54 protein-coding genes and 2 pseudogenes (1 of these 56 running past the window's edge) are annotated in these 53,724 nt (G+C 64.2%); 33 read left to right on the forward strand and 23 right to left on the reverse strand.

Going from position 1 to position 53,724, the window contains the following annotated elements; all coding sequences use genetic code 11:
* Positions 1–395, reverse strand: the 5' end (the start) of a protein-coding gene (locus tag ASD87_RS22745; RefSeq protein WP_056326857.1) for an esterase. It extends 556 nt beyond the left edge of the window; the window shows 395 of its 951 coding nt (coding positions 1–395); the start codon lies at positions 393–395; its stop codon lies beyond the left edge, outside the window.
* A gap of 83 nt (positions 396–478) precedes the next feature.
* Here ASD87_RS22745 and ASD87_RS22750 point away from each other — a divergent pair, with 83 nt between their 5' ends.
* On the forward strand, positions 479–1,372 hold the full coding sequence (locus ASD87_RS22750) for a LysR family transcriptional regulator (protein WP_056326859.1): 894 nt from the start codon (positions 479–481) through the stop codon (positions 1,370–1,372).
* A 57-nt stretch (positions 1,373–1,429) separates the two neighbouring features.
* Here ASD87_RS22750 and ASD87_RS22755 read toward each other — a convergent pair whose 3' ends face one another.
* Positions 1,430–2,077, reverse strand: a complete 648-nt coding sequence (locus ASD87_RS22755; RefSeq protein ID WP_056326861.1) for a BON domain-containing protein — start codon at positions 2,075–2,077, stop codon at positions 1,430–1,432.
* Positions 2,078–2,404: 327 nt separating this feature from the next.
* Here ASD87_RS22755 and ASD87_RS27030 point away from each other — a divergent pair, with 327 nt between their 5' ends.
* The 5 genes from ASD87_RS27030 to ASD87_RS22775 all read left to right on the forward strand — a co-directional run bounded on the left by ASD87_RS27030 (position 2,405) and on the right by ASD87_RS22775 (position 6,887).
* Positions 2,405–2,560: a hypothetical protein gene (locus tag ASD87_RS27030; RefSeq protein ID WP_155739284.1), complete on the forward strand. Its 156-nt coding sequence runs from the start codon at positions 2,405–2,407 to the stop codon at positions 2,558–2,560.
* A gap of 53 nt (positions 2,561–2,613) precedes the next feature.
* Positions 2,614–3,303, forward strand: a complete 690-nt coding sequence (locus ASD87_RS22760) for a phosphoribosyltransferase (RefSeq protein ID WP_056327021.1) — start codon at positions 2,614–2,616, stop codon at positions 3,301–3,303.
* A 29-nt stretch (positions 3,304–3,332) separates the two neighbouring features.
* A complete protein-coding gene (locus ASD87_RS22765) occupies positions 3,333–4,691 on the forward strand; it encodes an erythromycin esterase family protein (protein WP_082586401.1) in 1,359 nt (452 codons plus the stop codon).
* 50 nt (positions 4,692–4,741) lie between these two features.
* Positions 4,742–6,307, forward strand: a complete 1,566-nt coding sequence (locus ASD87_RS22770) for an AAA family ATPase (protein WP_056326863.1) — start codon at positions 4,742–4,744, stop codon at positions 6,305–6,307.
* Positions 6,308–6,422: 115 nt separating this feature from the next.
* A complete protein-coding gene (locus ASD87_RS22775) occupies positions 6,423–6,887 on the forward strand; it encodes a hypothetical protein (RefSeq protein WP_235512788.1) in 465 nt (154 codons plus the stop codon).
* A gap of 90 nt (positions 6,888–6,977) precedes the next feature.
* On the opposite strand, the gene ASD87_RS22780 is transcribed toward ASD87_RS22775, so the two are convergent.
* Positions 6,978–7,244 carry a hypothetical protein gene (locus tag ASD87_RS22780; protein ID WP_056326865.1) on the reverse strand — a complete coding sequence of 89 codons (267 nt, stop codon included), beginning with the start codon at positions 7,242–7,244 and terminating at the stop codon, positions 6,978–6,980.
* A 135-nt stretch (positions 7,245–7,379) separates the two neighbouring features.
* Entirely contained in the window at positions 7,380–8,291 is a 912-nt protein-coding gene (locus ASD87_RS22785; RefSeq protein ID WP_056326868.1) for a DNA/RNA non-specific endonuclease, read from the reverse strand.
* Positions 8,292–8,507: 216 nt separating this feature from the next.
* Between ASD87_RS22785 and ASD87_RS22790 the strand changes: the two genes are divergently transcribed.
* Positions 8,508–8,834: a hypothetical protein gene (locus ASD87_RS22790; RefSeq protein WP_056326870.1), complete on the forward strand. Its 327-nt coding sequence runs from the start codon at positions 8,508–8,510 to the stop codon at positions 8,832–8,834.
* Positions 8,835–8,870: 36 nt separating this feature from the next.
* On the opposite strand, the gene ASD87_RS22795 is transcribed toward ASD87_RS22790, so the two are convergent.
* Positions 8,871–9,212: a hypothetical protein gene (locus ASD87_RS22795; protein ID WP_152385193.1), complete on the reverse strand. Its 342-nt coding sequence runs from the start codon at positions 9,210–9,212 to the stop codon at positions 8,871–8,873.
* Positions 9,213–9,319: 107 nt separating this feature from the next.
* Positions 9,320–10,231 carry a LysR family transcriptional regulator gene (locus ASD87_RS22800; protein WP_056327028.1) on the reverse strand — a complete coding sequence of 304 codons (912 nt, stop codon included), beginning with the start codon at positions 10,229–10,231 and terminating at the stop codon, positions 9,320–9,322.
* A gap of 113 nt (positions 10,232–10,344) precedes the next feature.
* Between ASD87_RS22800 and ASD87_RS22805 the strand changes: the two genes are divergently transcribed.
* The 3 genes from ASD87_RS22805 to ASD87_RS22815 all read left to right on the forward strand — a co-directional run bounded on the left by ASD87_RS22805 (position 10,345) and on the right by ASD87_RS22815 (position 13,658).
* Positions 10,345–11,301 (forward strand): hydroxymethylglutaryl-CoA lyase, encoded by a 957-nt coding sequence (locus ASD87_RS22805; RefSeq protein WP_056326873.1) that lies wholly within the window; start codon positions 10,345–10,347, stop codon positions 11,299–11,301.
* Positions 11,302–11,336: 35 nt separating this feature from the next.
* Positions 11,337–12,560, forward strand: coding sequence for a CaiB/BaiF CoA-transferase family protein (locus ASD87_RS22810; RefSeq protein WP_056326875.1), 1,224 nt, complete (start codon positions 11,337–11,339; stop codon positions 12,558–12,560).
* Positions 12,561–12,665: 105 nt separating this feature from the next.
* Positions 12,666–13,658, forward strand: a complete 993-nt coding sequence (locus tag ASD87_RS22815) for a tripartite tricarboxylate transporter substrate binding protein (RefSeq protein WP_056326877.1) — start codon at positions 12,666–12,668, stop codon at positions 13,656–13,658.
* An 18-nt stretch (positions 13,659–13,676) separates the two neighbouring features.
* On the opposite strand, the gene ASD87_RS22820 is transcribed toward ASD87_RS22815, so the two are convergent.
* Positions 13,677–13,919, reverse strand: coding sequence for a YdcH family protein (locus ASD87_RS22820; RefSeq protein WP_056326879.1), 243 nt, complete (start codon positions 13,917–13,919; stop codon positions 13,677–13,679).
* 253 nt (positions 13,920–14,172) lie between these two features.
* On the opposite strand from ASD87_RS22820, the gene ASD87_RS22825 reads away from it, so the two are divergent.
* Positions 14,173–15,324, forward strand: coding sequence for a sterol desaturase family protein (locus ASD87_RS22825; protein ID WP_056326880.1), 1,152 nt, complete (start codon positions 14,173–14,175; stop codon positions 15,322–15,324).
* A gap of 78 nt (positions 15,325–15,402) precedes the next feature.
* Here ASD87_RS22825 and ycaC read toward each other — a convergent pair whose 3' ends face one another.
* From ycaC to ASD87_RS22840, 3 genes are all read right to left on the reverse strand, one after another.
* Positions 15,403–16,029 (reverse strand): isochorismate family cysteine hydrolase YcaC, encoded by a 627-nt coding sequence (gene ycaC / locus ASD87_RS22830; RefSeq protein ID WP_056326882.1) that lies wholly within the window; start codon positions 16,027–16,029, stop codon positions 15,403–15,405.
* 129 nt (positions 16,030–16,158) lie between these two features.
* On the reverse strand, positions 16,159–17,130 hold the full coding sequence (locus tag ASD87_RS22835) for a LysR substrate-binding domain-containing protein (protein ID WP_056326884.1): 972 nt from the start codon (positions 17,128–17,130) through the stop codon (positions 16,159–16,161).
* Positions 17,131–17,280: 150 nt separating this feature from the next.
* Positions 17,281–18,240, reverse strand: coding sequence for an AraC family transcriptional regulator (locus ASD87_RS22840; RefSeq protein WP_056326887.1), 960 nt, complete (start codon positions 18,238–18,240; stop codon positions 17,281–17,283).
* A 319-nt stretch (positions 18,241–18,559) separates the two neighbouring features.
* Between ASD87_RS22840 and ASD87_RS22845 the strand changes: the two genes are divergently transcribed.
* The 4 genes and pseudogenes from ASD87_RS22845 to ASD87_RS22860 form a co-directional block, all read left to right on the forward strand.
* A complete protein-coding gene (locus tag ASD87_RS22845; protein ID WP_056326889.1) occupies positions 18,560–19,606 on the forward strand; it encodes an aldo/keto reductase in 1,047 nt (348 codons plus the stop codon).
* A 194-nt stretch (positions 19,607–19,800) separates the two neighbouring features.
* On the forward strand, positions 19,801–21,030 hold the full coding sequence (locus tag ASD87_RS22850; RefSeq protein WP_056326891.1) for an SMI1/KNR4 family protein: 1,230 nt from the start codon (positions 19,801–19,803) through the stop codon (positions 21,028–21,030).
* Positions 21,027–21,713 (forward strand): lysozyme inhibitor LprI family protein, encoded by a 687-nt coding sequence (locus tag ASD87_RS22855; RefSeq protein WP_056326892.1) that lies wholly within the window; start codon positions 21,027–21,029, stop codon positions 21,711–21,713. Before ASD87_RS22850 ends, ASD87_RS22855 begins: the two co-directional genes overlap by 4 nt.
* A 73-nt stretch (positions 21,714–21,786) precedes the next feature.
* Positions 21,787–22,539: pseudogene (locus ASD87_RS22860) on the forward strand (YoaK family protein); the annotation flags it as partial.
* Positions 22,540–22,550: 11 nt separating this feature from the next.
* Here the strand turns inward: ASD87_RS22860 and ASD87_RS22865 are convergent.
* A complete protein-coding gene (locus ASD87_RS22865) occupies positions 22,551–23,312 on the reverse strand; it encodes a hypothetical protein (RefSeq protein ID WP_056326896.1) in 762 nt (253 codons plus the stop codon).
* Between the two features lie 152 nt (positions 23,313–23,464).
* Here ASD87_RS22865 and ASD87_RS22870 point away from each other — a divergent pair, with 152 nt between their 5' ends.
* Positions 23,465–24,124, forward strand: a complete 660-nt coding sequence (locus ASD87_RS22870) for a thiopurine S-methyltransferase (protein WP_056326898.1) — start codon at positions 23,465–23,467, stop codon at positions 24,122–24,124.
* Between the two features lie 48 nt (positions 24,125–24,172).
* On the opposite strand, the gene ASD87_RS22875 is transcribed toward ASD87_RS22870, so the two are convergent.
* The 6 genes from ASD87_RS22875 to ASD87_RS22900 form a co-directional block, all read right to left on the reverse strand.
* Positions 24,173–24,940 carry an SDR family NAD(P)-dependent oxidoreductase gene (locus ASD87_RS22875; protein WP_056326900.1) on the reverse strand — a complete coding sequence of 256 codons (768 nt, stop codon included), beginning with the start codon at positions 24,938–24,940 and terminating at the stop codon, positions 24,173–24,175.
* Entirely contained in the window at positions 24,937–25,932 is a 996-nt protein-coding gene (locus tag ASD87_RS22880; protein ID WP_056326902.1) for an NAD(P)H-quinone oxidoreductase, read from the reverse strand. The genes ASD87_RS22875 and ASD87_RS22880 overlap by 4 nt, the downstream gene beginning before the upstream one ends.
* A 20-nt stretch (positions 25,933–25,952) precedes the next feature.
* Complete coding sequence (locus ASD87_RS22885; RefSeq protein ID WP_056326904.1) at positions 25,953–26,657, reverse strand: ABC transporter ATP-binding protein; 705 nt, start codon at positions 26,655–26,657, stop codon at positions 25,953–25,955.
* Positions 26,650–28,431 (reverse strand): ATP-binding cassette domain-containing protein, encoded by a 1,782-nt coding sequence (locus ASD87_RS22890; protein ID WP_056326905.1) that lies wholly within the window; start codon positions 28,429–28,431, stop codon positions 26,650–26,652. The genes ASD87_RS22885 and ASD87_RS22890 overlap by 8 nt, the downstream gene beginning before the upstream one ends.
* Before the next feature lie 22 nt (positions 28,432–28,453).
* Positions 28,454–29,320, reverse strand: a complete 867-nt coding sequence (locus ASD87_RS22895) for a branched-chain amino acid ABC transporter permease (RefSeq protein ID WP_056326907.1) — start codon at positions 29,318–29,320, stop codon at positions 28,454–28,456.
* 134 nt (positions 29,321–29,454) lie between these two features.
* Complete coding sequence (locus tag ASD87_RS22900) at positions 29,455–30,654, reverse strand: ABC transporter substrate-binding protein (RefSeq protein WP_056326909.1); 1,200 nt, start codon at positions 30,652–30,654, stop codon at positions 29,455–29,457.
* 331 nt (positions 30,655–30,985) lie between these two features.
* On the opposite strand from ASD87_RS22900, the gene ASD87_RS22905 reads away from it, so the two are divergent.
* From ASD87_RS22905 to ASD87_RS22915, 3 genes are read left to right on the forward strand one after another with little or no spacing between them, the layout of a single operon-like run.
* Complete coding sequence (locus tag ASD87_RS22905) at positions 30,986–31,768, forward strand: SDR family oxidoreductase (protein ID WP_056326912.1); 783 nt, start codon at positions 30,986–30,988, stop codon at positions 31,766–31,768.
* A complete protein-coding gene (locus tag ASD87_RS22910) occupies positions 31,768–32,724 on the forward strand; it encodes a 3-hydroxyacyl-CoA dehydrogenase (protein ID WP_056326913.1) in 957 nt (318 codons plus the stop codon). Before ASD87_RS22905 ends, ASD87_RS22910 begins: the two co-directional genes overlap by 1 nt.
* Positions 32,717–33,652 (forward strand): 3-keto-5-aminohexanoate cleavage protein, encoded by a 936-nt coding sequence (locus tag ASD87_RS22915; protein WP_056326915.1) that lies wholly within the window; start codon positions 32,717–32,719, stop codon positions 33,650–33,652. Before ASD87_RS22910 ends, ASD87_RS22915 begins: the two co-directional genes overlap by 8 nt.
* 58 nt (positions 33,653–33,710) lie before the next feature.
* On the opposite strand, the gene ASD87_RS22920 is transcribed toward ASD87_RS22915, so the two are convergent.
* Both ASD87_RS22920 and ASD87_RS22925 read right to left on the reverse strand, forming a co-directional pair.
* Positions 33,711–34,781 (reverse strand): glycerol dehydrogenase, encoded by a 1,071-nt coding sequence (locus ASD87_RS22920; protein ID WP_056326917.1) that lies wholly within the window; start codon positions 34,779–34,781, stop codon positions 33,711–33,713.
* A gap of 9 nt (positions 34,782–34,790) precedes the next feature.
* Complete coding sequence (locus ASD87_RS22925) at positions 34,791–35,495, reverse strand: GntR family transcriptional regulator (protein ID WP_056326919.1); 705 nt, start codon at positions 35,493–35,495, stop codon at positions 34,791–34,793.
* A gap of 167 nt (positions 35,496–35,662) precedes the next feature.
* Between ASD87_RS22925 and ASD87_RS22930 the strand changes: the two genes are divergently transcribed.
* From ASD87_RS22930 to ASD87_RS22965, 9 genes and pseudogenes are all read left to right on the forward strand, one after another.
* Positions 35,663–36,478, forward strand: coding sequence for a transketolase (locus tag ASD87_RS22930; RefSeq protein WP_156403491.1), 816 nt, complete (start codon positions 35,663–35,665; stop codon positions 36,476–36,478).
* Positions 36,479–37,465, forward strand: coding sequence for a transketolase family protein (locus ASD87_RS22935; protein ID WP_056326922.1), 987 nt, complete (start codon positions 36,479–36,481; stop codon positions 37,463–37,465). It abuts the gene before it with no gap.
* Between the two features lie 13 nt (positions 37,466–37,478).
* A complete protein-coding gene (locus ASD87_RS22940; RefSeq protein WP_056326924.1) occupies positions 37,479–38,282 on the forward strand; it encodes a shikimate dehydrogenase in 804 nt (267 codons plus the stop codon).
* Positions 38,283–38,317: 35 nt separating this feature from the next.
* Positions 38,318–39,916, forward strand: a complete 1,599-nt coding sequence (locus ASD87_RS22945) for a GMC family oxidoreductase (protein ID WP_056326926.1) — start codon at positions 38,318–38,320, stop codon at positions 39,914–39,916.
* 151 nt (positions 39,917–40,067) lie between these two features.
* Positions 40,068–40,778 carry a glutathione S-transferase gene (locus tag ASD87_RS22950; RefSeq protein WP_056326928.1) on the forward strand — a complete coding sequence of 237 codons (711 nt, stop codon included), beginning with the start codon at positions 40,068–40,070 and terminating at the stop codon, positions 40,776–40,778.
* A gap of 158 nt (positions 40,779–40,936) precedes the next feature.
* Positions 40,937–42,280, forward strand: a complete 1,344-nt coding sequence (locus ASD87_RS27560) for a methyl-accepting chemotaxis protein (RefSeq protein ID WP_056326930.1) — start codon at positions 40,937–40,939, stop codon at positions 42,278–42,280.
* Between the two features lie 138 nt (positions 42,281–42,418).
* Positions 42,419–42,607, forward strand: a pseudogene (locus ASD87_RS26755) (DUF1653 domain-containing protein); the annotation flags it as partial.
* Positions 42,608–42,611: 4 nt separating this feature from the next.
* A complete protein-coding gene (locus tag ASD87_RS22960) occupies positions 42,612–43,232 on the forward strand; it encodes a PolC-type DNA polymerase III (RefSeq protein ID WP_082586404.1) in 621 nt (206 codons plus the stop codon).
* Between the two features lie 27 nt (positions 43,233–43,259).
* Positions 43,260–43,616 carry a nucleotide pyrophosphohydrolase gene (locus ASD87_RS22965; RefSeq protein WP_056326934.1) on the forward strand — a complete coding sequence of 119 codons (357 nt, stop codon included), beginning with the start codon at positions 43,260–43,262 and terminating at the stop codon, positions 43,614–43,616.
* Between the two features lie 34 nt (positions 43,617–43,650).
* On the opposite strand, the gene ASD87_RS22970 is transcribed toward ASD87_RS22965, so the two are convergent.
* Complete coding sequence (locus tag ASD87_RS22970) at positions 43,651–43,941, reverse strand: antibiotic biosynthesis monooxygenase (RefSeq protein ID WP_056326936.1); 291 nt, start codon at positions 43,939–43,941, stop codon at positions 43,651–43,653.
* 99 nt (positions 43,942–44,040) lie between these two features.
* Here ASD87_RS22970 and ASD87_RS22975 point away from each other — a divergent pair, with 99 nt between their 5' ends.
* The 3 genes from ASD87_RS22975 (at position 44,041) to ASD87_RS22985 (ending at position 45,986) form a co-directional block, all read left to right on the forward strand.
* On the forward strand, positions 44,041–44,442 hold the full coding sequence (locus ASD87_RS22975) for a hypothetical protein (protein ID WP_235512790.1): 402 nt from the start codon (positions 44,041–44,043) through the stop codon (positions 44,440–44,442).
* A gap of 339 nt (positions 44,443–44,781) precedes the next feature.
* Positions 44,782–45,258, forward strand: a complete 477-nt coding sequence (locus ASD87_RS22980; RefSeq protein ID WP_056326939.1) for a hypothetical protein — start codon at positions 44,782–44,784, stop codon at positions 45,256–45,258.
* A 44-nt stretch (positions 45,259–45,302) separates the two neighbouring features.
* Positions 45,303–45,986, forward strand: a complete 684-nt coding sequence (locus tag ASD87_RS22985) for a hypothetical protein (protein ID WP_056326941.1) — start codon at positions 45,303–45,305, stop codon at positions 45,984–45,986.
* Between the two features lie 36 nt (positions 45,987–46,022).
* Here the strand turns inward: ASD87_RS22985 and ASD87_RS22990 are convergent, their stop codons facing one another.
* Positions 46,023–48,437, reverse strand: coding sequence for a DUF3772 domain-containing protein (locus ASD87_RS22990; RefSeq protein ID WP_056326943.1), 2,415 nt, complete (start codon positions 48,435–48,437; stop codon positions 46,023–46,025).
* A 226-nt stretch (positions 48,438–48,663) separates the two neighbouring features.
* Positions 48,664–49,590, reverse strand: a complete 927-nt coding sequence (locus ASD87_RS22995) for a LysR family transcriptional regulator (RefSeq protein WP_056326945.1) — start codon at positions 49,588–49,590, stop codon at positions 48,664–48,666.
* Between the two features lie 246 nt (positions 49,591–49,836).
* Between ASD87_RS22995 and ASD87_RS23000 the strand changes: the two genes are divergently transcribed.
* Positions 49,837–51,354, forward strand: coding sequence for an acetyl-CoA hydrolase/transferase family protein (locus tag ASD87_RS23000; protein WP_056326947.1), 1,518 nt, complete (start codon positions 49,837–49,839; stop codon positions 51,352–51,354).
* Between the two features lie 143 nt (positions 51,355–51,497).
* Here ASD87_RS23000 and ASD87_RS23005 read toward each other — a convergent pair whose 3' ends face one another.
* The gene (locus ASD87_RS23005; RefSeq protein ID WP_056326949.1) at positions 51,498–52,430 is read right to left on the reverse strand and encodes a LysR substrate-binding domain-containing protein; all 933 of its coding nucleotides are present in this window, start codon (positions 52,428–52,430) and stop codon (positions 51,498–51,500) included.
* Positions 52,431–52,552: 122 nt separating this feature from the next.
* Here ASD87_RS23005 and ASD87_RS27420 point away from each other — a divergent pair, with 122 nt between their 5' ends.
* Positions 52,553–52,852, forward strand: a complete 300-nt coding sequence (locus ASD87_RS27420; protein WP_235512791.1) for a hypothetical protein — start codon at positions 52,553–52,555, stop codon at positions 52,850–52,852.
* Positions 52,853–53,724 lie beyond the last annotated feature (872 nt).

The raw sequence follows: 53,724 nt of genomic DNA on the forward strand, positions 1-53,724 counted from the left end.
CGAAAGACGGGCGCCTCGCGATACACCTGCGGAAACCGTGCCCATGACGAACGGCCCCGTTCCACCGCATCGCTGACCAGCACGTCGTAACCGGCGTCCAGGAATTTCCACAGCCAGCCGTTGCGGCCATCGGGGGTCGTTTCCCAGGTGCAGCCGGTCATGCCCCCGCCATGCCATAGCAGCACCGGATCCGGATGGCGGGGCTGCGCCAGGCGGTACTCCTGGACATACATCTGCCCATAGACCTGTTCTCCGTTCGGGTTGACCTCGCGCGGCGATCCGTTCAGGACCATGCTGCGATATTCGACCGGCAGGCCTTCCAGCACGGCGGTCGCGCCGCCCACGAAGAAGCTGCTCATCGATTTCAGGAAAATGCCCTTGCCTTGTGGATTCATGATGGCTCGTCGAAGTGATGCCGGCATGTTCGGCCAGCGCGTATAGTTACGTCTATCGAAAAAATTTCAACCATTATTGATCCATGCGAATCAATTACGATCTGGAAGATATCCGCGCGTTCTGCTGCGTGGCGCGCATGGGTCAATACACGTCGGCCGCCGCGTTGCTGTGCGTCACGACGTCGGCCTTGAGCCGGCGAATCGCGAAGCTGGAATCGGAAATTGGCGGGCGTTTGTTCGAACGCACGACGCGCAGCGTGGTGCTGACGTCGGTGGGCCGCGCGCTCTACGAGCGCGTGCTGCCTATCGTGACGCAGATGGATGCCAGCCTGACCGAGGCAGCCCGCCGCGCGCGGGGGCACGAAGGCACGCTGATGGTGAGCACGGTGGCTTCGGTAGGTTATTCGGTGCTGCCGAAGGTGCTGCCCGAGTTCTATGCACGGCATCCGCAGGTGTACCTGTCGATCCGCGACGGCAACGCCACCGTCACGACGGGCCTGGTCGAAGAACGCGAGGTGGAATTCGGCATCACCACGCCGGTGTCATTCGGCCCCACCCTGGAGGCCGAGCGCGTTGCCACCTATGGCTTTAACCTGGTGTACGCCGAGCGTTCTGCGCTGGCGCCACGCAGCCGCAAGCTGTCGTGGAAAAAGTTGCCCGGCCTGCCGGTGGTGGGACTGAATCCGGTCAGTTCCACCCGCCTGCAGATCGACAGCGTCCTCAATGCTCGCGGGCTGGAGTTGCCCTGGACCATCGAAGTGGATCAGCTGGCCACCATGATCGGACTGGTGCAGTCGGGCAATTTCGTGACCATCATGCCGGCATTGTTCGAGGCGCATGGTTATGGCCTGAAGTCGATTCCGGTGCTGGATCCCGACATTACGCGGGATGTGTACATCGTGCGTCGGCGTGACAGCACGCCGACGCCCCAAGGCCAGTATCTGATGGAACTCGTGCGCGCCTACCTTGCGCGTTGAGTCACGCAAATTGATTCGGCGGTTGCCCGCCGGCAAGGCGCAGCGCAAGCGCCGCCATCAGCCCACGGTGAGCTTGTCTTCCACGCTGATGACGCTTGGCGCGCTCCATGCGGCCTGCTCGGCGACGCGCCTGTCGGCCAGACTATTCACTTTTCCCATCAGCGTGACGTGCCTGTCGTGCACGGCCACCTGAATATCGTGTGCTTCCAGCGCGGCGCTTCGTTTCAACGCGTCCTGAATTCGCTGCTTCACATCGCTGATCTGCGCGTTGTTCGACAACTTGATCTGGTTCGCGACGCCCTTGACGCCGGACAGGCGGCGAATGGCGCTTTCGGCCGCCACGCGCTGGAAGTTCCAACTGACCTCTCCGGTCAAGGTCACCCAGCCGTGTTGCACCTTGACCTGCACCTTGTTGTCGGGAATGGACACATTCCAGCCAATACTGGTGATCGCGCGTTTGGCCAGCTCTTCGTCCGAGTTTCCTTGCTCGTAGCCGGTTCGGACTTCGAGCTCCTGCGCGATGCCTTTGACGCCTTTCACGTGTGCGGCAATCTTCTCTGCGTCGTACTTTTCGCTGAACGTGCTGACATGCCCCGTCAGCGTTACGACCCCTTGGGAAGCCGCGACCCCGATGCCGGTCGCATCGACGCGGGGATCGAACTCCAAGGCGTCCAGCACGTGACGGCGAAGTTCTTCGTCTTTCATGATGGCTCTCCTGTCGGAATAAGGGACGAGTTAAGGGGTACGCGTGTTCCGTCGCGCACCCCGGATTCGGCGCTCTTCGCATCGATTTTCCCGGGGCAGGGCGAGTCAGTATTGACGATCGTCAATGGAAAAATGGGGTGCGTTTTATGCCTGGCGTTCGGGGGGCGACGCGTGCACGCCCGCCAAGCGGAGCGCGTCTTTGCCCCTGCCAACAATTCGATGAACGGGTGGTTGGAAAATTCGTGATTTTCGTCAACAAGGCGCCGCGGCGCCGGTTCATGATGGGCTATCCCGCCGCGTCGGGCGGCGAACATCCAGGAGGCCATCATGCAGCAACCCGCCAAAACTCCCCCGCCGAAAGCCAGAAAAGAAGAGGCGCGCCAGAAGGAAGACGCCGTGGCACAGCGGCAGAAGGCCGAAATGGCCGAGTCGCTGGGACGGCACAAAAATACTGGCCAGAAGGATCACAAGGGCGCGCGTTGATATCCGCGCGGGTCACGGCCTGGCAACACAACTGGCTGGGGACGCAAGAGATCATGAACATTCTCTTCAGAAACCGGCGCGAGGCCGGGCTGTTGCTCGCGCGGCAATTGGCCAGATATGCGGGGCGGCCGGATGTGATCGTGTTGGCGTTGCCGCGAGGCGGCGTGCCGGTGGGATTCGAAGTCGCAGCCGAACTGGATGCCCCCCTGGACATCAAGGTGGTGCGAAAGATCGGCATGCCGGGGCATCCCGAATACGCCATCGGCGCGATCAGCAGCGATCAGTCGCTATTCCAGACCAGGGAAATTGAGGCCTACGGCGTAGATCCAAAAGCGATCGAGTCCATCGTGTCGCGTGAACGGAAAGAAATCGAGCGCCGTGAATCGCTCTATCGTGCGGGGCGGCCACCGCTTCCATTGCAGGGAAAAGTCGTCATCGTGGTCGATGACGGCCTTGCGACGGGTTCGACCATGCGCGTGGCGCTTCAGTCCGTACGCAAGAATAATCCCGCGTGGGTTGTTGCCGCCGTGCCCGTTGCCGCTGCCGAAATCAGGCAAGAACTTGAGGGCGAAGCGGACGAAGTCGCGTGCCTGCATACGCCGACGCCGTTCTATGGCGTCGGGCAATGGTATGCGGATTTTGAACAGACCGCGGACGACGAGGTCCTGCATCTGCTGCACGAAGCGCAGCGCCGGCATCCGCCCACCGCGTCGACGACGACTTCTTCGTCGCGCAACGGCTGATGCCCCCTGGTCCAGCCTTTGGAGTGCACATGGAAACCGCCATCGATGCTCACGCCGCCACGCTTGCCCAACTGTCTGCGGCCGCGCGGCCGCTTACGGGAGCAATGACGGACTATGACGCGCTTCTTGAACATATCGGCGGCGCGCGCTTCGTGCTGATTGGCGAAGCGAGTCATGGCACGCACGAATTCTACGAAGAACGGGCGCGCATTACGCAGCGGCTGATCGCCGAAAGGCGATTCTCTGCGGTGGCGGTCGAGGCGGATTGGCCCGATGCCTATCGCGTCAACCGATACCTGCGCGGGCAAGGCGACGACAATGCCGGCGAGCAGGCGCTGGCGGGGTTCAAGCGATTTCCAACGTGGATGTGGCGCAATACTGAGGTCGTCCGGTTCGTGGAGTGGCTTCGGTCTTTCAACCAATCGTTGCCCGCACGCGCGGCGCCCGTCGGGTTTTATGGGCTAGATCTATACAGCCTGTTCACGTCCATTGCCGAAGTGCTGAAATACCTGGATGAGGTCGACCCGGAGGCTGCGCGTCATGCGCGTCAGCGTTACGCCTGCTTCGATCATTTCGGCAGCAGTAGCGAGCGCTATGGCTACTCGGCGCACCATGGCCTGTCGGCGTCGTGCAGGGACGCCGTGATCGCGCAAATGCAGGATCTTAATGCCCGTGCGGCCGAATACATAAGGCGCGATGGCCAGGCGGCAAGCGATGCGCTTTTTTACGTGCAGCAGAACGCGCGCCTGATCGCAAACGCCGAGCAGTATTACCGAACCATGTTCGACCAGCGCGTTTCGTCCTGGAATCTGCGGGATCGGCACATGATGGAAACGCTCGATGCGCTCGCCAGGCACTTGCCTCGGACGGAAGACGGCCTGCCACCTAAGATCGTGGTGTGGGAACACAATTCTCATGTGGGCGACGCGCGCGCCACCGAAGTGGGCCAGGCCGGCGAGTTGACCGTGGGACAGTTGGCGCGTGAATCCTATGGCAAGCAGGCGTTTCTGATCGGACTGACGACCTACCACGGCAGCGTGACGGCGGCGGCCGATTGGGACTTGCCCGCCGAGCGCATGCGGGTGTGCCCTGGCCTGCGGGGAAGCTACGAATCGCTGTTCCATGAGACGGGCCTTAGCCGCTTCATGTTGCCGCTCAACGGCGATCAAGAGGTGATGCGGGCGCTGTCGATGTCCCGCCTGGAGCGCGCCATTGGGGTCGTCTATCGTCCGGAAACGGAACGAGGCAGCCATTATTTTTACGCCTGCCTGCCACGGCAGTTCGACTGCGTGCTGCATGTTGACGAGACGCGAGCGGTTGAACCTCTTGAATGGGGCGACACCTGGAAATTGGATGAGGCGCCAGAAACCTTCCCGGCAGGTGTTTAGCGGCGCCGGCACGCCAGACGGAGCGGCATTGCGATGCGAGACGGACCAGCATGAACCGGACAGACGAACACGTGGACCCGGACGCGCGGTGCCAGGCCGCCACGCTGGAATTCTTGACCCGTCCTGATGTTCACGGCGTGCCTGCGGGCGACATCGTCACGATACGCACCCATATCTCCGTTATTGTCCTTGCCGGGATTCGCGCCTTCAAACTGAAAAAGGCGGTGCGTTTTCCCTATGCCGATTTTTCCACTGCTGCCCTGCGCTTGGCGGCCTGCTTGCGTGAACTTGAGCTCAACCGGCGAACCGCGCCCGATCTGTATGTGGCGGTGCGGGAAATCAGGCGGGACGACAAGGGCAATCTGAATTTCGACGGCCCCGGAGAATTGATCGACGCCGTCGTGGAAATGCGGCGCTTCCCGGACGATGCGCTGCTGGAAGCCGTCGCGCAGCGGGAAGGGCTGACCGACGGGCTGGCCGAGCGCATTGCGGGAGAGATTGCCAAGTCTCATGACAACGCGCCGGTCGTGGGCGGCGTGGATGTGCCTTCCAGGCTGGCCCACGTGCTGGCTGCGGCGGAGAAGCTTCTTGCCGCGGCCGGCGTGCTACCCGGACCGAAGATCGAGGTGCTCTGCGCCGCGATTCGTGACGAGTTGGACAAGCAGGCGCCGCTGCTGGCCGCGCGGGCGGCGGCCGGGCTTGTGCGCCATTGTCACGGGGACCTGCACTTGCGCAATATCTGCGTGATCGCTGGGGCGCCGATGCTGTTCGACTGCCTCGAGTTCGATGATGCCCTTGCCACCATCGATGTGCTCTACGACCTGGCATTTCTGATCATGGATCTTTGCTCCCAGGGGTTTTCGCGGCAGGCCAACGTCGTGCTGAACCGATATCTGGATCTCCGCCATGATGACGCGGGCATGGCGCTGATGCCGTTGTTCCTGGCCATCAGAGCCGTCATCCGCGCCCACGTCCTGGTCGCGCGGGCCGAAGAAGCCAACGACACCACGCGAACGTCTCTGCTGGGAAAGGCCCAGCGCTATATCGATACCGCGCTTGCCTGCCTGTCGCCGCGCGTTGGGCGTCTGGTTGCCATTGGCGGGCTCAGCGGCTCGGGAAAATCATCGTTGGCCGTCGCAATCGCGCATGCGCTTGGCCCGATGCCGGGCGCTCGGATACTGTCCAGCGACCGTATTCGCAAGCAGATGTGGGGAGTGCCGGCTTCATCGAAGCTGCCCGAAATGGCTTATCAGACCGACTTCTCCGAAAACGTCTACGCGGCACAAGCCGATTGCGCGCAGAAGCTGGTCCAGGCCGGTTGCGCAGTGATCGCCGATGCAGTGTTTGAGCGGGAGGCCTGCCGTCAGCGTATTGAACAGAGCGCGGCGCGCGCAGGGGTTCCCTTCAGCGGATTTTGGCTCGATGCATCACCGGCCGCGCTGTCGGCACGCGTGAATCAGCGCACGAACGACCCTTCGGACGCCACTGAGGATGTGGTGCGCGCCCAATTGGCGCGGCAACGCGACGTCAAAGGCTGGACGCATGTCGATGCGCAACGCCCGCTGGAATGTGTCGCCGCGTCCGTCCTTGCACACCTTGACGGGCACGGGTCCTGACACATCGCGTTACTGCATCCGTGGCGACAGATGATTGCCGCATGGTAGATATATCGGCGGGAGTTGCCGCGCGGCGCGTCGCCGGGCGCATCCCCCATTTTCCAAGGAGCCGACCATGAATGCTGCTCACAAGATGAATGCTGTTCAAGTGTCCCTGAAAAGCTTTTCCGCGATCCTTTGCCTGGCGGGTCTGGCGTGGACGTCTGGCGCGGCCCATGCTGCCGACACCAGCGCTACCTCGCAAGCGCAGCATCAGCAGGACGTCGCGACCTGCAAGAGTGGCGCCTCTGGCCAACCGCTGGAGACATGCCTGCGCGAAGCGGCTGCGGCACGGCAAGAGCGTGATCGTCAGAACCTGAACGCGCAGAGCCCGGAACAGCTCCGCCAGAACGAGCTGGCGCGCTGCAACCGTCTGCCGGAATCGCAGCGGCAGACCTGCGTGGCGAAGATGAACTCGCCCACCAGTGTGCAAGGCAGCGTGCAGGGGGGAGGCGTACTGCGCAAGAAAGAGATCCAGGTGCCCGCTACCCCGGCCACCCCCGCCACGCCGGCCGGCAGTGCACCGGCGCCCGCGCGTTGAACGGGTCGTTTCCGCACGTATGAAACGCGGTGTTTCGCTGCCATGCGGCACATGCTTGCGTGGCAGCGTTTGTCCAATGGGCGCCGCTGCCTAAAACCGCTGATCCTTGTCGAACGGCACCTCGGAATCGCTAGGCGCTTCGAACGTCGGCGCTTCGCCGTTCAGATCCGCGACGTGGATCTGCGCGAGGCGGGTGGCCTCGGCAATTGCGCCGTGGGCGGAATGAAACCGTTCATCGATGGCGATGCGCTCGGACGGCACGCCGGCGATGGGAGAGATCAGCGTATAGCCAATGCGCCAATCATCGCCGTCCTGCTCCGGCTGCGCGATCTGAAAGTCCCATTTTGCGGTCTGCATAATTTCCTCCAGTCGGTCGGTGCATCCTACTGCACTCGTTGCGCCGTTGAAAGTGGGACCACGAAACGCATGCAGCCAGCCATGCAGGTCTGGATGTGGGCACAGTAGAACAACGATTCCCGTCCTGCTCCCTCGTCAAGGCTTCGACGTTGGCAGCAGCTGCATACCCGTGCGCCGTGCGAATTCCTCGTAGCTGATGGGCGCGCCCGCCGTGGTGCTGGGGCTGTTGGCCTGCCAATGCACCCACGAGCGTCCGGTGGACGCATCGTAGACGACCTTGAACAGATGGCTTGGCACGGCCACGCCCGAGCCGATCTGTTTGGGCTTGTCGCCGTAGTAGGGGCCGGTGAAGACATACACGTCGCCCGAGGCGCGCATGACGTACTTGCGCGTGTCCTGTTCGATCTGGCTCCATGGGCCGCCGTTGTGATGCTGGTCTTGAGGCACCATGTTGGCCAGCGAAAAGCTCTGCGCCATCGCTTCGGGCGTGGACATGTCGCCCGCCGGAGCCATGTGGCCGCGAGAATAGCCCGAGCCGCGGTAATCCGTCAGTTCGGCACGTTCGGCGCGGGGCACGCGCGCTTCGGCATAGAACTTGTCGGACCGCTGCATGTCCTGCGCCTGCGTCAATATCTTGCGGTTCAGGCGCTCTGCCACGAATACCGGCGTCTTGGTCTGGCCGTTGTGCAAGATGGCGAAGTTGGAAAAGCACAGCTCGCGCAGGGCTTGGCTGGCCGGGACGACCGGCGGGCGTTGCTGCGGGAAGAACTGCGGGCACTCGGCAAAGCGCGTGTGCGCCATGCCGCCTGCCGGCGCCGCCGCGGGCGCGAACTTTTCGTGGGTCGGCCAGCCGACGCGCGCAAGTATGTCGTCAAGCGAAAACTGAGGGCGCCACTGCGGATTCAGCGCATAGGTGGCTGCGCCGAAGGCGGCCACCGAGGTCAGCGCGAATGTGCGCAGGAACCGGAAGATGCGGCCGCCGCTTGCGGCCTTGCTTCTGCTGGCTGGGGCTTTCTTTCTGGGTGCTGATTTCTTCGCGCGGGTCATGCTGCCTGTTTGTTGCGGGCCGGCGCCACTTCGCGCTCGGCAACTGGCGGCATTGTAGATGACCGCAACATGACAGGCGCAGACCGGGCAATCGGGCCGACGCCGACAACGGCAAGATCGTTCGCCGGGGTATTCTTATGCTCGTTCCAAATTCATAACCACAACGTCATAACCACAACGGCCGCACATGCCGGCCGCCAGGATTGGGGAAGTTCAATGAGATCGTCCGTGCTTTTCGTGGCCGCGCTCGTGGCGGGTTGCGCCTCGCCCGCGCCGGGAGACCTGGTCACGCAATCGAAGGTGCAAGCCATCAAGATCAACGTTACGACGTTCGATGAGATGGTTCGCGATTTTGGCCCGCCCCGCACGCAGAGCGTCAGCAAGCAGGGGCTGCGCACGGCGTCGTGGTTCTACTTCAACAACAGCGAGTTCGGCGCCATGCAGGATCAGCGCACGCTGACCGTGACTTACAACAAGGACGGCACGGTCAAGGAATACGTGAATTCGTCCGCTGGCGAGAAGGACGGCGCCCGGACGCGATAGCGCGCAGTTTCACCCTCTGCGCCGGCAGGCAATGCCTCATTGCGCCGGCGCCGCCTTCGAGGCGTTCGCCCGAATCTGTTCGGACCGCTGGCGCTGCTCGGCGCGAATCGGGATGCAATCGACGACCAGCACCTCTTCGCCCGTGCGCAGGTCGATGACCTTGGTCGCTCGGTACAGGTTGCTGGGCGGGCCGCGATCCAGGCACGCGCGCTTGGCGCCGGAACTGGCGCGAAAGAGCTCGGGCACGCCTTCGTATTGCGGGTTGGGCACGCTCCACTTGCCGCTCATGTCCTGGGTGCGCACCACATACTGGGCAAAGGCTGGACCGCCGCACAGCAGCATGGCCAATGCGCACGCGACGCCAACTGCGGTTCTCATGGCGGACGTTCCTTGATGGACGACGGTAGGGCAGCGTAGCAGCGCACTGCCGCCTTCGCCGTCCGCCAGAAGGATGAGGGATTACCTCACAAGCCAAGGGACGCGGTTCACGGATTGTCATTGGCGCCCGCCGCCACCAGATGGTCCAGCAGCAACGCGGCAGCCGCGGGCAGCGCCGACGCGCTGCGCATGCAGATGGCAAAGCGCCGCCGGCTCCAGGTGTCCTTCAGCGGCAAGACCCGCAGACCGTGCGCCAGCGCATACGGCGTGGCCACTTCAATGGGCGCCACGCTGATCGCCAACCCCGCCAGCACGACGCGAAAGGCCGAGTCGAAGTTGCTGACCGTGACGCGGTGCCGCAGCGTCTTGCCGCTGTCGCTGGCGGCTGTCTGCAGCATGCGCAGCACGGCGCCCGCGGCCGGCATGCTGACATGCTCGTATGCCAGCGCCTCTTCAAAAAAAACGGCGTCGCGCTCGGCGAGCGGGTGGCCTGGGGCGGTGACGACAGCCAGGCGGTCGCCCCGGTATGGGCGCTGTTCCAACCCATGAAAGTCGGCGGCGTCCCAACAGATGCCAAGGCTGGCTATGCCTTCCCGGACACCGCGCACAACTTCGTGGCTGACCCGTTCTTCCATGTCGACGCGGATATTGCGGTGGGGCGCGGCCTGGAGAAAGGCGGCGATGTCCTCGGCCAGGGACTCGGCCAGGACGGACGCGGTGGCCAGGATCCGGACCTGCCCCTTCACGCCGCTGGCGTAGGCCGACATGTCGCGCTCGATGCGCTCGGAGCTGGCCAGGATGGCGCGTGCGTGCTCCAGCAGCGTTTCCCCCGCCTCGGTGGGCTCGACACCGCGGCGCCTGCGCGTCAGGAGTTTCGCGCCCACGGTGTCTTCCAGCTGTGCGAGCCGCTTGCTGATCGCCGACCCCACGATGTTGGCGCGCTGGCCGGCGCGGGCAATGTTGCCGGTCTCGCAGACGGAGATGAAGAGCCGCAGGGTGGTGATGTCCAGGTCGCGCATGGGCAGTTGTCCGGTGTGATATTCCAATATGGAATTTTAAGCGTTCCAAAATACCGCTTGTGACGCTATTGAGAATATCTAAAACTGGAATCTCTTAATTCGAGTCGCTCGCCATGTCCAACCAAGAATCTTCCCGTCGTCCGCGGGCCGTCTCGATCCGAGAGGTCGGCCTGCGCGACGGCCTGCAGAGCCTTTCCGTGGTGATGCCCACGCAGACCAAACTCGACTGGATCGATGCGGCCTACGCCGCGGGCCAGCGCGAGATCGAAGTCGGCTCCTTTGTGCCCGCGCGCCTTTTGCCCCAATTGGCGGACACGGCCGAACTGATCGCCCATGCCACGCAGCTTCCTGGCCTGTCCGTGTCCGTCCTGGTCCCCAACCTGAAGGGCGCGGAACTTGCATTGGCCACCGGCGCGCACCTGATGCTGGTGCCGCTGTCGGCCAGCCACGCGCACAGCTTGGCCAACCTGCGCAAGACGCCCGACGACGTCGTGGCGATGGTTGGCCAGATGCGCGCCGCGCGCGACGCGGCGGGGTCGAGCATGTTGATCGAAGGGGGCGTTGGCACGGCCTTTGGCTGCACGTTGCAGGGTGAAGTGCGGCAGGACGAAGTGCTGCGCCTGATGCAGGCGTTGCTGGACGCCGGGGCTGACCGCGTCAGCCTGGCCGATACGGTGGGATATGCCGACCCCGCGTCCGTCGGCCGACTGTTCGATGCGGCGCGCCGCATCGCGGGCGATCGCTTGTGTTGCGCGCACTTTCACGACACGCGAGGGCTGGGGCTGGCAAACGTGCTGGCCGCGCTGGACACCGGGGTAACGCGCTTCGACGCTTGCCTGGCTGGCATTGGCGGGTGCCCGCACGCGCCTGGCGCGAGCGGCAATGTCAGCACCGAGGATCTGGCGTTCATGCTGCAGCGCATGGGCATCGAGACCGGCGTTGACCTGGAGCGCCTGCTGGCCTTGCGCGCGGCCGTGGCCGGCTGGCTGCCGGATCAGCCCTTGCACGGCGCCCTGTGGCGCGCCGGCCTGCCCAAGACTTTACCCGCACGTCACGGCCAGTTGGCCTGACCGTGCGCATCCACGAATCTTCATCGAGCCTTGCCATGCAACCCGTTTCCGACACCGACGTTCCCCAATCGTCCCGCCCGCTGCCGCTCGCCGGCCTGCGCGTCGTGGAGTTCACGCACATGGTCATGGGCCCAACTTGCGGCATGGTGCTGGCCGATCTGGGCGCCGAGGTCATCAAGGTCGAGCCGGTGCGCGGCGACCGGACGCGCCATTTGCTGGGCGTGGGCGCGGGGTTTTTTCCCATGTTCAACCGGAACAAGAAGAGCATTGCGCTGGACATCCAAAGCCCGGCGGGCGCCGAGGCCGCGCGCAGACTGGCCGCCAGCGCCGACGTGGTGGCGGAAAACTTCCGGCCCGGCACGATGGCGAAATTCGGCTTGGACCATGCCTCGCTGTCCAAGGAAAATCCGCGCCTCATCTATGTCAGCCACAAGGGATTCCTGCCGGGGCCCTACGCGATGCGCACAGCGTTGGACGAAGTCGTGCAGATGATGGGCGGGTTGGCCTACATGACGGGCCGGCCAGGCGACCCCGTGCGCGCCGGCACCAGCGTGAACGACATCATGGGCGGCATGTTCGGCGCCATCGGAGCGATGGCGGCGCTGATTCAGCGCGGCATCACCGGTCGAGGCCAGGAAGTGCAGTCGGCGCTGTTCGAGAACAACGTGTTTCTGGTCGGTCAGCACATGCTGCAATACGCGATCACCGGCCAGCCGTCGGCGCCGATGCCTGATCGGGTGTCGGCCTGGGCGCTTTACGACGTCTTTACCGTCAAGGACGGCGAGCAGATCTTCCTGGCCGCGGTCAGCGACGCGCAATGGGTGACGTTCTGCGATGCCTTTGGCTTCGACGACCTGAAGAACGACCCGGCGATGGCCACGAACAACGACCGTGTCCGGCTGCGCCCCACCTTGCTGGCGGATCTGCGCAAGCGGTTGGCGAATTTCCGCGCAGCCGAACTGGCGGCGGTATTTGAACGCATAGGGCTGCCGTTTGCGCCCATCGTCAAACCGGAGGAGCTGTATGACGATCCGCACCTGCGCGCCACGGGCGGACTGGCCGAGATTCGGCTGCCCGACGGCGAGCGGGCAGGGCAGACGGCCGGGGCGGCGTTGTTTCCGCTGATGATGGACGGCAAGCGGCTCGGCGTGAGGCGCGATCCGCCCGTGCTGGGGGCGGACACCGACGCGCTATTGCAGGGGCTGGGATACGACGCCGGACAGATCGAGGCATTGCGCGCACAGGGTGCGGCGGCGTGAAGCGGGTACGGGCATCGCGCCCGTTCTGTGGAAGGGACGCCGCACAACCGTTGTAGTAAACGGCCGCACAAGTCGGCCGGCATATAACACCATCAGGAGACAGACATGAGCAATCAACGTGCGGGCGGGCGCTGGAGCCGCCGCCAGGTCCTCGGTGCGCTGGGCGCCGCCGTGCTGGGCATGCCCGGCCTGGCCCGGGCGCAGTCGGACAGGCCGGTGAAATTCATCTTGCCGGTGGGCGTGGGCTCCGGCGTGGACACGATCACGCGGGCCGCGGGGCCGGCGCTGTCCGCCGCGCTGGGGCACACGGTCGTGGTCGAGAATCAGCCCGGCGCGGGCGGCATCGTGGGCACTTCCGCGCTCGTGCGCTCGGCGCCAGATGGCTACACGCTCAGCATGCTGTCGAACAACCACGTCATTTTTCCCAGCGTTTACAAGAACCTGCCCTTCGACCCGCTCGCCGACATCACGCCGATCAGCATGATCGGCATGACGCCCTTCCTGCTGGTGGCCAATCCGCAGAAGATAAGTGCAAACGATATCCAGGCGCTGACGGCGCTCTTGAAACGCGAGCCGGGCCGCTTCAACTACGCATCGTCGGGCAATGGCACGATTCTGCACCTTGCCGCCGAGATGTATGTGCAGCAGGCGGGCGTGAAAGCGCGGCACATCCCGTACAAGGGCGTGGGCCCGATGATGGCCGATCTGATCGGCGGACAGGTCGACTTTGGCGTGCTGTCGCTGCCTTCGGTGCTGCCGCAGATCAAGAGTGGCGCGCTCAAGGCTCTGGGGGCCTGTGGCGGCGAGCGCATGGCGGCGCTGCCCGATCTGCCCACGCTTCGAGAGCAAGGGATGGCGGACTACGAAATCGGCGGGTGGTTTGCGGCGGCCGGACCGGCAAAGCTGCCGCAGGCGGACGTGCGCCGCATCTTTGATGCGCTTGCGCGCGCGTTCAACTCGCCGGAGGTCAAGCAGTCGATGGCGACTCAGAACAACCGTATCGTCCTGATGCCGCCTGAGCAGACGGTGGCGTACTTTCGGTCCGAAATGGCGAAGTACGCCGCCGTCGTCAAGGGCGCGGGCCTGGAATTGATGTAGCCCGCATGGGGCGGCAGGTCAGCTGCCGTTGCGCTTGTCGTGACCGTTCTGGTCGGCTGCGCGGAGCAGTCCGTAGAGCTTGTCCTTGAGGTGCAGTTTTTCTTTTTTTAGCACCTCGATCGCGGTGCCCGAGGACGGCGTGATGCCGTCCTCCATGTTCTGGATTTCCTGGTCCAGATCGTTGTGCCGCTGGAACAGCGCCGAAAAGTGAGCGTTTTCGGATTTCAGTTGGGTAATGAGCTCGCGGTATTCAGGGAACATAAAGGCCTCTTGAGGAACCGGTTGACGGGACCGACGATGCGCCTGGCTCGACGCCTTCATCAGCGTCAAGCCCATGACACGCCAACGCCAACGGCTTGTCAACCTCAGGGACCGCGGCGCGCCTCCCGCCCGTTGATGGGGCGCAAGGGCTGCCTTGAAATGAGTCATTCTGTCGCGTACGTTCACCTTTCATTACAGGACGCCCTGTCCCCGGCGATACACTCGCTTCCCTTTGGACTGTCCCAGAACACCCATGAAAGAGCGCGCCCCGGTCTACCGCAGAGTGATGGACCTTTTCAAACAGGATGGCCGGATCCACCCCGGCACCGGCATGATGAGCGGCGTGATCGCGCTTTTCCTGGCGATCCTATCGGTGCTGGGCGTGCTGGCGTTCCACTTTCCCGCCTACCTCACCACGCCGGAGCTGCGCAGCTTCTATTCGGTGGAGGCAATGCGCACGCTGCTGTTCAGCGCGCTGCTGGTGTCGGGCTCGATCGCGCTGGCCAATACCGTGCTCGGCCGCCAGCGCTGGCTGAATATCTCGGCCTTCGTGCTGGTCTGCTGCGCGGTGGCCGCGGGCGGCAGTCAGGTCGCCGTCACGGCATCGAACGCAGGCGGCCACCCCTATCTGGGACTCGATTGGTTCATCCTGGACCTCTTGGCCTCCAGCACCGTCTTCATCATTTTCGAAAAGCTGACACCGCTCTATCCTGGCCAGCCCGTATTCCGGGGCGAGTGGCAGGTGGACATGAAGCACTTCCTCTTCAATCACCTGTCGGTGGGGGCCGTGCTGCTGTGCATCAACTTCTTCATTCACCGCCTGTTCTCCTGGGCGGCTTATGAACCGCTGCAGCAGGCCATCCAGTCCATGCCGTATCTGCTCGAGCTTTTCGTGGCGGTGCTGGTGGCGGACCTGGCGCAGTACGCGGCGCACCGTATCTATCACGAGGTGCCGTTCATGTGGCGCTTCCATGCAGTGCACCACAGCACGCGCACGCTGGATTGGCTGGCCGGCTCGCGGCTGCACATCGTGGAACTGCTGATCACGCGCGTGGCCGTGCTGGGCGTGCTGTTCGTCCTGGGGTTCTCCAAGGCGGTGCTCGACGCCTACATCATCATCGTGGGTTTCCAGGCGGTGCTGATCCATTCCAATGTGAAGCTGCCATGGGGTTGGCTGCGCTACATCATCGTCACGCCGGACTTTCACCACTGGCACCATTCGTCCGATACCGAGGCGATCGACAAGAACTACGCGGCGCACTTTTCCTTCATCGACTACCTGTTCGGCACCGCGGTGCGCGGGGTGGGCAACCGGTTGCCGCAGCACTACGGCATTCTGGACAACGACATGCCAGGAACCTTCCTGGCGCAACAGGCATATCCCTTTGCCCGCAAGGCGAAATGACGAAGGCCCAGGCATATCGCCTGGGCCTTTTTTCATTGGCGTCTCAGCGGGTTACGGCCGGCAGTCCGGCCGCGCGCCTTACTTGGTCGACTTGAAGGCCGAATACGAAGCCATCAGGTTGCGGTAGTCGGGGATATGGTTGGCGAACAGGGTGCCCAGGCCTTCCACGTCGTTGCGCCAGTCGCGGTGCAGTTCGCACGCCACGCCGAACCACGACATCAGCTGTGCGCCGGCCTGTTCCATGCGTCGCCACGCCGCATCGCGGGTGACTTCGTTGAAGGTGCCCGACGCATCGGTCACGACGAACACGTCAAAACCCTCTTCGATGGCCGACAGCACGGGGAAGGCGACGCAGACTTCGGTCACGACGCCGGCGATGATCAGTTGCTTCTTGCCGGTTGCCTTGACCGCCTTGACGAAGTCTTCGTTGTCCCAGGCATTGATGTTGCCGGGGCGGGCGATATACGGCGCGTCGGGAAATTTGTCCTTCAGCTCCTGGACCAGCGGGCCGTTGGGGCCGTCTTCGAAACTGGTCGTCAGGATGGTGGGAAGCTTGAAGTACTCGGCCAGGTCGGCCAAGGCCAGCACGTTGTTCTTGAATTGATCGGGTTGGAAGTCGCGCACCAGGGACAGCAGGCCCGCCTGGTGATCCACCAGCAGAACGGCGGCTTGGGACTTGTCGAGCTTAACGTAGGGCTTGGTCATGGCTGATTCCTTTGGTCGATTCAGTTTTGCGCAGTGGTGCGCGGTGTTGAGAACAACGCTGAGTGCGTAGAAGGAATACTAATTTCAGGACGATAAAGCCGGTAGTCGGGTGATTTGCACCTCAGCGTTCTATAAATTGAACGCCGGCGATAGCGCGTTCAGCGTGGGAATGCCGTGGCGCGCCTGGGATTCTGCCTCTCGGCGCGCGTTTTCACGATACTCCGCGCCCATGAAATCCAACAGTTCGCGCACGGCCGGCAGCAGGCCGCGACGCGACGGAAAGACGGCATGCACGCTGCCCGGCTCGGGTTGCCAGGGGGCGCCCACGGTCACGAGCGTGCCCGCGTCAAGTTCCTCGCGGATCATCAGAAGGGGCAAGGCCACGACGCCCACACCGCGCAGCGCGGCCTGCTTGAGCGCCAGCATGTCGTCCGTGACCAGCCTGGGCATGAAGGGAACGGCAAGGCGCGCGTTGCCGGGCCCCAGCAGGCGCCATTGGCATTCGCGCTGCTCGGTCCCAAGCGCCAGGGTGGGTTGACGGCTGATCGTCTGCAAGTCGGCGGGGTCGGGCAACGAGCGGGCCAGCGCGGGGCTGGCGACCAGGCTCTGGCAGCTCATGCCCAGGTTCTTCATCACGAGATCGCTGCTTTCGATGGCGCCAAAGCGCACCCGCACGGCCAGGTCAAAGCCTTCACGCAGGACGTCCACGGGCCGGCTGAAGCTTTTCAGGTAGACGTTCACCTTCGGGCACTTTTCCATGTAACGCGCCACCACGTTGCCCAGGAAGTAGTAGATGAGCGCGGGCGGCGCGGCGATGCGGATGGTGCCTTGTGGTTCAGCGTGGGTGCGGTCGATGACATCCTGCGCCGCTTCCGCGCCCGCCAGCATTGCCAGGCACTGGTCGTAGTATTCCTGTCCAAGTTCGGTCACGGCGAACGTCCGCGTGGACCGCTGGATCAGGCGCACGCCAAGGCGCTCTTCCAGTTGGGCAATGCGCCGGCTCAGGCGCGATTTCGGGATGTTCAGCGCCCGGCCGGCCGGCGCGAATCCGCCATGCTTGACGACCTCCACGAAGAAATAAAGGTCATTCAGGTCGTGCATGCAAAATCCTCTCAGGTCGTCGGTGGGCCGCCGAGCATATTAAGGCGCGCGGCGCCGATTCCCTAGAAATGCGGCATTACGCGGACAAATCCCGGTCGTCTTCGAGGCTTGGGGGGAGATCGGCTTGGGACCCGCGGGTCGGGGCAGCGCTCAGGCGGCCAGCGCGGTCTCGTCCTTCCAGCGCTGCTTGTCGCGCAGCGGCGGCGCGCCGAAAAGGCGGCTGTACTCGCGGCTGAACTGCGAGGAACTCTCGTAGCCCACGGCATGCGCGGCCAGCGCCACGCCGGCATCGTCCGTCAGCATCAGCCGCCGCGCTTCCTGCAGCCGCAGGTGCTTCTGATATTGCAACGGGCTCATGGCGGTGGCCTGCTTGAAATGATGATGCAGCGACGACACGCTCATGTGCACGTCGCGCGCAATCTCTTCCACCCGCAACGGTTGCGCGAAATTGTCGCGCAGGATGCGGATCGCCTTTGCCACGCGGTTGAGCTGGCTGTCTTGCAGCACCGTCTGGCGCAGCACGACACCCTGGCCGTTCATGAGCAGGCGGTACAGCAGTTCGCGCTTGATCATCGGCGCCAGGATCGGAATGTCGCGGGGCGTGTCCAGCAGCCGCAGCAGACGCAGCACGACGTCTAGGAGCGTGCTGCCCAGCGGGTTGATGCACAGCGCGCGTGAGGCTTGCTCAGGCACCAGCGGCGGCAGGTTTTCGTCGCTGATGAGCGCGGTGATTTCCTCGGGGTTCAGGTCCAGCCGCAAGCCCAGATACGGCAGGGTGGGGCTGGCGACGGACACCTTGGCCACCACGGGCAGGTCCACCGACGAGATCAGGAAATGGAAGGGATCGTATTCGTAGGTCTCCTCGCCGATGAGCAGGCGTTTCGACCCCTGCGCAATGACCGCCAGCGCCGCCCTTTGCAAGGCCGGCTTCGCCCCCGACGGCTGCGACAACCGGTGCAGGTACAAGCCTTCGATCGGCGTATCCAGCGCCCCTTCCAGATTGCCGGTCATGCGTTCCAGCATGCACAGCAGCTCGGACCGCGCCAGTTCGCAGGCGGCGTCGTGACCGGCGCCGGTGGGGGCGAGCGATCGGGCAGGATTCAGGGACATTGACGGGCTCTCGCAGGCGCACCGTTCGTCACCTTGAGAGGCGACGACGGCGGAGGATTGGGTGTCCGCCAGTGTATTGCCATCTCGGGCCTCAGGTGGCGTGTTCACTTGGGGGAATGGAGAATCAGGCAGGAATTCCGGAGAAAACGACGGGTCGGTCCGGCCTGGCCGCCGTGCCGGAGAATCAGGCAAAAAAAGGGCAGGATCAAGCAGCGCGTGCCGGGCCCGCAGGTCGCATACTGTCCGCACCCCGGCAGGCTGCCGCAGCGGCGTTCCGTCCCGGAACCCGGCGCGCCCGCCAGCCCCTGAAGGAGCAAACATGCGATACAAGAAATTCGGCAGCACGGGCCTGTTCGTCTCGGAGCTGTGCCTGGGCACCATGACCTTTGGCGGCGAAGGCGAGCTCTGGAGCAAGATCGGCAGCCTGCAGCAGGAGGACGCCAACCGCCTGGTGGGACGCGCGCTCGACGCAGGCATCAATTTCATCGATACGGCGGACGTCTACTCCGAAGGACGCTCGGAAATCATCACGGGCCAGGCCCTGCGCGATCTGAACATCCCGCGCGAAGATGTCGTGATTGCCACCAAGGTCTTCGGACCGACCGGCGCGGGCGTGAACGCGCGGGGCAATTCGCGCGTGCACATCCTGGACGGCGTGAAGAAAAGCCTGTCGCGCTTGCAGCTCGACCATATCGACCTCTATCAGATCCACGGCTTTGACCCGGCCACGCCCATCGAGGAAACCCTGCGCGCGCTGGACACGCTGGTGCAGCATGGCCATGTGCGCTATATCGGCGTGTCGAACTGGGCCGCCTGGCAGATCATGAAGGCGCTTGGCATTTCCGAACGCCTGGGGCTGGCGCGCTTCGAGTCGCTGCAGGCCTATTACACGGTTGCCGGGCGCGATCTGGAACGCGAGCTCGTCCCCATGCTGCAAAGCGAGGGCGTCGGGCTGATGGTGTGGAGCCCGCTGGCCGGGGGCCTGCTCAGCGGCAAGTACGGCCGGGACGGCGAAGCCGAGGCGGGCAGCCGCCGCGTGGCGTTCGATTTCCCGCCCGTGAACCGCGAACGCGCCTACGACAGCATCGACGCGCTGCGGCTGATTGCGGATGCGCGCGGCGTGTCGGTGGCGCAGGTTGCGCTGGCCTGGCTGCTGCACCAGCCGGTCGTCACCAGCGTCATCATCGGCGCCAAGCGCGTGGATCAGCTCGAGGACAACCTGGCGGCCACGGACATCCGGCTGACCGGGGTGGAACTGGCCGCGCTGGACAAGGTCAGCGCGCTGCCGCCGGAATACCCGGGCTGGATGCATGTGCGGCAGGGCGAATACCGGCGCCAGCAGTTGCGCGAATCGGGCGAGGCCTGACCCGCACCGCGCTAGGGAAATCCTCGCGGGCCGGCGTCCTGCCGCCGGTCCGCGCCGGAGGGATGCCGCGCAGCCTCATGGAGAAGGCCCAGGACAAACGCCGTAAATCAACGGCGGTCGGCCATCTTGGCCCGGCGACGATTCACCGCTCGCTAGTAGAATCGGACCAGTCCCTTTTTCCTTGAAGCATCACCATGAGCGAGTTTTTCACGTCGGCCGAACTGCAGGCCTTGCGCGAGCACGGCATCGCGGTGTTCGCGGACCGCCTGCTGATCGATGTGCAGCCGCCATTGCCCGACGCCCGTATCGCCGAGATCCAGGCCCTGTGCGAAGGGCCGCTCCCGCCCGCGCTGCTCGACCTGTGGCGGCTCACCGCCGGGGGCGAACTGGCGTACGACCTGCGCGCCCAGATGGATGGCAATGAAGAGGCCCTGAGCTGGTCCGAACTCTTCTATGACGGCAGCGATCACTATCGTGACCTGCAAGGCTGGATCGAGCACGAACAGGAGTGCGCCCAGGACGCCGCCGCCGAGGACGGCGCTACCTGGAACGGGAAGTTGCGCTATCTGCCTATTGGCGGCTTCGAATACTGCGACCGCATCTACGTCGCCGTGGAGCCAGGCCCGCAGGCCGGCAGTGTGGTCGCGTGGAAGCAGGGCCTGCCGGGCTGGACGCACGCCTTGCAGCAGGACGGCATCGCCACGATCGCCCCGGACCTGCACGCGGCCTTTGCCGCGCTCCGCCTGGAAACCGACCCCGGCGAAGACGAGAACAGCACCGGCCTGCGCGTGCTGGAGTATCTGGATGAACGCGTGTCGGACCATGGGATGCCGCAGGCGCTTGCCGACCGCGTGGCCGCGTTCCACCGGCGGGCGCTGGTGGACTGGCGCGGCCCGCTTGAGGCCGGCACGCTGGCCGGCACCCCCAGTCTTGCCACGCTGGCCTTGCAGCACGCGTTGTCGCACGACGACGCCGGGCTCGTGCATCGCCTGGCGGCGCAGGGCATGCGCTTCGATGCGCCGCTGCGCGGCAGCGCCCAACCGCTGGACGTGGCCCTGATGCAGCATGCGTACTCCGCGGCCCAGGCGCTGCTGGACGCGGGCGCGCCGGTCAGCCCGACGGCCCTGCACCGGTTCGACCGGCAGCCGCCCGTCGCGCTGGTCGCCGCGCTGCTGGCGCACGGCGCCGTGTCTGATGCGCTGGGTATGGCGCGCTGCGTTGCCTGCGGATCCCCGGAGGCCGCGCGTCTGATCGCCAAGGCGTGCGGGGATGGGCTTGCCGACGCCTATGCCCAGGTCCGCGATTCGATGGCCAGCCGCTACCAGGAAGACATCAAGCGCGTGCGCGCGGGCTCGCTGGGGCACTACCTGGGCGCGGAAGGCCTGGCTGAGCGGGTCGCCAACCTGCGGGAATTTTCGCTATGAATCGCCGCCTGGCCGCGCTGGCGCTGTGCCTCTCGCTGGGCAACGCGGCGGCATGGGCGGCCGGCACGGCCTCCTTCGATTGCGCCAAGGCGCGCACCGAGGTCGAAAAGGCGATCTGCGCCGATGGCGCGCTGGCCGGGCAGGATGCCAGCATTGCCAGACACTTCGGCAAGGCCAGGATGACCTTCGATGCCGCGACGGGCAAGGCGCTGACGCAAGATCAGCGCTGGTTCGTTCAGGTGCGCGACGAGGCGTTTGCGTCGCCGCCCGGCAACGATCCGCCGCAAAAGGAACTTGCCGACCGCCTGAAGTACCGCGATGCCTTTCTTGCGTCGCTGGTGCTCAAGCGGCGGCAGGGCTTCGAGGGAGACTGGGAGAACCTCGCGGGCGGCGTCTCGATCAAGCGGCAGCCCGACGGCAGCCTGTCGTTCGACGGCTCCGCGGCGCATCCGGAAAACGGCCGTTGGGTGTGCGATGTCCGGGGCACGGGCGCCATCAAGAACAAGGTGCTGGTCGTCGAGACCGTCGATGCCGAGGGCTGGACGCTGACGTTGTCGCGCAAGGGGTACGGCCTTGTGGTGTCGGAAAACCCGCCGGCGGGGGCGGCCGATGCCGCGGGCCGGCCGTACTGCGGTCTGAACGGCGCGCTGGGCGGTGTTTACTATCCCGTATCCAGGCCTTGATCGACCCCACCCCGGCGCGTCTAGAATGTTTTCCGAATCGCAGTGAATACGCTCTTCTGTTGAAAGGACTGGCGTGACCATCCCGTATCTGCGCCGGCTGACCGCCGTCAGCCGAAGCCCGCAAGCCAACCGCCATCTCGCCTATCTGCTGACCTTTACCGCCGGCGCCGTCAACGCGGGCGGTTTCCTGGCGGTCCAGCAATACACCTCGCACATGTCCGGCATCGTCTCCATGATGGCGGATCACATGGCGCTCGGCGGAGTGATCGTGGTGCTGCAAGGCTTGGCGGCGCTTTTGTCGTTCATGGCCGGCGCCGCCAGCTCGGCCTTCCTGATCAACTTTGGCCGCAGGTCCCGGCTGGCCAGCGAATATGCGTTGCCGCTGCTGCTCGAGGCCGTGCTGCTGCTCGTCTTCGGCCTGTTGGGCGCCAATCTCGAAACGCTGCGCTGGTTCTACGTGCCCGGCACGGTGATGCTGCTGTGCTACATCATGGGCCTGCAGAACGCGATGATCACCAAGGTGTCCCGGTCCGAGATCCGCACGACGCATGTCACGGGCATGGTGACCGACATCGGCATCGAGCTTGGCAAGCTGTTTTACTGGAACGTCGCCAAAGGCGATCCGCAGACGATGCCGCGGGTGCTGGCCGACCGCGGCAAGCTCATCGTCCTGAGCCTGATGGTGACCCTGTTCTTCGTGGGCGGCGTGACCGGCGCGTATTCGTTCTACAACTTCGGTTTTGGATCGACCTGGCCGCTGGCGCTGTTGCTGATGCTGCTGGCCGCGGTGCCGATCCTGGACGACATCCGCAGCTTCATGCACCGCGCAAAGGGCGCCTAACGCTGCCGCTTCGGCTTGGCGGCAGCGGAATGGCGCAGGAACACCTGCAGCGCGGCAAGCGTTTCGGCATGCAGCCGTGCCAGGCGGGCGTCCTTGGCGGGTTCGGTGACCGCATAGCCCCTGGCATCCAGCGGATAAGGCGCTTTGAGCAACCGCGCCATGTCGATCTGATAGAAGCTCGCGCTGCCGTACGGCCGCTTGCCATCGATGTAGGGCATGGGCCAGAAGCGATCGCCTTCGCGCAGCACGGCCTGTAACGCCGGCCCCTCGGCCTCGCGCCAGTCGGCGGCACGCAGCAGCATCAGGTGCGCATCGCGCAGCGTAAACATGCCGTCCGCGCCCACGCCGCTTTCCGGAAAGTCGAAGGCCTCGCGCATTTCGGCCGGCACGTCATAACGGCCCGGCGACAGCTTGCCGATCGCGCGCACATAGCGCGGCACCAGCCGGCAGACTTCGGCCATCCTGCGCACCGCCAGGGCATCGTCGGCGGTATCGAGCGTGCGGCGGACGATGGCCAGCGTATCGTCGCCGCCCAGCAGGGGCTGCTCGAAATCGATGGCGGGCGCCCCGGACTCCACCGGCATCCACTGCACGCGCAACAGGCGCATCAGCGCGGCGTGCTGCGCGGTGTAGGGCAATCCGTCTGCCGGCGCCGAAAACACGCCGCGGATGATGGCGTCCCGGCTGGGCGATGCCAGGGCGTGCAACGGTGCGGCGATCAGGCTGGCCAAGGTCAGGAGCAGGGGGCGGCGTTGCATGGGGGTCAGAGAAGTGAACGCGAGGGGACATAAGATACCGAAAAGCGCGGCGCGCGGGGAAAAGCGCGCGGGTGCCGGGCCGGGAATACAATCCAGCGATCGTCCTGCGCGCAACGTGTGCGACACGGATCCTTTGGAGGAGCAGACAAGTCATGGACGCGGAATTCTGGCTGGAACGGTGGCGCGAAGGGCGCACGCATTTTCATCAGACGCGGGTCACGCCGTTATTGCAGAAATATTGGCCGTCGCTGGACGTGCCCAAGGGCGGCAAGGTGCTCGTGCCGCTTTGCGGCAAGTCGCTGGACATGGTGTGGCTGGCCGCCCAAGGCCATCAGGTGCTGGGCGCGGAATTGTCCAAGCTTGCCGTCGAGCAATTCTTTGACGAGAACGAGCTGCGGCCGGTGATTCACGATTCGGTGTACGGGACCCATTACGTGGCCGGCAACATCGAGATCGTCTGCGGCGACATTTTCAAGCTGGATGCCCAGGTGCTGTCGCATTGCGTGGGCGTCTATGACCGCGCGGCGCTCGTTGCGCTGCCCGACGCGATGCGTGCCGACTACGTGCGGCACGTCTACGGTCAGCTGTCGCCGTCTTACCGGGGCCTGCTCATCACGCTGGACTATCCCCAAGAAGAGATGGCCGGCCCCCCGTTTTCCGTGGTGGACAGCGAGGTGCAGGCGATCTTTTCCGGCGTTTCGCCTGCGGTCATCATCGACCGCCGCGACATCCTCGATAAGGAACCCAAGTTCCAGTCGGCGGGCGTAAGCCGCCTGGACACCGTGGTCTACCGGCTGGGCGTGCAGGCCTGACCCAGTGCGCCCCGGCAAAAGGCCCGTTCGATTCGAACGGGCCTTTTGCTAGGTCATGAGCCAGCCGCCGGCCACGTCCAGCACCTGGCCGGTCACGAAACGGGCCTGATCTGACGCGAAGAACAGGCACGCGTCCGCCACTTCCTCGGGCGTGCCCAGCCGCCGCAGCGCGGTCACGGACGCCACGGCGTCGTTGATTTCCTGCGGCACGCTTTTCAGCAAGGGTGTGCTGATGCGTCCCGGCGCCAGCGCATTCACCGTCACCTGGTGCTCGCCAAGCTCGGCCGCCCAGTGACGCGTCAGCCCGATCAGACCGGCCTTGGTGGCCGCATAATGCGCCGCCACGATATCGCAATACGCCTTGCCGGCCACCGACGACATGTTGATGACGCGCCCCTGCCGCGCCTGCACCATGTGCGGCGTGGCCAGATGCGTCATGTAGAACACGCTGTTCAGGTTCACCGAGACGACGTTGTTCCACTCTGCCGGCGGCATTTCCCAGACCTTGAGCGCGCGGCCGTTGGTTTTGGGCGAGATGCCGACGTTGTTGACCAGGATGGTCGCGGGGCCCAGATCGCGCGTGATGCGATCATAGGCCGCCTGGCACTGATCGAAATGCGCGACGTCGGCCGGCACGAAGCACACGTCGTGGCCACGCGTCTTGAGTTCTTGCTCGTAAGCCTGGCCCGCCTGCGCGTTGAAGTCGACAAGACCGACACGCCCGCCCTCGGCCAGGAACGCCTCGACGATTGCCGAGCCGATGCCTCCCACGGCGCCCGTGACGATGACGGTCTGGTCCGCAAAGCGTGCGCTCATGGCTTCACCTGCAGCATGATCTTGCCGATGTGCTTGCTGCTTTCCATCAGTTCGTGCGCGCGCGCGGCCTCGGCCAGCGGGAAGACTTCGTGGATCAGCGGCAGGCACTGTCCGGCCTCCATGAGCGGCAGCACCTTCTGTATCAGCGATTGCGCGATGGCGGCCTTGTCCTCGTCCGAGCGCGGGCGCAGCGTGGACCCTGTGAATTGCAGGCGCTTGGTCATGATGGGCAGCGCGTCGATCTCGGCCTTGCTGCCTTCCAGGAAGGCGATCTGCACCAGCCGGCCATTCAGCGCCAGCAGCCGCAGATTCTTGTTGATGTAGGCGCCGCCCACCATGTCCAGGATCACATCGACGCCGGCGTTGCCGGTGCCCTCGCGCACGGCGGACTCGAAGTCCGCGTCGCGGTACAGCACGGCATGATGCGCCCCGGCCTTGACGCACGCCTGCGCCTTTTGCGCGTTGCCCACGGTGGTCCAGACTTCGGCGCCGAACGCGCGCGCGAGCTGGATGGCGGTCAGGCCGATGCCGCTGGAGCCGCCGTGAACCAGGAATTTCTCGCCCTGCGCCAGGCGCGCTCGGTCGAACACGTTGGTCCAGACGGTGAAATAGTTCTCCGGAATGGCCGCGGCTGTCAGCAGGTCGATGCCGCGCGGCACCGGCAGGCAGTGCCGCTCGTCGGCCAGGCAGAATTGCGCATAGCCGCCACCCGGCGTCAGTGCGCAGACCTGGTCGCCCACCTTCCAGTCACGCGCCTCGGGCCCGGTCGCGACGATGGTGCCGGACACTTCCAGGCCAAGATACGGAGAAGCGCCCGGAGGCGGGGGATACGAGCCGGAGCGTTGCAACACGTCGGGGCGGTTCACGCCCGCGTAGGCGACTTCGATCAGCACCTGGCGTCCCGTGGGCGCTTCCATGTCGCGTTCGGCGACGCGCATGCAATCGGGCGCGCCGCCCTTGCCATGGTCGATGAATGTGCAGCGTTGTGACATGAGACGATGGTCCTTGGATTTCAGTGGCCTAGATAGGCCTTCTTGACGTGGGGATCGCTGAGCAGCTCGGCGCCGGTGCCCGTGCGCACGATCGCGCCGTTCTCAAGCACGTAGCCGCGATCGGCCAGGCGCAGCGTGCGAAACACGTTCTGCTCCACCAGCAGCACCGTGACGCCATGCGAGGTGACATCGCGGATGATGTCGAACATCTGCTGCACCAGTAGCGGCGACAGGCCCAGCGACGGCTCGTCGAACACCAGCAGTTTCGGATCGGCCATCATGCCGCGCGCGATGGCGACCATCTGCTGTTCGCCGCCCGACAGCGATCCGGCGTACTGGCTCAGTCGTTCCTTCACGCGCGGGAAGATGCGCAGCACCTCCTCCAGCTTGCGCTCGACGATCGGGCGGGCCGCCCGCTTGTACGAGCCCATCAGCAGGTTGTCGCGCACCGTGAAATGGGGAAAGAGCTGGCGGCCTTCGGGAATCATCGTGATGCCGGCATCCACGATGTCGTAGGGCTGGAGGTTGGTCAGATCCCGGCCTTCGAATTCCACCTTGCCCTGCGTGGCGGCGATCACCCCGCACAGCGTCTTGAGCGTGGTGGTCTTGCCCGCGCCATTGGCGCCAATCAGCGTGACGATCTCGCCCGCGTGCACCTCGAAATTCAGGCCGTTGAGCACCTGGCTCTTGCCATAGCCCGACGTCAGATTCGACACCTTAAGCATCCTGATACTCCTTGCCCAGATAGGCTTCGATGACGGCCGGATTCTCGACCACGTCCTTCGGGGCGCCGCTGACCAGCACGCCGCCTTCGTTCAGGACGATGATGCGGTCGGACAGCGCCATCGTCGCCTGCATCATGTGTTCGATCAGCAGCACCGAGACGCCGGAATCGCGGATGCGCCGGATCATCTGGATCGATTTCTCGATGTCCGTGGGATTCAGGCCCGCCATCACTTCATCCAGCAGCAGGATGCGCGGCTTGATCGCCAGCGCCCGCGCCACCTCCAGCCGCTTCATGCCGCCCACCGTGAGGCTGCGCGCCTCGGTGTTCAAGTACTTCACCAGGTCGGTCTGCTCGGCCACCTTCAGCGCGATCTGCTCGGCTTCGTCGCGGTCGGACGTGTGAATGAAGGCGCCCAGCATGATGTTCTCCAGCACCGTCAAACCCGTGAACGGTTTGGCGATCTGGAACGTGCGGCCCAAGCCCTTGTGTGCAAAGGCGTCGGGCGTCTTGCAGCTGACCCAGTTGCCATGCTGGTCGCGCATCGTGATGTCGCCCTTGTCCGGCGACAGAAAGCCCGACAGCAGGTTGAACACCGTGGTCTTGCCGGCGCCGTTGGGACCGATCATGCCCAGGATCTCGTGCTGGTTGAGCGTCAGCGACACGTCGTTGGTGGCGCGCAGGCCGCCAAAGCTCTTGAACAGGCCCTCCGCTTTCAGCACGGGCTGCTCGCTGCGCGTGGCGTTGCGGATGCGGATCTCGTCGGCGAGCTTGCGCTTGGCCGGGGGCGTGCCCAGGTACGGCAGGCGCGCCAGCATGCGCTCGATGAAGGGCCCGAACGCGCCGGCCAGACCGCGCGGAATCGTCAGCACCACTGCCACCAGGATCAGGCCGTAGATCAACCCGTGCATGCCGTTGCCCACGCTGCTGAGCCAGCCGCGCGCCAGTTCCGCGATGGGCAGCACCAGGAAGGTGCCCGCGATGGGGCCGGACACGGTGCCCAGTCCGCCGATCAGCGCAAACATCGCGACCTGGATGGACAGCTCGAGCGAGAACGCGGAGCTGGGGTCGACGAAGGTCAGATACGTGATGTGGAAAGTGCCGATGATGCTGGTCAGCACGGCCGACGCAACGGCGGCGATGATCTTCACGCGCACGGTGTGGATGCCCACCGCCAGCGCCGCATCCTCGCGTTCGCGGATCGCGATCAGGTAATGCCCGATGCGTGACTTGCGGATGTACCACGAGACCCAGGTCACCAGCACGAACAGGCCGAACGCGATGATGACGTAGTTGATCTTCTCGCGGAACACGATCCAGGCCCAGCCGATGTTCAAGGGCAGGCTGATGCCGCTGGAACCGCCCGTCCAGCTTTCCTCGTGGATGACCAGGAGGCGCACGACTTCCAGGATGGCGATGGTCGCCAGCGCGAAGAAGGGACCCCGCAGGCGCAGCGTGGGATAGCTGATCAGGATGGCGACGGCGGCGGAAATGGCCGCGCCCGCAAACATGCCTATCCACGGCGAGATGCCGAAGTTCTGCGTCAGCAGGGTGGCCGTGTAGCCGCCGATGCCGTAGAACACTGCGTGGCCAAGGGACAACTGGCCGGCATAGCCGCCCACGATGTTCCAGGCGACCGACAGCGCGGAAAACACGAACAGCAGGACAAAAAGGTTGGTCCAGAAAGGCGTGCCCATGACGACGGGCACGAGGAACATCGTGATCAGCAGAATGAGGCTGACGTAGGCTTTGGGATGTCGAAAGTCGGGAAACACGTCTTGCTCCTTGTTGTTCTGGTCACTCTGTGCCGATGCCGAACAGACCGTTAGGCTTCAGGACAAGGATCAAGAGGAAGATCCCGAAATAGACGACCTCCTTCAGGTCGGGCGCGATGTAGAAACCCGCCAGCGTGTCGACGATGCCGATGATCATGGAGCCGGCGACCGCGCCGTACAGGCTGCCCAGGCCGCCCAGCACCACGATGACAAACGCGGTCAGCACGAAGTACGTGCCCACCGTCGGGAACACCGGATACTGCGGCGCAAGCAGACCCGCGGCGATGCCCACGAATGCGGTGCCCAGGCCAAAGGCGATGGCGTACACGTTGTTGACGTTCACGCCCATCAGCGTGGCGGCATAGCGGTGCTGCGCCACGGCGCGCAGCGCGCGGCCAAGATAGGTGCGGTGCATGAACAGGTGCAGCAGCACGGCCAGGGTCAGGCCGATGACGAAGGTGACGAGCTGGCCGGTGACCATCGAGAACGGGCCGACGTCGATGGCGTTGGTGCCCAACTCCACCGGCGCGCGGTACACGTTGGCCCCGAAAATCACGAGCGCCAGGTTCAGCAGGATGGTGGATACCCCCACCGTGGCGAAGATCTGGATGTGCTGGTCGGCGTGCAGCAACGGCTGGATGATGCCCTTCTGCGTCAGCGCGCCCAGCGCGAACAGGATCACGGCGACAGGAATCAGGCCGGCGTAGGGGTGGATGCCGAACTGCGCCGCGATCAGATAGACCATGTACATGCCGATCATCAGGAACTCGCCGTGCGCGAAGTTCACGACGCGCACGACGCCGAAGATGAGTGTCAGCCCCAGGCTGATGATCGTGTATGCGCCGCCCAGCAACAGGCCATTGATGACCAGTTGAATGAATAATTCCATTGTGCAACCTCTAAGTGCGGGAGGCGCCCCGTCCCCGTCCCGCAGCTTCCAGGGACGGGGCGCTCGAACCCCGGGTAATGCCGGACGCGCGCCGGGGCTGCAAGCCCCCCGCGTCCGGCCGCTGGCATCGCGCTTTATTTCTTGAAGATGGGCTTGCCGAGAGCGAGGTTGTCAGGACCGATGGTGACGAGCTTGCCGTCCTGCCACTGCATCACGTAGAAGGTGGACGCGTTGTTCTGTCCGTCTTCGCCGAAGTCGAATCCCCAGCCATTGGCCGTCTGGCCCGCGGGCTTCTTGTAGGCCAGCACCGCGGCGCGGATCTTGTCCTTGTCCGTGGACTTGGCGTTGCCGATCGCTTCAAAGAACGCCTTGGCGCCGACGTAGTTGGTCAGGCTGTGGCCGGATTGCGGATCGCTCTTGTACGTGTCCTTGTAGGCCTTCAGGAACTTGTCCAGCCCCGGCGCGCCGGCCGGGTTGATGGACGCTTGCGGGAAGTCCAGGTCGAACACGCCGTTCATGTCGGCGCCGACAGCCTTGGCGGTGTCGGCAAGCGAATAGCCGCCGCCCGCGCCGATCACGACCTTGGGCTTGAAGCCCGCCGCGCGCGCCTGGCTGAAGAACAGGATGGCGTCGTTCTGGTAGGCCGTCTGCAGCACGACGTCGGCCTTGGCGCCCTTCAGGCGCAAGATCAGCGAAGACAGGTCAACGGTCTTGGCCGAGTAGGGCAGAACTTCGACGACGTTGTAGCCAAGTTCCTGCGCGCGCTTCTTTTCGGTGGCCGCCACGTCGGTCCCATACGGGCCGTCTTCGTGGATGATGCCAATCTTGATGTCCTTGGGGTTCAGGCCCATCCCGGGCGCGATGGTCTCGTGCAGCGCATTCACGACCGACACGCCGTACAGCGCGGTGTTGGGATTGCTGCGGAACAGGTACTTGTAGCCGCGCGTGGTGATCTTGTGCGCGGTGGCGCCCAACTCGAAGTAGGGCACGCCGGCCAGCTCGGTCACGGGCGAGGCGGCGTACGAAATGCCCGACGCGTAGCTGCCGAAGACGCCGACCACGTTGGCCGAGATCAGACGCTTGGTTTCCGACACGGCCTGCGTGGGATCCACGGCGTCGGCCTTGATGATTTCGATCTTTTCGCCGTTCACTCCCCCCGCGGCGTTGATCTCGTTCACGGCCAGTTCCAGTCCGCGATAGCTTTCCTGTCCAAGCAGCGCAAGCGCGCCACTGAACGGGAACAGGGCGCCTACCTTCATGTCGGCCGCTGCGGTGCCGCTTGCCAGCGCGCCGCACACACCCAGCGCCAAAACAATTTTGTTGAACTTGAACACTGTCTACGCTCCTTTGTCGGTATGGGATGCGGACTGGATTCTGAGGTCCGTCCGTCTTTTGCTATATATGATATATGTGCCGGCGGGGCGTGAAACCCTCGCCTTGGATTCTAGTGGCGGTCGCTGCATGCCGAATCAGGGAATTCCCTGAAACCGCATGAATAAAGCCTTAGCGGCCGATATACAAGAAAAAATCACACTTGATTCCGTCTGGCGGACCACGCCTTTTGTACGAGGTTAGGGCCGCTTGGCGGATCACAGCATAGCCGGTTTTATCATATATCGTATATGATGATTCGCGCTCATAAGAACGATCCGAGGAGACAAGAGCATGTTCGATGAAGTCGATTTCAACGGCAAGAAAGTGCTTATCACGGCCGGCGCCGATGGACTGGGTCTGGAAATGGCCAAGGTCTTTCATCATGCCGGCGCCACCGTGTTCGTGTGCGACGTCAATGAAGCGCGGCTGGCAGCCTTGCCCACCGAATTGCCCGGCGTGCACGTGGCGCATGCCGATGTGTCTGACGAGGCCAGCGTCGAGCAGCTCTTCGCGGCGGTCCGCCAGACGCTGGGCGGTCTGGACATCCTGATCAACAACGCCGGCGTCGCCGGTCCCACGGGCTTTGTGGAAACGCTTTCCAAAGCGGACTGGGATCGCACCCTTGCCGTCAACATCACGGGCCAGTTCCTGTGCGCGCGCCAGGCCATTGCGCTGCTCAAGGAATCGAAGGCGGGCGTGATGATCAATCTGTCGTCGGCGGCGGGGCATCTTGGGTTCGCCGGCCGGTCGGTGTATTCGGCATCCAAGTGGGCGGTGATCGGTTTCACCAAGTCGCTCGCCATCGAACTGGGTCCCCATAACATCCGCGTCAACGCCATTCTGCCCGGCGCGGTCGAAGGTCCCCGCATTCGCGCGGTGATCGCCGCCAAGGCCGGCACACTGGGCCGGCCGGTTCAAGAGATCGCGGCCCAATACGAAAACCAGGCCGTGCTTGGCCGCATGGTCACCGCGCGCGATATCGCCAACATGGTCCTGTTCAACGCCAGCGAGGCCGCCCGCAGCGTCACCGGGCAGGCCATCGTGGTGGACGGCTTCACGCAGAAGCTCTACTGATGGGCACGGAAAACGCCGTGCGGCGCGCCGCCATCATTGGAACGGGATTGATCGGGCAGGGGTGGGCCATTGTCTTTGCGCGCATGGGCTGGGAAGTGCGGCTTCACGACGTCAATGCCGCCATGCTCGCCGAGGCGCGCACCCTGATCCTGCAGCAGCTGCGCGTGCTGCAAGCGCAGGGCTTGCTGGACGACGCCGACGCCATCGTCGATCGTGTGCAGGTGTCTTCCAGCCTGCAGGAAGCCCTGGCCGGCGCCAGCTACGTCCAGGAGAACTCACCGGAAAACGTGGAGATCAAGCGTGCGCTCTTTTCCGAACTGGATGCTTTGGCCGAACCGCACGCCATCATCGGCAGTTCCACGTCCAGCATCCCGGCAAGCCAGCTCACCGAGCATCTTGCCGGCAGGCGCCGGTGCCTCGTCGCTCATCCCGTCAATCCGCCATATCTGATCCCTGTGGTCGAACTGTGTCCGGCGCCGTGGACCAGTCCTGAAGCGCTGGCGGGTGCGCGCGAAATCATGACGGGCATCGGCCAGAAGCCCGTGCTCGTGCGGCGCGAAATCGAAGGCTTCATCCTGAACCGCCTGCAGGGCGCGTTGCTGCAAGAGGCCTTCCGTCTTGCAAGCCAGGGCATCGCCAGCGCGCAAGACATCGACACCACGGTCAAGGACGGACTTGGCCTGCGCTGGTCCTTCATGGGCCCCTTTGAAACCATCGATCTGAATGCGCCGGGCGGCATCGCGGATTACTGCCGGCGTTACGGCGGCCTGTACCAATCCATCGGCGCCACGCAAGGCGACTGCGTGGCCTGGGAAGGCGCGCTGGTCGACTCACTGTCCGACGAGCGGCGCGCCTTGCTGCCCGAAGAGGATCTTGCCGCACGCCGCTTCTGGCGTGACGAAAAGTTGATGCGCCTCATGCGTCACAAACAATGCAACGGAGACAACAATGGCTAAGCCCAAATCGAAGGTCGTCATCACCTGCGCCGTGACGGGCGCCATCCACACGCCCAGCATGTCGCCGCATCTGCCGGTCACGGCCGACGAGATCGCCGAGGCCGCCATTGGCGCCGCCAAGGCCGGCGCTGCAGTGCTGCACCTGCATGCGCGCGATCCCCAGACCGGCAAGCCTTCCCAGGATCCGGCGCTGTTCAAGCCCTTCCTGGAACGCATCAAGCGCGAGACCGACGCCATCATCAACATCACCACGGGCGGCAGCCCGCACATGACGGTGGAAGAGCGCATGCGGCCCGCCACCACGTTCCAGCCGGAGCTGGCGTCGTTGAACATGGGTTCCATGAACTTCGGCCTCTTTCCCATGCTGGACCGCTTCTCGGAGTTCAAGCACGACTGGGAGCGCGAGCATCTGGAAAACAGCCGCTCGCTGATCTTTCGCAACACGTACCAGGACATCGAATCCATCCTGACGCTGGGCAATGCCAACGGCACGCGGTTCGAATTCGAGTGCTATGACATCAGCCATCTCTACAACCTGGCCCATTTCGTGGACCGCGGTCTGGTCAAGTCGCCGCCCTTCATCCAGTCCGTGTTCGGCATTCTGGGCGGAATCGGTCCGCATCCGGAAGACCTGATGCACATGAAGCGCACGGCGGACCGCCTGTTTGGCAACGACTACGAGTGGTCGATCCTGGGTGCCGGACGCAACCAGATGCCGTTGGCGACCATCGGCGCGGCCATGGGCTCGAACGTGCGGGTGGGGCTGGAGGATTCGCTGTGGATCGGGCCGGGTCAGCTGGCCGAATCCAACCGCGTTCAGGTCGAACGCATCCGCGGCATTCTCGAAGCCTTGAACCTCGAGGTCGCCACGCCGGACGAGGCGCGGGCCAAGCTGGGGTTGAAAGGAAAGGACAACGTCGCGTTCTGACCGGGCAAGCGGCGCGGGCGGGCGGTCAGCGCCGCCCGCTTTTTTGCGCTAAGCCGGATCAGGCGTGGCGCCGCAAGGCCTCAGCCAGCGTGCTCACATCCAGCGTGCGATCGAAGTTGGCGGCATGCCTGGCTTTCAGGCTGAGGTCCGCGGCCAACGTCAGTTCCGCGTCGGTCGGCTGGCCGGGCGCGCCGAGTTCGCGCAGCGTGGTCGGCAGGCCGACCTGGGCGTACCACTGTTGCAGATCGGCCAACATCCCATCGCCGCGGCTTTCCAGGTCCAGCTGCACCAGCAGGCCCACCGCGACCTGCAGGCCATGCAGCGCCGTCGCGATGCCGTTGATCTTAGGCAGCCCGCGCGTCAGGGCGTGGGCAATGGACAGGCCGCCGCTTTCGAAACCGAGACCGCTCATGAGGATCATCGCTTCCACCACGCGCTCGAACGCGGGCGTGGGCTGGCCGGTTCCCGCCACGGCCACGGCGTCAGCGCCGTCCGCCATCAGCGTGCGCAGGCAGCCGTCCGCAATGAGCTGGGCCGTGAGCAGCGGCGCCGCGTCATACATGTTCTTGCCGCCATTGCGCTGGCATTGCTCGGCTTCGAACTTCTTGGAAATCGCATCGCCCAGTCCGGCGCGAAAGAAATGCACCGGCGCGGTCGCGATGATGGCGGTGTCGACCAGCACGATGGTGGGATTGAACAGCATGTGCTCGACGGCCAGGAGATTGTGATGAGCGTCGTAAAGCACGTAGTTCTTGCTGGTGGGCGCGTCGTTGGATGCCACCGTGGGCACGGTGATCAGGTGGCAGTGCGACGATTTGGCGACGGCCTTGCCCGCATCCAGCGACTTGCCGCCGCCCACCGCAATGACCATGTCGATGCCCGCGGGCGCGGCCTGCGCGCGCAAGCCGTCAATGACCTCGGGCGTCAGGTCGCCCTCCACGATCAGCGGCACAAGCGTCACGCCGTGCCCGGCGCACACCGCCTCGATTCTTGGACCCAGCACGCCATGGACGTAGCTGTCGATGACGAGCGCGGCGCGTCTTCCGAACAGCGCCGCATATTGTCCCAACGTTTCCAGGGCGCCCGATCCCTGGATGTAGCGGCTGGGCGCTCCAAAAATCTTCAGCATGGCGTCTTCCTATTTGCGGGCCCCGGGGGGGCGGTAGTCCAGTTCTTTTTCCCGTTCGACCAGCCAGTCGATCATGATCTTTCCGCCCCATACCAGGTCGGCCTGAATCGCTTCCCGCGCCGCTTCCGAATCGCGCGCCTCAAGGGCCTCGATCACGGCCTCGTGGCGGTGTTCGTTCTGCGAGTAATCCAGCCCCGCCGTCTTGACGTGAAACACCTTGAGGATGGGGCCGGTGATGACCCAGAACGACTCGACCGTGTTGCGCAGGATGGGCTTGTTGCTGGCTTCCAGGATGGCGAAGTGGAACCTGCGGTTCAGGTAGCTGGCGCGTTTGGGATCGGTGGAGGTGCACGAGATGAAATCGCGCTGCAGCGCGATCAGGTTGTCGAGCTGCTTGCGCGTGATGTGCTGCGCGGCTTCGGCGGCGCCCATGCCTTCCAGGTGAAAGCGGATCTGCTGGATCTCGCGCAGCTTTTCCGAGTTGACGTACGGAACATACACCGCGGTGGCCGCCTGCATTTCCAGGCCTTGCTCGCTGATGAGCCGGAAGATGGCTTCGCGGACCGGCGTGATGGACACGCCCATTTCCTGTGCCAGTTCGCCAATGATCAGGCGTTCGCCAGGTTCGTACTGCCCGTTGATCAGGGCATTGCGGATTTCGTTGTAGACCCTGACGGAAAGGTTCTCTTTTTTGACCGGTTTGAGGCTGGGCATGGCGTTTCTGGCTTGCTGTATAGGGGATGCGGGACGAACCCAGGAGCGATTCTAGCCCGGCGTAGCCAATTCGAGCGCAATGGGTATATTATATATCATATATCCATACAACACGAGGAGGCGCGATGCGCAAGGAGCAGGGGACCCCTACCGCGGGGGAAATCGCGATGCTGCGGGCAAAGGCCCGCCATATCAGGCTTGAGACGATCCGCCTCATTGAAATTGCCAAGGTCGGTCATTACAGCTCCGTGTTCTCGTGCGCCGAGATATTCGCGGCGCTCTACTACGATGTGATGCGCCTGCGGCATGGCGAGCCGCAATGGCCGGATCGCGATCGTTTCCTCATGGGCAAGGGCCACGCCGCGGTGGGCTTGTTCCCGATACTGGCCGATCTGGGCTTCATCGACCGTGAGCTGCTCGACGGCTACACGCGGCTGGGCAGTCCCCTGGGCGATCACCCCGACATGAGCAAGGTGCCCGGCGTGGACTTCAGCTCCGGTTCCATCGGCCACGCCTTGTCCAACGGCGTGGGCATGGCGGTGGGCGGGCGCATGAACGCACGCGACTTCAACGTGTTCGTGATGCTCGGCGATGGCGAAATGCAGGAAGGGCAGGTCTGGGAAGCCGCGCTCTTCGCGGCGCACAATCGCTTGTCCCGTCTGATCGCCATCGTCGATCGCAACGGCTATCAGCTCGACGGCAAGGTCGACGACGTCATGGGCGTGGAATCGCTGAAGGAGAAATGGCAGGCGTTCGGCTGGGAGGTCCACGAGGTCGACGGCCACAATCTTGCCGACCTGACGGCGTTGCTGCGCCGTCTGCGCGACGACGACTCGCGCGCCCGGCCGGCCTGCGTGATCGCCCGCACCGTCAAGGGCAAGGGCGTGACCTACATGGAAACCGAACCGGGTTGGCACCTGGGCTACCTGGCTCCTCAAGATGCGCAAAGCGCTGTCGAAGAAATCCTCTCCCGCGAGATCTGAATGGCACAGGCACAAGTCCTCTCCCCCGATTCCTGGCAATACCGCGCCCTCAATGCGGTGAACCCCGGGCTGTCCTATCTCTCTGATGCGCTGATCGAGCTGGCGAAGGCGGGGCATCCGGTCGTGGCCGGGTCGGCCGACCTGCAGTACTCGAACGGCTTGAACCGTTTCGCCCAGGCCTACCCCGATCGCTATGTGCAGTTCGGCATCTCCGAGCAGAACATGGTGTCGGCGGCGGCCGGGCTTGCGACGACCGGCATGATGCCGTTCGTCGCCACCTTTGCCTCGTTCCTCGGCCTGTTGTGCTGCGAGCAGATCCGGATGGACGTCGCCTACACCCGGCTGCCGGTGCGCCTGATAGGCCATCACACCGGAATCAGCCTGGGCTTCTATGGCACCTCCCACCACGCCACCGAAGATATCTCCACCATGCGCGCGCTCGCGGGACTGACAGTGGTGTCGCCTGCCGACGGGCCGCAACTTGCGTCCGCCATCAAGGCGTCCGCGGACTGGCCCGAGCCCATCTACTTCCGTATCGGACGCGGACGCGATCCGCAGGTCTATGAAGACGGCACGCCGTTCCAGTTTGGCCGTGCGATTGTCCACGATGTTGGTAGCGACCTGACGCTGATCGCGTGCGGCATCACGCTGCACGGCGCGCTGGCCGCCGCCCGGCAGTTGCGCGAAGAGGGCCTGTCGGTAGGCGTGATCGACATGCCCACGATCAAGCCGCTGGACCGCGACGCCATCCTGAAGGCTGCGGGCCAATCCCGGCTGATGATGACGGTCGAAGAGCACAATGTGCTGGGCGGCCTCGGATCGGCGGTCGCCGAGGTGCTGGCCGACGCAGGCACCGGTACCCGGCTGCGCCGTCATGGCATCTATGACGAATACAGCCTCATTGCGCCGCCGACCACCCTGTACGCCCATTACAAGCTCGACGCCGAAGGCATTGCCGGCGTCGCGCGGGAATTCATCAAGCTTTGATCCGGAGACATTCATGAACGAAATCAGCGGCAACACACGCTTGTTCGGCATCCTGGCCGACCCCATTCACCATGTGAAGACGCCGCAGCGCATGAACGAGCATTTCGCCAAGATCGGCTATGACGGGGTTTGCGTGCCGTTTCACGCGCGGCCGGACAACCTTGCTGCCGTGGTTGAAGGCCTGCGCCGGCTGGAAAACCTGGGAGGCGTGATCGTCACGGTGCCCCACAAGACGGCCATCCTGGAATTGGCCGACGAAGCCACGCCTGTCGCGCGCAAGATCGGCGCGGCCAACGTCCTGCGGCGCGAGGCCGATGGGCGTCTGGTGGCGCATATGCTGGACGGCGAAGGTTTTGTCCGCGGTCTGCGCAGTTGCGGCGTCTCGCCGGAAGGCAAGAGCGTCTATCTGGCCGGCGCGGGCGGCGCGGCCAACGCGATCGGCTTTGCACTCGTGCAGGCTGGCGTGTCGCGCCTGACCATCGCCAACCGCACGCCGGCCAAGGCCGAGGACCTCAAGGCCCGCATCCTGTCGCTGCATCCGGACGCGCAGATCTCAGTGGGCAATGCCGATCCGTCCGGCCACGACCTGGTCGTCAACGGCACGTCATTGGGCATGAAGGAAGGCGATCCGCTCCCGCTGGACGCCAGCCGCCTGACGCCGGATCAACTGGTCTGCGAGGTCATCATGCAGCCCAAGGACACCGCGTTGCTCGTCGCGGCGCAGGCGCGCGGCTGCAAGGTCCATTACGGCGCGCCGATGCTGGCCTGCCAGATCGAACTGATGGTGGAAACGCTGGGCGTGACGGCCGCGCGCTAGGCGCGCGGCGCATCTCTGGAACCCGGTGGAAAAAGATGGGCGACTACGATTTCATCATCGCGGGCGGCGGAACGGCCGGCTGCATCCTGGCCAACCGCCTCAGTGCGGATGGCAGGTATCGCGTACTGCTGCTGGAAGCCGGCCACGAGGCGCGCAGCATGTGGATTCCGATTCCAGCGGGCTTTTCCAAGCTGCTGGTCGATCCGCAATACAACTGGCGCTTTGCGACCGAGCCCGAGGACAACGTCCACGGCCGGGTCATCGCCGTGCCGCGCGGCAAGGGCTTGGGCGGATCGACGCTCATCAACGGCATGATCTACGTGCGCGGCCAGCCCCAGGATTACGACGGCTGGGTGGCGGCCGGCGCGGCAGGTTGGGGCCGCGACGTGGCCGAGCGCATCTACCGCAAGATCGAGAACTACGCGCCGGGGGGCGAGCACCGCGGCAAGGATGGGCCGATGCACCTCGAAGAGGTCGCCGAACGCTTCCCCGTGTCGGATGCCTTCCTGCAGGCCGCGCGCGAAGACGGTCAGCCGTTCAATCCGGATTACAACAGCGGCGATCAGGAAGGCGTGGGCTATTACCAGGTGCTCCAGCACCGCGGCCGGCGCTGGAGCGTCGTGGACGGCTACCTGAAACCGGCGGCCGGCCGGCGCAATCTCAGTGTCGAATGCGGTGCCCATGTCACGAGGCTGGTATTCGAAGGAAAGCGCTGCGTCGGCGTGGCCTATCGCAAGAACGGGCAAGAACACACGGTGCGTGCGCGCCGCGAAACGTTGCTTTGCATGGGTGCGGTGCAGTCGCCGCAATTGCTGGAATTGTCCGGCGTGGGCAATCCGGCCCTGTTGAAGGCGCATGGCATCGACCTCGTGCACGCGCAACCGTCGGTGGGCGAAAACTACATCGACCACTTCGCCACGCGCATGAACTGGCGCGTCAAGAACACGGTGACCTTGAACGAGATGTCGCGCGGCTGGCGGCTGGCGCAGCAGGTGGCGCGCTATTACCTGAGCCGCAAAGGCATCCTGACGCTCGGCACGGGGTTGGTGCACGGCTTCGTGAAAAGCCGTCCCGGCCTGCCCACGCCGGACGTGCAGTTTTTCTTTGTGCACGCCAGTTACGCCAACGCAGCCGAACGCATTCTGGATCGCCACCCCGGCATGACCATCGGCGTGGCCCAATTGCGTCCCGAGTCGGTCGGGTCCATTCACATCAAGTCGGCCGATCCCATGGCCGGACCTGCCATCCGGCCCAACTTCCTGTCCGCGCAGGTCGACCGCGATAGCCTGGTGGGCGGCATGCAGGTGGCCCGGCGCATCGTGGGCCGGCCCGCCATGCAGCGCTATGTGCAAGCGGAAATCAGCCCGGGGCCCGATGTGGACACCGACGACGACTGGCTGGATTTCGCCCGGCGCAACGGTCAGACCATCTATCATCCCATCGGCACCTGCCGCATGGGGACGGATGCGGCGGCCGTCACCGACGTGCGTTTGCGGGTCAATGGGCTGACGGGCCTGCGCGTGGTGGATGCGTCGGTCATGCCGAGAATGGTTTCCGGCAACACGCAGGCCGCTGTCATGATGGTGGCCGAACGCGGCGCCGAATTGATTCTTGAAGACGCGGCGCAGGGGTAAATACACGACCCCAGCATGAAAAAGCGCGCAGGCCCGCCGTCTGCGCGTTTTTTTATCGCCGCGTTTTTTCGCGTCTGCGGCATGCGTCTTGCTAACAGCCGACTGCGGCTGCAGACTGCAGATTCGGCTGCGCCAACTGAAAGGAGACCGTATGACTTACGACCTTTGGTATTGGGATGGCATTCCCGGACGGGGAGAATTCGTGCGCCTGGCGCTGGAAGCGGGCGGCATTCCTTATCGGGAGCGGGCGCGTGATCCAGGCGCCGACGAAGGCACGTTGATCGAGGACATGCGATCCGCCCGCAAGCATCCGCCGTTTGCCCCGCCTTATCTGGTGGCCGGAAAAATGACGCTGGGGCAGACGGCCAACATCCTGCTTTTCCTTGGCGAGAAACATGGCCTTGCCCCTGAATCGCTCGAAGGACGATTGTGGGTAAATCAGCTGCAACTCACGATCGCCGACATGGTGGCCGAAGCGCACGACACCCATCACCCCATTTCCGCCAGCGATTATTACGAAGACCAGAAGGAAGAGGCTGCTCGTCGCGCCCGGGTCTTTCGCGAAGAGCGTATTCCGAAGTTTTTGGGATACTTCGAGCGGCTGCTGGACGGGACGGATGCCTGGCTGGCGGGAGGCGGCAAATGGACATATGTCGACCTGTCCTTGTATCACCTGGTCGACGGGCTGTTGTACGCCTTTCCCAAACGCATGGCCACGGTGGCGGCGGATTATCCCAATGTGTTTGCGCTGCACGAACGCGTGACTGCGCTGCCCGAATTGCAGGCGTATTTTGCAAGCGGACGCCGTCTTCCATTTGGCGAAGGGATTTTCCGTCGGTATCGCGAGCTGGATGCGGCTTGAACCCGGGATTACCCGGGGTGTGCGTCATGACGACGATTTGGATTTATTTTTGACCGATCCCAAAAAACGCGATGAGCCGTGATAATTTCTGGGATTAATAGTATCTATTAGATACACGTGTACCAGGCACGCCGGCAAACTCACCCCTGGAGGTCACCATGCTTTGGCATACTCTTGGCCGCTTCATCCGTGGATACCGCGGTACCGACAAAGCAGATCTGCTCGGACAAATCGACGCGATCCATAAATCGCAGGCGGTCATCGAGTTTGATCTGAACGGCCACATACTGACGGCCAACCAGAATTTCCTGGACACCATGGGCTATGCGCTCGACGAGATCCAGGGACAGCACCATCGTATGTTCATCGCGCCGCAAGAGCGCGGGTCGGCGCAGTATGCGGCCTTCTGGGAAAGGCTGGGGCAGGGCGCCCATGATTCCGGCCGCTACCGGCGAATTCGCAAAGACGGATCGGATGTTTGGCTGCAGGCGTCCTACAACCCCATCTTTGACAAGCGCGGGCAGCCACTGAAGGTCATCAAGTACGCCACGGACATCACCGAGCAGCAACACCGGCAGGCGGATTCCGAAGGCCAGCTCGCGGCGATCTGCAAGGTTCAGGCGATCATCGAGTTCGAACTGGACGGCACCATCATGCGCGCCAACGACCTGTTCCTCAGTGCGGTGGGCTATCGCGCGGACGAGGTGCTGGGCCGGCACCACAGCATGTTCGTAACTGCCGACGAGGCGAGAAGCACGGCCTACAAGGATTTCTGGCGCAGACTGCGCAATGGCGAACATGACACGGGTCAGTACATGCGCCTGGGCAAGGGCGGCCGCCAGGTGTGGATCGAAGCCAGCTACAACCCGATCTTCGACGCGCACGGCCGGCCCTTCAAGGTCGTGAAATTTGCCACCGACATTACCAAGCGGTTTACGGCGGCGCAGACGTTGCAGGTCGCCGTGCAAGGCCTGACGGAGAACGCCGAACGGGCGCGGCAGGCCAATAGCCTTGCGCAGGACGCAAGCCGCGTCGCGGAAACCGGTGGCGACACGATGCGCGAGGTGGTGGCCACGATGGAAGCCATCACCGGCAGTTCGCGCCGAATTTCCGAAATCATCGGGGTCATGGACGGCATCGCATTCCAGACCAACATCCTGGCGCTGAACGCCGCGGTCGAAGCGGCGCGCGCGGGCGAACACGGCAAGGGGTTCGCGGTCGTGGCGTCCGAGGTCCGCAACCTGGCGCAGAGCAGCGCCGCCGCCGCCAAGGAGATCAAGGCGCTCATCACGACGTCGGTCGCGCAGGTCGAAGGTGGCGCGGTGCACGTCCAGTCAGCAGGAGGCACGATGGAGGGCATCGTCGCCTCATCGCGCCGCGTCACCGAAATCATGGGTCAGGTCGTTGAAGTGTCGCTCGCGCAATCGGCCAAGCTGGCCGGCGTCACCGAAGACCTGACCGAAACCCGCGTCGAGGCTACGGCACGTCTGCGCGCCGCGTGACGCGGCCCAGCCCGCGCGAAGCGGGTCCCGATTGCGCTATAAAGACGGCATTGCCGATCCTGAATCGTTTTCCCGCGCCCAGCAGTTCAATTCCTTTCCTTCCAGCCACACCTACGCCGCCTTTGCCGTGGCGGTGGCCGCCACTACAAGGGCGGCCTGTATCGCTATGTGGGCACTGCCCGCCATTCCGAGACCGAGGAGTCGATGGTGGTGTACGAACATCTTTGGCCGCACGCGCGCGGTCTGTGGGTGCGACCGGCCGAGCTGTTCTTTGGCAAGCTTGCCGACGGTTCGGACCGCTTCGCAGCGCTGCATCCCGCGGAGTAGGCCCGTGAGCTTTTTCTATCGGCGCACGCCTTCGAGCGGCGCATCACCGGCACGCTCCTCCCGGCCGGCGGCCCGAGTTCAGGCCGCGGTCACGCAAGCCCTTGACGCGTTGGGCGGCCCGTTCATCGTGGCCGACCTTGAAACGACCGGCCTGTCCACTGCCAGTTGCGAAATCCTTGAATTCGCGGCGGTCAGGGTCGGCGAGGGCGGCGTCGTGGTGAACGAGTACACACAGGTCGTGCGGACCTGCGCACGCGTGCCCTCCTTCATTTCCCGCCTTACCGGCATCACGCAGGCCGAAGTCGATCGCGACGGCATACCGGTCGCGCAGGCCTTTTCTTCGTTCCTGGCGTTTGTCGAGGACCTGCCGGTGTTTTTCCACAACGCTTCGTTCGATCGGCGCTTCCTCAGCGCGGCGGCAGACCAGACGGGGATGCCTTTCTCGAACGCCACCCACTGCACGTTGGCGCTGGCGCGCCGCGCGTGGCCCGAGCTGACGTCGCACAAGCTCGACATCCTTGCGCGGCACGTGGGCGCTTCGCAGCCCACCCACCGGGCCTTGGCCGACGTGCGCACGACGGTTGCGGTTGCGCTTGCGGCCAGCGCTCGGCTGGCCTCGGTTTAGCGCGGCGTCATTTTTGTGGGAGTTTCCATGTCAGACCTGCATGAGATCCGGCTTGCCGTGCGTCAGTTCACGGCCGAACGCGAATGGCAGCAGTTCCATTCGCCCAAGAATCTGGCCATGGCCCTGGCGGGCGAAACGGGCGAGCTGGTTTCGCTGTTTCAGTGGCTAAGTGAAGACGAGTCGCGCAATATGTCTGCCGCCCGCCTTGCGGATGCCGCGGACGAGATCGCCGATGTGCAGATGTACCTCGTGGCGCTTGCCGATCAGCTGGGCATCGATATCGCGCAGGCGGTAGCCGGCAAGATGGAGAAGAACGCCAGCAAGTACCCCGCCGACGCGTTCCGGCGCAGTGCGCGTAAATACAACGAGCCGCCCCAAGAATAGTGCCGCGCCGTGCTGCCGCCCGGCGCGGGGGCGCTCAGATCACTTTCTGTTCGTGGTGCACCTGGGGCGGCTCGACGAAAAAGCCGCCCACCAGCTTGCGCCATTCCTGGAAATCGGGCGATTCGCGGAAATCCACCATGTGGTTTTCGACCGTTTCCCAGTCCACCACCAGCGTGTAACGCTGCGGCTGCTCGATGCTGCGGTACAGTTCCATGCCATGGCAACCCTTGGCGCGCAGAAAAAGCGGCTTAGCCTGAGTCACACCGGCTTCGAACAGCGCTTCCTGTCCTTCGCGGACGTGGATGCTGGCAATCTCCTGAATCATGGTTTTGTCTCCGATTGAAGGGGGAGGGGGGCAAGGCCGGGAGTAGTATGGCCGAAATTTCCGCTTCCAGTCCGATTGATGAATCACCGAGCCGTTACCTTGACTCGTCTCATTTCCGTTCGCCTGCTCTGGTATGTGGGCGTCGGCATGATCGTATTGATGTCCCTGTTCCTGCATACCCAGTTCGCGGTTGACGTGCTGCTGTCGGCCATCGCCATTTACATCCCTCTGTCGATGCTGAGCCTGCCGCTGGTGGCGTGGTTGTGCCTGTCGCGCCGCCCGCGAGCCGTCGCGTCCGGGGGGCCGCCCACTTGGCCCGCATATCTTGCCGGCGTCACCGGCATCGCCCTGCTGGCGACCTATCAAGTTGTCGCCAATCTGAATCTGGCCGAGTGCGGATTCCTGCTGGTCATGGTGGCCGTGGACCTGATGCTGGCGCGGCGCGAGACCGGCTGGTGGCTACGCCTGGCGCAAGAGGGTGCTCGCCCTCTTGCGCGCTAGATATCATGCGCGAGCCGCCCGCGCGCACACCCATCCTTTGAGCTGAAAGCCGCCCGGACGGCGGGTCTTCGCGCACGCTTGGCGTCATCCATACGCATGGCCGCATGGGCCCGGCGTCTCCTCTTTCAGGTTTGTGTAATTCGCGAGTCCATCCGCCAGAAAGACCCGGTCGTTCGTTTAACCGATACCGACCTGCCTAGGACGGCGCAATCATTCCGTACCAATACGAAAGTCCCACGCCCTGGCCCTGGACGGGCGCAGTACCTGGGGGAGTAACGGTCCGCGCCGGTCGGTCTCCGGCACCTGTGCATCCGTGCAGACGGATCAGGAGGAGCGCAAATGAAAAAGCTCGCAGCAGTCGCCGCATTGTCATTGTTCGCCGCATCGGCTTACGCCACTGGCCCGGGCCAGGTCGGAGGTTCGGTAACCGGCCACGCCGGCGCCATCAACGGTACCGCGTCATCCATCTCCACCGGCAGTTCGGTGGTCGCCACCCAGATCAACGGCTACGGCTCATCGAGCCAGACGTCGTTCGGTAGTACGGGCGGCATCGCGGAGGTCGGCGGCACGTTCAGCCGCGACGGCACGCAAGTCGTCACCAGCACACGGCAATACGCCAATAGCGAGTCCTACGGGCATGTGTCGGGCAACGCGCCGATCATGGTCGGCGACAGCATCGCGAACGGCGGCGCCACATTCGGCAAGACGGAAACGAGCGCATCGGCGACGGGGACGTTCCATGCAGCGAACATCGGCGCTTTCGGGTCGATACACGGCATCGGCGCGGTGGGCCATGTCGGCGGGTTCAATCGCTGACCGAATTATCCGGACGGCTTCGGCCGTCCGGGCGAGGGGACATCATGAAGACCATAGTTCTAGCCATTTCCCTGTCGCTTGCCGCCATGTCGGCGGGGGCGCAGACCAGCACGTCCAGCTCCTCGACCTCGGCATCGTCCGGGTCGACCAATGCGGGCAACAACCAGGGCATCACGCTCAATTCCAGCAATAGCGGCACCAGCACGTTGCGCAGCGCGCCGCCGGTCGGCGGCCAGAGCTTCTACGGCTCGTTCTCGTCCGACAGCTGCATGGTGTCGGCGGGCGGCGGCGGTTCCGTCGTGGGATTCGGGATGAACGTTGCGATTCCGATCGAAGACCAAAAATGCAGCCTTCGCCGCAACTTCGAGCGCACGATGCAGGCGGCGGCGTCGACCAAGGACGCGGACCGCTCGCGGCGTCTGGAAACGGCAGCCATCGATATCCTGTGCCAGACCGACGACCGCACCAAGGCGGCGCTGGTGGCGCAGGGACTTTGCACCAATCCGGCCTTGACGACGGCGGATCACCGGTTCGACAGCGGCGCCGTGGCGCAGGTCGCGCCGCAAACGCCCGTCCAGACCGCGGGCCCCGTGCCCGTCGCGCCCCAGGCGCAGGCGCCGCAAGGCTACCCCGTGATGTCGGCCCGCAGCGCGGCGTTTACCGCGCCGCCGCTTCGCAATCCCCGCCTGGAGCGTCAGCAGTTTGCCGACCTGTATTCGCCCGGCTGAGACGGCGGGGCCGAGGCCGGGCGGCCGTGCGGGCAATCAGGGTGATGCGGGCGGGGCTACCGCGATGGGCGCAGGCGCCTGCGCGGGCTCCGGCGCCGCCGCAATCAGCATCGTCGGCGGCGACGACACTTCGAGCTTGGCCTCGTCCAGCCGCTTGAGCACCGTGAACAGAAGCGCGCTTCGCACGCCGTACGCCGCACGGGGCGAGGACACGTAGCCCCTCGCGTTGAAGATCAGGTGGCCTGCATCGATCCCATCCAGGAATACGTTGGGCGCAGGCGACTCCAACACGTCCTCGTGATCGGCAAAGGCCTGCAGCATCAGCTCGCGCACCTTTTCGGCATCCGTCGACAGCGGCATGGGCAGCTTGATCTGCACCAGCCCAAGCGGGTTGGACCGCGTCACGTTGCGCACCGTCTTCGTCACGAATTCGGAATTGGGCACGATCACCGTGGACCGGTCGCCCATCTGGATCTCGGTGGCGCGCACGTTGATGCGCAGAATGTCGCCTTCCACGCCGCCGAGCGACACCCAGTCGCCCACCTTCACCGGCCGCTCGGCAAGCAGGATCAGACCCGACACGAAATTCTGCACGACGGCCTGAAGGCCAAAACCGATACCCACCGACAGCGCGCTCGCAATCCACGCGACCCGTTCCAGACCGATCCCGGCCGCGGACAGCGACAACGCCACCGCCAGCACGAAACCGCCGTAGCCGAACAGCGTCGCGGCAGACAACTGCATGCCGGGATCCAGTTCGGTCGTGGGCAGGTAGCGGTTCGAGAGCCAGCGCTTGAGCATCTTGACGCTCAGCAACGACAGCGCCAGCACGATCAGCGCCTGCAGCACCGCACCCGGTCGGATCTGTGCCTCTCCGATGGCCAGACCTTTCCGCAGCTGGTCAAACCGCTGCACCAGATCCATCGGCGCTTCGCCGAACGGCGCCAGCACCAGAATGATTGCGAGCAACGCGATCGCCACGCGGCCAAGGCCCGACAGGAGCACCGCGGCCTGATCGCGCATGCTGGGCCCTTCGCCTTCGCCACCTTCGCGGTGCGCCGTGCCCAGCAGCGTGCTGAATCCGTCCTCGATCAGCGTGGAGGCCAGGTACGCCGAGGCCAGCACGATCAGCACCCACAACACCTGCTTGACCAGGAAGCTGCCAAATGCCACGTAGCCCGCCAGCAGGCTGGCAAGGCTGACGATCAGCACCGTCCAGATGGCGGCCAGCATCAGCGAGACCCACAGCGGAATCGGCGCTTCGCTGTCCTGCATGACCTGCCGGCGCAGGCGACGGCTGATTGCCAATACGGCGGCCAGCATCGCCATGCTCAGCACGCCCACGATGCCGGTCAGCGTAATGGTCGTCGTCAGGCTGGCGTCGAGCAGTACGGGCAACCTTTCGGCGAGCCAGATCAGGACCACCAGCACGCCCAGCGTGCCGGGGAGCCAGCGCAGGCGGTTCGCGACGATGTCGCTGACCGGCGGCAGGCGCCAGGAAGGACGATTGGTCGACAGCAGCGCGAAGCCCAGCCCCGAAACGAACCCGCCAAAACACACGGTCGCCACCAGGTTGGTCAGGAGTGACGCGGTGCGGTCCGAAAGTTGCGACCGCCAGTCCAGGCCGGCCTGGATCAGCAAGGCGATCACGCCGGGCGTCGCGACCGACAGCGCGACGAGGGCCACGGCCAGGAAAGATCGGCGCAACCGGCCAGGCGGCACGCGCGTTGCCGTCACCTGCAGCAGGTAACGGCCAACCCAGACGCGCAGGGCAATCGCCAGACCGGCAACGACGGCGAGCAGCAGCCAGCCCCATTTGGGCGTCTGTCCGACGGCGGTAGCCAGGTCATCGCGCAAGGCTTCCAGCCGCTCCAGATCCCGGGGGAATTCCTGGCGGAATTCGGTCCAGAACTGGCCAGACAGGAAGGAATCGCGACGCTCGCCCAGGCGCGCCTGGAACTGCTTGCGCCGCTGGGCCGATATCTGTTCGGCGGTCTGTCCGGCGTCTACCGACAGCAGCCGCGCCAGCTTGAGTTGCGCGTCCAGGGCGCGGCTGTTTTTCTCAAGCTGCGTGCGCTGTGCCGCCACATCGGGCGCTTCCTTGGCGCCGTCCGGCGGCGTGCCCAGTTCGCTCAGGCGCGCCGTCACGCTGGCCAGCTGCGGCGTCAGCGCCTCCGTGGCGGCATCCGCCTTCGATTGGATGTCCAGCGCCTCGCCACGCTGTTTGAGCAGCACGGCGTCGTCCGTTTGGTCGGGGATCTGCTTGCGGATCTCGTCGATCTGTTTACGCGCGGCGGCCAGTACGGCTTCGGTGTCGGCTGGGGTAGCGGGCGGCGCCGCATAGGCCGGCAGCAAGCTGAACACCAGCAGCAGCGCGGCAAGCAGCGCCGCCAGGTTGGGCGCGCGAACGAGGCGGGCGCGCATGAGCAGAGGGTACGTGGTGGGGATCATGTTCTTGGGGCGAGTTGCTCGCGTCGAGGCGGCAGCATAACAAGCCGCCCGGCTGCCCGTTGCAACAAAAATGCTGTTGCGTCCCTAAATTTTAGAGTTCACGCCTGCGCGGTGAATATCGCCGTTGGCGGGCATAAAAACGGGGCCGGATTTGCGGCGCTTGGGCGTCGCGCGCGGGCGGCCATGGCCCCCTAGCAACCCCTGTTTACGAGCCGAACGTTTGGATTCAACTCCCAGATGCGTGGGGGGCGCGCGCCGCCCGGCTCCGAGGCTTGCCCAGCACGGCATCGCACACCTCCAGCCAGGCGCGGGCGGCAAACGACAGATAGCCGGATTGCAGCCAGATATGCCCAACTTCCCACTGCATGCCGGACTTCGCCAGCTTGGCGGTGCTAAGGCCCCGCGTCTTCATCCGCTGCATCAGGGGTTCGGGAAGCAGGGCCACCCCCAGCCCTGCCGACGCCATCGCCACCAGGAAATCCCAGTGAGCGCTCTGCGCCGCGATGCTGGGCTGCAGTCCCGCATCGGCAAACGCCTGGCGCAACCGCCGGGTGATCGCGAAGTCGTCGGTGGGAATCAGCAGCCGCGCGTCGCGCAACGCGCTCAGCGGCAATGAGGTCTTTCCGGACCATGGCGCGTCGGGCGGTCCAATCACCCAAATCGGATAGCTGCCAAACGCTTGAGCAACCAGGCCGCCGTCGGGGGCGACCGGCAGGATGGTGGCTCCAACCTCCAGTTCGCCGCTTGCCACCAGGCCTTCCACGGCCTGACCGGTCCCTTCGCGCAGTGTCAGATGAATGCCGGGATGCAATTCGCGAAACCGCTTTACCACCGGCGTGAACAGCAGATTGATCATGGGGGGGATGCCGACCTCCAGCGCGCCGCGCCCCAGTTCCGCGGTTTGCCGCAGTTCTTCCGACAGCTGGCGCATGGTCTCCAGCACCTGCAGACCGCGCTGGTACATGACCCGGCCTGTATCGGTGGGGCGGGCCGTATGCCCATCGCGAATCAGGAGTGGCGTGCCGGCTTCTTCTTCCAGCTGCCGGATCATCTTGCTCACCGTGGACTGCGTGACGAACAGCGCCTTCGCTGCCTGCGTGAAGCTGGCATGGCGGACGGTTTCCACGAAATACCGCAAAGCGCGCACGTCCATGGGAAAGCTGACCCCTTCGCGCGATGCGCGACAAAAACGCAAATGATGAAAAAAACGACTGGATTGGATGATTTTAAGTCATTACGAGATTTGCGCCCGCGTTCCTATACTGCCGAAAAATCGTTCCATCGCCCGCATCCGCGGCCCTTGGAACCTCGGGAAACGCCGCGTCAGACGGTGCCCGGGCGCTGAAGATCCTTCGCCGCGCCCGGCCCTAAGCCGCAAGCCTTTGAATTTGGAGACAACATGCCTTTCGACCGGATCCGCAACCCAGAACTGCACGCCCGGATCACCACAGCCGAACAGGCCGCCTTACTGATTCAGGACGGAATGACCGTCGGAATGAGCGGATTTACCCGGGCGGGCGACTGTAAGTCGGTGCCCGCCGCGCTGGCCGCGCGAGCCGAACGCGAACCGCTCTCCATCACCTTGATCACCGGCGCATCGCTCGGGCACGACACTGACAAGATGCTGGCGCAGGCCAATGCGCTCGCGCGGCGCCTGCCGTTCCAGGTCGACACGACCCTGCGCCGCAAGATCAATCAAGGCGAAATCGCCTTCATCGACCAGCACCTGTCCGAAACGGTGGAACAATTGCGGGCCGGTCACCTGGGCCCCATCAACGTGGCCATCATCGAGGCCGCCGCCATCACCGAAACCGGCGCGATCGTGCCGACGATGTCGGTGGGCAATTCGGCGTCGTTCGTGCAACAGGCCGACAAGATCATCGTCGAACTGAACACGAGCGTGCCCGCGGCCATCGAAGGTCTGCACGACATCTACATCCCCGGCGATCGTCCCGCCCGCCAGCCCATCGGACTGGTGTCGGCAGACCAGCGCATCGGCCAGCCCTTCATCGAGGTGGATCCTTCCCGCATCGCTGCCATCGTCATCACGCAGGAGCCCGACAGTCCCTCCAACGCGCTGCCGCCCGATGCAGAAACCAACGCGATCGCGGGCCACATCAACCAATTCCTGCGCGGCGAAGTCAACGCCGGCCGTCTGACCAATTCGCTGCTGCCGCTGCAGGCAGGCATCGGCACCATCGCCAATGCGGTATTGCACGGCTTCGAGTCATCCGACTTCGAGCACCTGGTCATGTACTCCGAGGTGCTGCAGGATAGCGCCATCGAGCTCCTCGACCAGGGCAAGCTCGCATTCGCATCGGCGTCCTCCATCACCGTGTCCAAGCCGGTGTATGAAAAGATCCTCGCCAACATGGAACACTACCGCCAGCGCATCGTGCTGCGCCCGCAAGAGATCAGCAACGCGCCTGAAATCGTGCGGCGCCTTGGCATCATTGCCATCAATACGGCGCTGGAATTCGACATTTACGGCAACGTGAATTCCACGCACGTTGGCGGCACGCACATGATGAACGGCATTGGCGGCTCAGGCGACTTCGCCCGCAACGCGCATATCTCGATCTTCGTGTCCAAGTCGATGGCCAAGAGTGGCGACATCTCCAGCGTGGTCCCGATGGTGTCCCATGTCGATCACACCGAGCACGATGTCGATGTGCTGGTCACGGAATGCGGTCTGGCCGACCTGCGCGGTCTCGCCCCGCGCGAGCGCGCGCGGGCCATCATCCAGAACTGCGTGCATCCGTCTTATCGCGACGCGCTGCAAGACTACTTCGATCGCGCCTGCGAACGCGGCGGTCAGACGCCGCATCTGCTCGAAGAAGCATTCTCGTGGCATCAGCGGTTCAACGAAACCGACTCGATGCAGCCGGTCGCCGCATCCGCCCGCAAGGTCGCCTGACGCGGGACTAAAGATTGACTGCCGCCGTCGCGGCGTCCGCCTGGGTTTCGAGCGAAGCGAACCCAGGCTATTTGAGGCTAGGTCCTGCCGGACGCCGTGTTTTGGTCAAGGTAAAGCGGCTGCGTGCTGCTTTACCTTTTTTTTCACTGGGCCTCGTTCTCGTCCTCGGACTTGGAGGTCACCAGAGTCTGGCGCGAAATTTCCAGTTCGTCGCGCAGCCACTGCTTGAACTCGGCCAGGGGCGCCCAGTCCCGCAAGCTTGGCCGATAGACCAGGTGATAGGTCTGCGCCAATTCGTATTGCACCCGCACCGGCGACACCTGCACAAGCCGCCCCGCGCACAGCGCGTCCGCCGCCAGCAGTTCTCGGCCCAAAGTAATCCCCAGCCCCTGCTCAGCTGCTTGCAGCATCATTCCCGCATCGTTGAATGACGCCACAGGCGTGACCTGAGTCGGAAATCCGGCCGCTGCAAACCAATGCTGCCATAGCTCACGTTCGCCCAGCAGCGGTTGGCGCGCCAACGTTTGGGGGGAGTTGTCGGGCAGGGCGGCCATCGTCTCGGGCGAAGCAAGCACGATGAGCGGCAAGGGCACATCGAACAGCGGCTCAGATTCCACGCCGGGCCAGGGCCCTTGCCCGATTCGAAGCGCGGCATGAAAGCCGTCGCGCAACAAGTCGACCAATTGCTGGGACGTCTCGATCTCCAACGCCAGGCCGGGATGCCGTGCGCGCCAACGTGCCATGCGCGGAAGCAACCACCGCTGGGCAAACGAAGGCAGCACGGACACCCGCAGCCTTTGCTCGCTGCCGGACGCAGCCGCGCTCGCAGTCATAAGCCCTTCATCGAGCAGCGCCATGGCGCTTTGCACGCTGCACAGAAGTGCCGCGCCCGCCGAGTTGAGGACGATGCCGCGCCCGCTGCGCTCGAAAAGCGGAAAACCAATCTGCTCTTCCAGCACCTTGATCTGCTGGCTGACCGCGCTATGCGTGAGGTGAAGGCGCTCCGCCGCAGCGCGAAGGTTCTGCAATTCCGCGACAACGCGAAACGCAGGAAGCGTATTGAGGGGCAATCGCATGGCAGATCCAGGCTGGAATTCGACTGGTCATCTTAGCTTACCGATCATGCCAAAACAATTCGATTTTCAGGAGGATATTGGGCGACTACGCTTACCAAAACGGATCAGCAAAGGAGCCCGTGATGACCGCTCAGCCTTTCATGCCGCCTGTCACCTTGGCCGGTGCACCCCCCAAAGCCAACCTGGCCGACGCCGAACCGGTCGCCGTGCTGGAAAGCGCCCAGGCGCCAGACCGCAGTTTCCTGGCGCGTCTGTGGAACGCCTACTGTGCTCGCCGCAACGAACGGCGTATGCGCAACCTCGCACAAGACATGGATACCCACCTGCTCAATGACGTGGGCGCGCCCCAATGGCTGGTAAACGAAGTCGCCCTGAGCCGCGATCTCGCGCGGTTGCGCAACAATCATCACTTGCGCTGGTAAGTGGTCCCGCCCGCCGCGTCTGCCGCCTACCACCCACGGGCTTCTCGCTGGTTCGATATATATGTATAGAGAGACAGCGAATCGCGTTACCCGTGGTCGGCGGCGCCTCGCCACCGACGACACACCAAAAATTTGCGACACTGGCATGACAGCCCAAAATTCTGTGCTATAGTCTCGCTCCTTCGCAGCTCAGACAGTTTTGAGACGCGAAGCCAAGCAAGTGCAACAGGTGACGGGGCAACCCAATCTCNCCAAAATTCTGTGCTATAGTCTCGCTCCTTCGCAGCTCAGACAGTTTTGAGACGCGAAGCCAAGCAAGTGCAACAGGTGACGGGGCAACCCAATCTCACCTGCCGCAACGGCAATCAGTAATGAGCGCCAAGCGGTTATTGCAAGGATCGACGCAAATCAGGCAGGAGCCAGTTGCAAGATCTGCAAAAATTGTGCTATAGTTTTGGGCTTGGCAGTTACTGAAAAATTAGGGTTTACCCTGAAGTTTCAATAACTGCTAGGGCAGGTCAAAAGTCCTGGCGAGGCCTGAAGAGGTCGCAGCAAGTAAGTGACGCAGCGGCGTAAAGCAAAAGCGAAGCTGACTTGACAAGCGATAAAAACTTCTTCATAATCTCGTTTCTCTGCTGCAGCGACAGCGACGACGCGAAAGCGAAGTTAGCCGAAGTTGAGGGCAGAAACCAGTAGTACAGAATTTAGCAGTACCGCTCTTTAACAACTAAACAACCGATAAGTGTGGGCGCTTGATGCGAGTGCAGCGATTAGGTTTCGGCCTTATCGCAAGCACAAGAAATCAAGTGCTCACTAGAAGTGAAGTACCTTAGACGTCAAGTTTAAGAACATACCTCACTTCCTTTGAGTAG

The organism is Achromobacter sp. Root170 (assembly GCF_001428165.1).
Lineage (GTDB): Bacteria > Pseudomonadota > Gammaproteobacteria > Burkholderiales > Burkholderiaceae_B > Achromobacter > Achromobacter mucicolens.

What these genes read in the sequence shown, in the direction of transcription:
- ASD87_RS22750 (WP_056326859.1), top strand. Translation starts at nt 479, where the DNA reads ATGCGAATCAATTACGATCTGGAAGATATCCGCGCGTTCTGCTGCGTG.
- ASD87_RS22755 (WP_056326861.1), bottom strand. Translation starts at nt 2,077, where the DNA reads ATGAAAGACGAAGAACTTCGCCGTCACGTGCTGGACGCCTTGGAGTTC.
- ASD87_RS27030 (WP_155739284.1), top strand. Translation starts at nt 2,405, where the DNA reads ATGCAGCAACCCGCCAAAACTCCCCCGCCGAAAGCCAGAAAAGAAGAG.
- ASD87_RS22760 (WP_056327021.1), top strand. Translation starts at nt 2,614, where the DNA reads ATGAACATTCTCTTCAGAAACCGGCGCGAGGCCGGGCTGTTGCTCGCG.
- ASD87_RS22765 (WP_082586401.1), top strand. Translation starts at nt 3,333, where the DNA reads ATGGAAACCGCCATCGATGCTCACGCCGCCACGCTTGCCCAACTGTCT.
- ASD87_RS22770 (WP_056326863.1), top strand. Translation starts at nt 4,742, where the DNA reads ATGAACCGGACAGACGAACACGTGGACCCGGACGCGCGGTGCCAGGCC.
- ASD87_RS22775 (WP_235512788.1), top strand. Translation starts at nt 6,423, where the DNA reads ATGAATGCTGCTCACAAGATGAATGCTGTTCAAGTGTCCCTGAAAAGC.
- ASD87_RS22780 (WP_056326865.1), bottom strand. Translation starts at nt 7,244, where the DNA reads ATGCAGACCGCAAAATGGGACTTTCAGATCGCGCAGCCGGAGCAGGAC.
- ASD87_RS22785 (WP_056326868.1), bottom strand. Translation starts at nt 8,291, where the DNA reads ATGACCCGCGCGAAGAAATCAGCACCCAGAAAGAAAGCCCCAGCCAGC.
- ASD87_RS22790 (WP_056326870.1), top strand. Translation starts at nt 8,508, where the DNA reads ATGAGATCGTCCGTGCTTTTCGTGGCCGCGCTCGTGGCGGGTTGCGCC.
- ASD87_RS22795 (WP_152385193.1), bottom strand. Translation starts at nt 9,212, where the DNA reads ATGAGAACCGCAGTTGGCGTCGCGTGCGCATTGGCCATGCTGCTGTGC.
- ASD87_RS22800 (WP_056327028.1), bottom strand. Translation starts at nt 10,231, where the DNA reads ATGCGCGACCTGGACATCACCACCCTGCGGCTCTTCATCTCCGTCTGC.
- ASD87_RS22805 (WP_056326873.1), top strand. Translation starts at nt 10,345, where the DNA reads ATGTCCAACCAAGAATCTTCCCGTCGTCCGCGGGCCGTCTCGATCCGA.
- ASD87_RS22810 (WP_056326875.1), top strand. Translation starts at nt 11,337, where the DNA reads ATGCAACCCGTTTCCGACACCGACGTTCCCCAATCGTCCCGCCCGCTG.
- ASD87_RS22815 (WP_056326877.1), top strand. Translation starts at nt 12,666, where the DNA reads ATGAGCAATCAACGTGCGGGCGGGCGCTGGAGCCGCCGCCAGGTCCTC.
- ASD87_RS22820 (WP_056326879.1), bottom strand. Translation starts at nt 13,919, where the DNA reads ATGTTCCCTGAATACCGCGAGCTCATTACCCAACTGAAATCCGAAAAC.
- ASD87_RS22825 (WP_056326880.1), top strand. Translation starts at nt 14,173, where the DNA reads ATGAAAGAGCGCGCCCCGGTCTACCGCAGAGTGATGGACCTTTTCAAA.
- ycaC (WP_056326882.1), bottom strand. Translation starts at nt 16,029, where the DNA reads ATGACCAAGCCCTACGTTAAGCTCGACAAGTCCCAAGCCGCCGTTCTG.
- ASD87_RS22835 (WP_056326884.1), bottom strand. Translation starts at nt 17,130, where the DNA reads ATGCACGACCTGAATGACCTTTATTTCTTCGTGGAGGTCGTCAAGCAT.
- ASD87_RS22840 (WP_056326887.1), bottom strand. Translation starts at nt 18,240, where the DNA reads ATGTCCCTGAATCCTGCCCGATCGCTCGCCCCCACCGGCGCCGGTCAC.
- ASD87_RS22845 (WP_056326889.1), top strand. Translation starts at nt 18,560, where the DNA reads ATGCGATACAAGAAATTCGGCAGCACGGGCCTGTTCGTCTCGGAGCTG.
- ASD87_RS22850 (WP_056326891.1), top strand. Translation starts at nt 19,801, where the DNA reads ATGAGCGAGTTTTTCACGTCGGCCGAACTGCAGGCCTTGCGCGAGCAC.
- ASD87_RS22855 (WP_056326892.1), top strand. Translation starts at nt 21,027, where the DNA reads ATGAATCGCCGCCTGGCCGCGCTGGCGCTGTGCCTCTCGCTGGGCAAC.
- ASD87_RS22865 (WP_056326896.1), bottom strand. Translation starts at nt 23,312, where the DNA reads ATGCAACGCCGCCCCCTGCTCCTGACCTTGGCCAGCCTGATCGCCGCA.
- ASD87_RS22870 (WP_056326898.1), top strand. Translation starts at nt 23,465, where the DNA reads ATGGACGCGGAATTCTGGCTGGAACGGTGGCGCGAAGGGCGCACGCAT.
- ASD87_RS22875 (WP_056326900.1), bottom strand. Translation starts at nt 24,940, where the DNA reads ATGAGCGCACGCTTTGCGGACCAGACCGTCATCGTCACGGGCGCCGTG.
- ASD87_RS22880 (WP_056326902.1), bottom strand. Translation starts at nt 25,932, where the DNA reads ATGTCACAACGCTGCACATTCATCGACCATGGCAAGGGCGGCGCGCCC.
- ASD87_RS22885 (WP_056326904.1), bottom strand. Translation starts at nt 26,657, where the DNA reads ATGCTTAAGGTGTCGAATCTGACGTCGGGCTATGGCAAGAGCCAGGTG.
- ASD87_RS22895 (WP_056326907.1), bottom strand. Translation starts at nt 29,320, where the DNA reads ATGGAATTATTCATTCAACTGGTCATCAATGGCCTGTTGCTGGGCGGC.
- ASD87_RS22905 (WP_056326912.1), top strand. Translation starts at nt 30,986, where the DNA reads ATGTTCGATGAAGTCGATTTCAACGGCAAGAAAGTGCTTATCACGGCC.
- ASD87_RS22910 (WP_056326913.1), top strand. Translation starts at nt 31,768, where the DNA reads ATGGGCACGGAAAACGCCGTGCGGCGCGCCGCCATCATTGGAACGGGA.
- ASD87_RS22915 (WP_056326915.1), top strand. Translation starts at nt 32,717, where the DNA reads ATGGCTAAGCCCAAATCGAAGGTCGTCATCACCTGCGCCGTGACGGGC.
- ASD87_RS22920 (WP_056326917.1), bottom strand. Translation starts at nt 34,781, where the DNA reads ATGCTGAAGATTTTTGGAGCGCCCAGCCGCTACATCCAGGGATCGGGC.
- ASD87_RS22925 (WP_056326919.1), bottom strand. Translation starts at nt 35,495, where the DNA reads ATGCCCAGCCTCAAACCGGTCAAAAAAGAGAACCTTTCCGTCAGGGTC.
- ASD87_RS22930 (WP_156403491.1), top strand. Translation starts at nt 35,663, where the DNA reads ATGCTGCGGGCAAAGGCCCGCCATATCAGGCTTGAGACGATCCGCCTC.
- ASD87_RS22935 (WP_056326922.1), top strand. Translation starts at nt 36,479, where the DNA reads ATGGCACAGGCACAAGTCCTCTCCCCCGATTCCTGGCAATACCGCGCC.
- ASD87_RS22940 (WP_056326924.1), top strand. Translation starts at nt 37,479, where the DNA reads ATGAACGAAATCAGCGGCAACACACGCTTGTTCGGCATCCTGGCCGAC.
- ASD87_RS22945 (WP_056326926.1), top strand. Translation starts at nt 38,318, where the DNA reads ATGGGCGACTACGATTTCATCATCGCGGGCGGCGGAACGGCCGGCTGC.
- ASD87_RS22950 (WP_056326928.1), top strand. Translation starts at nt 40,068, where the DNA reads ATGACTTACGACCTTTGGTATTGGGATGGCATTCCCGGACGGGGAGAA.
- ASD87_RS27560 (WP_056326930.1), top strand. Translation starts at nt 40,937, where the DNA reads ATGCTTTGGCATACTCTTGGCCGCTTCATCCGTGGATACCGCGGTACC.
- ASD87_RS22965 (WP_056326934.1), top strand. Translation starts at nt 43,260, where the DNA reads ATGTCAGACCTGCATGAGATCCGGCTTGCCGTGCGTCAGTTCACGGCC.
- ASD87_RS22970 (WP_056326936.1), bottom strand. Translation starts at nt 43,941, where the DNA reads ATGATTCAGGAGATTGCCAGCATCCACGTCCGCGAAGGACAGGAAGCG.
- ASD87_RS22980 (WP_056326939.1), top strand. Translation starts at nt 44,782, where the DNA reads ATGAAAAAGCTCGCAGCAGTCGCCGCATTGTCATTGTTCGCCGCATCG.
- ASD87_RS22985 (WP_056326941.1), top strand. Translation starts at nt 45,303, where the DNA reads ATGAAGACCATAGTTCTAGCCATTTCCCTGTCGCTTGCCGCCATGTCG.
- ASD87_RS22990 (WP_056326943.1), bottom strand. Translation starts at nt 48,437, where the DNA reads ATGATCCCCACCACGTACCCTCTGCTCATGCGCGCCCGCCTCGTTCGC.
- ASD87_RS22995 (WP_056326945.1), bottom strand. Translation starts at nt 49,590, where the DNA reads ATGGACGTGCGCGCTTTGCGGTATTTCGTGGAAACCGTCCGCCATGCC.
- ASD87_RS23000 (WP_056326947.1), top strand. Translation starts at nt 49,837, where the DNA reads ATGCCTTTCGACCGGATCCGCAACCCAGAACTGCACGCCCGGATCACC.
- ASD87_RS23005 (WP_056326949.1), bottom strand. Translation starts at nt 52,430, where the DNA reads ATGCGATTGCCCCTCAATACGCTTCCTGCGTTTCGCGTTGTCGCGGAA.
- ASD87_RS27420 (WP_235512791.1), top strand. Translation starts at nt 52,553, where the DNA reads ATGACCGCTCAGCCTTTCATGCCGCCTGTCACCTTGGCCGGTGCACCC.